Annotated in this window: 60 protein-coding genes (2 of these 60 cut by a window edge); 34 read left to right on the forward strand and 26 right to left on the reverse strand. The window is 34.4% G+C overall.

Annotated elements, in window-relative coordinates; all coding sequences use genetic code 11:
* The 3 genes in view from lepB to BLQ19_RS13135 are tightly spaced (at most 9 nt apart) and all read left to right on the forward strand, a layout consistent with a single transcriptional unit that may run on beyond the window.
* On the forward strand, positions 1 to 963 hold the 3' portion of the coding sequence (gene lepB / locus BLQ19_RS13125) for a signal peptidase I (protein ID WP_074538655.1). 738 nt of this gene lie to the left of the window's left edge; 963 of the gene's 1,701 nt are visible here — the last part of the coding sequence; its start codon lies off the left edge, out of view; the stop codon is at positions 961 to 963.
* A 9-nt stretch (positions 964 to 972) separates the two neighbouring features.
* A complete protein-coding gene (locus BLQ19_RS13130) occupies positions 973 to 1,608 on the forward strand; it encodes a WbqC family protein (protein WP_074538656.1) in 636 nt (211 codons plus the stop codon).
* Positions 1,601 to 1,927, forward strand: coding sequence for a DUF6122 family protein (locus BLQ19_RS13135; RefSeq protein ID WP_029445906.1), 327 nt, complete (start codon positions 1,601 to 1,603; stop codon positions 1,925 to 1,927). The genes BLQ19_RS13130 and BLQ19_RS13135 overlap by 8 nt, the downstream gene beginning before the upstream one ends.
* Here the strand turns inward: BLQ19_RS13135 and BLQ19_RS13140 are convergent.
* The 7 genes from BLQ19_RS13140 to BLQ19_RS13170 all read right to left on the reverse strand — a co-directional run bounded on the left by BLQ19_RS13140 (position 1,913) and on the right by BLQ19_RS13170 (position 8,250).
* Positions 1,913 to 2,932 carry an endonuclease/exonuclease/phosphatase family protein gene (locus BLQ19_RS13140; RefSeq protein ID WP_024480050.1) on the reverse strand — a complete coding sequence of 340 codons (1,020 nt, stop codon included), beginning with the start codon at positions 2,930 to 2,932 and terminating at the stop codon, positions 1,913 to 1,915. The two genes, BLQ19_RS13135 and BLQ19_RS13140, sit on opposite strands and share 15 nt — an antisense overlap.
* Positions 2,933 to 2,936: 4 nt before the next feature.
* On the reverse strand, positions 2,937 to 3,803 hold the full coding sequence (locus BLQ19_RS13145; RefSeq protein WP_034668964.1) for a rhomboid family protein: 867 nt from the start codon (positions 3,801 to 3,803) through the stop codon (positions 2,937 to 2,939).
* A gap of 1 nt (position 3,804) precedes the next feature.
* Positions 3,805 to 4,548 (reverse strand): rhomboid family intramembrane serine protease, encoded by a 744-nt coding sequence (locus BLQ19_RS13150; RefSeq protein WP_029448606.1) that lies wholly within the window; start codon positions 4,546 to 4,548, stop codon positions 3,805 to 3,807.
* Positions 4,549 to 6,402, reverse strand: a complete 1,854-nt coding sequence (mutL, locus tag BLQ19_RS13155; RefSeq protein WP_074538657.1) for a DNA mismatch repair endonuclease MutL — start codon at positions 6,400 to 6,402, stop codon at positions 4,549 to 4,551.
* Positions 6,402 to 6,632 carry a hypothetical protein gene (locus tag BLQ19_RS13160; RefSeq protein ID WP_226989904.1) on the reverse strand — a complete coding sequence of 77 codons (231 nt, stop codon included), beginning with the start codon at positions 6,630 to 6,632 and terminating at the stop codon, positions 6,402 to 6,404. The genes mutL and BLQ19_RS13160 overlap by 1 nt, the downstream gene beginning before the upstream one ends.
* Positions 6,633 to 6,988: 356 nt before the next feature.
* Complete coding sequence (gene ribH / locus BLQ19_RS13165) at positions 6,989 to 7,471, reverse strand: 6,7-dimethyl-8-ribityllumazine synthase (RefSeq protein ID WP_074538658.1); 483 nt, start codon at positions 7,469 to 7,471, stop codon at positions 6,989 to 6,991.
* 2 nt (positions 7,472 to 7,473) lie between these two features.
* On the reverse strand, positions 7,474 to 8,250 hold the full coding sequence (locus tag BLQ19_RS13170; RefSeq protein ID WP_024480044.1) for a tetratricopeptide repeat protein: 777 nt from the start codon (positions 8,248 to 8,250) through the stop codon (positions 7,474 to 7,476).
* Positions 8,251 to 8,374: 124 nt separating this feature from the next.
* Here BLQ19_RS13170 and recF point away from each other — a divergent pair, with 124 nt between their 5' ends.
* The 3 genes from recF to BLQ19_RS13185 all read left to right on the forward strand — a co-directional run bounded on the left by recF (position 8,375) and on the right by BLQ19_RS13185 (position 10,337).
* Positions 8,375 to 9,460, forward strand: coding sequence for a DNA replication/repair protein RecF (recF, locus tag BLQ19_RS13175; RefSeq protein ID WP_025614584.1), 1,086 nt, complete (start codon positions 8,375 to 8,377; stop codon positions 9,458 to 9,460).
* A 158-nt stretch (positions 9,461 to 9,618) separates the two neighbouring features.
* Positions 9,619 to 10,041: a hypothetical protein gene (locus BLQ19_RS13180; protein ID WP_074538659.1), complete on the forward strand. Its 423-nt coding sequence runs from the start codon at positions 9,619 to 9,621 to the stop codon at positions 10,039 to 10,041.
* Positions 10,041 to 10,337, forward strand: coding sequence for a DciA family protein (locus BLQ19_RS13185; RefSeq protein ID WP_024480041.1), 297 nt, complete (start codon positions 10,041 to 10,043; stop codon positions 10,335 to 10,337). Before BLQ19_RS13180 ends, BLQ19_RS13185 begins: the two co-directional genes overlap by 1 nt.
* 116 nt (positions 10,338 to 10,453) lie before the next feature.
* Here BLQ19_RS13185 and BLQ19_RS13190 read toward each other — a convergent pair whose 3' ends face one another.
* Together BLQ19_RS13190 and BLQ19_RS13195 are read right to left on the reverse strand one after the other, a co-directional pair.
* Positions 10,454 to 10,870, reverse strand: a complete 417-nt coding sequence (locus tag BLQ19_RS13190; RefSeq protein ID WP_029445894.1) for a nucleoside-diphosphate kinase — start codon at positions 10,868 to 10,870, stop codon at positions 10,454 to 10,456.
* A gap of 80 nt (positions 10,871 to 10,950) precedes the next feature.
* Positions 10,951 to 11,994 (reverse strand): alkaline phosphatase D family protein, encoded by a 1,044-nt coding sequence (locus tag BLQ19_RS13195; RefSeq protein ID WP_074538660.1) that lies wholly within the window; start codon positions 11,992 to 11,994, stop codon positions 10,951 to 10,953.
* A 75-nt stretch (positions 11,995 to 12,069) separates the two neighbouring features.
* Here BLQ19_RS13195 and BLQ19_RS13200 point away from each other — a divergent pair, with 75 nt between their 5' ends.
* The 4 genes from BLQ19_RS13200 to BLQ19_RS13215 all read left to right on the forward strand — a co-directional run bounded on the left by BLQ19_RS13200 (position 12,070) and on the right by BLQ19_RS13215 (position 15,983).
* Positions 12,070 to 13,086 (forward strand): DHH family phosphoesterase, encoded by a 1,017-nt coding sequence (locus BLQ19_RS13200; RefSeq protein ID WP_029445892.1) that lies wholly within the window; start codon positions 12,070 to 12,072, stop codon positions 13,084 to 13,086.
* Positions 13,086 to 13,634 (forward strand): gliding motility-associated peptidyl-prolyl isomerase GldI, encoded by a 549-nt coding sequence (gldI, locus tag BLQ19_RS13205; RefSeq protein WP_025614579.1) that lies wholly within the window; start codon positions 13,086 to 13,088, stop codon positions 13,632 to 13,634. Before BLQ19_RS13200 ends, gldI begins: the two co-directional genes overlap by 1 nt.
* Positions 13,635 to 13,644: 10 nt before the next feature.
* The gene (locus tag BLQ19_RS13210; RefSeq protein WP_074538755.1) at positions 13,645 to 14,784 is read left to right on the forward strand and encodes a peptidylprolyl isomerase; all 1,140 of its coding nucleotides are present in this window, start codon (positions 13,645 to 13,647) and stop codon (positions 14,782 to 14,784) included.
* Between the two features lie 134 nt (positions 14,785 to 14,918).
* Positions 14,919 to 15,983, forward strand: coding sequence for a glycoside hydrolase family 5 protein (locus BLQ19_RS13215; RefSeq protein ID WP_254788372.1), 1,065 nt, complete (start codon positions 14,919 to 14,921; stop codon positions 15,981 to 15,983).
* A gap of 79 nt (positions 15,984 to 16,062) precedes the next feature.
* On the opposite strand, the gene BLQ19_RS13220 is transcribed toward BLQ19_RS13215, so the two are convergent.
* Both BLQ19_RS13220 and BLQ19_RS13225 read right to left on the reverse strand, forming a co-directional pair.
* Entirely contained in the window at positions 16,063 to 16,830 is a 768-nt protein-coding gene (locus tag BLQ19_RS13220; protein ID WP_024480034.1) for a M48 family metallopeptidase, read from the reverse strand.
* A 60-nt stretch (positions 16,831 to 16,890) separates the two neighbouring features.
* Complete coding sequence (locus BLQ19_RS13225) at positions 16,891 to 18,348, reverse strand: aminoacyl-histidine dipeptidase (RefSeq protein ID WP_074538662.1); 1,458 nt, start codon at positions 18,346 to 18,348, stop codon at positions 16,891 to 16,893.
* A 78-nt stretch (positions 18,349 to 18,426) separates the two neighbouring features.
* Here BLQ19_RS13225 and BLQ19_RS13230 point away from each other — a divergent pair, with 78 nt between their 5' ends.
* The 3 genes from BLQ19_RS13230 to BLQ19_RS13240 all read left to right on the forward strand — a co-directional run bounded on the left by BLQ19_RS13230 (position 18,427) and on the right by BLQ19_RS13240 (position 23,981).
* Positions 18,427 to 19,494, forward strand: a complete 1,068-nt coding sequence (locus BLQ19_RS13230) for a DUF3810 domain-containing protein (protein ID WP_074538663.1) — start codon at positions 18,427 to 18,429, stop codon at positions 19,492 to 19,494.
* A 142-nt stretch (positions 19,495 to 19,636) separates the two neighbouring features.
* Complete coding sequence (locus BLQ19_RS13235; RefSeq protein ID WP_074538664.1) at positions 19,637 to 22,585, forward strand: amidohydrolase family protein; 2,949 nt, start codon at positions 19,637 to 19,639, stop codon at positions 22,583 to 22,585.
* Between the two features lie 100 nt (positions 22,586 to 22,685).
* Positions 22,686 to 23,981 carry an amidohydrolase family protein gene (locus tag BLQ19_RS13240; protein ID WP_074538665.1) on the forward strand — a complete coding sequence of 432 codons (1,296 nt, stop codon included), beginning with the start codon at positions 22,686 to 22,688 and terminating at the stop codon, positions 23,979 to 23,981.
* Positions 23,982 to 24,039: 58 nt separating this feature from the next.
* On the opposite strand, the gene BLQ19_RS13245 is transcribed toward BLQ19_RS13240, so the two are convergent.
* The 8 genes from BLQ19_RS13245 to BLQ19_RS13280 all read right to left on the reverse strand — a co-directional run bounded on the left by BLQ19_RS13245 (position 24,040) and on the right by BLQ19_RS13280 (position 30,298).
* On the reverse strand, positions 24,040 to 25,230 hold the full coding sequence (locus BLQ19_RS13245) for a molybdopterin molybdotransferase MoeA (protein WP_025614573.1): 1,191 nt from the start codon (positions 25,228 to 25,230) through the stop codon (positions 24,040 to 24,042).
* A complete protein-coding gene (locus BLQ19_RS13250; RefSeq protein ID WP_025614572.1) occupies positions 25,227 to 26,003 on the reverse strand; it encodes a sulfite exporter TauE/SafE family protein in 777 nt (258 codons plus the stop codon). The genes BLQ19_RS13245 and BLQ19_RS13250 overlap by 4 nt, the downstream gene beginning before the upstream one ends.
* Positions 25,990 to 27,060: a HesA/MoeB/ThiF family protein gene (locus BLQ19_RS13255; RefSeq protein ID WP_074538666.1), complete on the reverse strand. Its 1,071-nt coding sequence runs from the start codon at positions 27,058 to 27,060 to the stop codon at positions 25,990 to 25,992. Before BLQ19_RS13255 ends, BLQ19_RS13250 begins: the two co-directional genes overlap by 14 nt.
* Positions 27,060 to 27,653 carry a molybdenum cofactor guanylyltransferase gene (gene mobA / locus BLQ19_RS13260; RefSeq protein ID WP_074538667.1) on the reverse strand — a complete coding sequence of 198 codons (594 nt, stop codon included), beginning with the start codon at positions 27,651 to 27,653 and terminating at the stop codon, positions 27,060 to 27,062. The genes BLQ19_RS13255 and mobA overlap by 1 nt, the downstream gene beginning before the upstream one ends.
* The gene (gene moaC / locus BLQ19_RS13265; protein ID WP_024480025.1) at positions 27,637 to 28,110 is read right to left on the reverse strand and encodes a cyclic pyranopterin monophosphate synthase MoaC; all 474 of its coding nucleotides are present in this window, start codon (positions 28,108 to 28,110) and stop codon (positions 27,637 to 27,639) included. The genes mobA and moaC overlap by 17 nt, the downstream gene beginning before the upstream one ends.
* On the reverse strand, positions 28,110 to 29,093 hold the full coding sequence (gene moaA, locus BLQ19_RS13270; protein WP_074538668.1) for a GTP 3',8-cyclase MoaA: 984 nt from the start codon (positions 29,091 to 29,093) through the stop codon (positions 28,110 to 28,112). Before moaA ends, moaC begins: the two co-directional genes overlap by 1 nt.
* Positions 29,094 to 29,169: 76 nt before the next feature.
* Positions 29,170 to 29,412, reverse strand: a complete 243-nt coding sequence (locus BLQ19_RS13275) for a MoaD/ThiS family protein (RefSeq protein ID WP_029445882.1) — start codon at positions 29,410 to 29,412, stop codon at positions 29,170 to 29,172.
* A gap of 73 nt (positions 29,413 to 29,485) precedes the next feature.
* Positions 29,486 to 30,298 carry a DUF6503 family protein gene (locus tag BLQ19_RS13280; RefSeq protein WP_074538669.1) on the reverse strand — a complete coding sequence of 271 codons (813 nt, stop codon included), beginning with the start codon at positions 30,296 to 30,298 and terminating at the stop codon, positions 29,486 to 29,488.
* Between the two features lie 146 nt (positions 30,299 to 30,444).
* Here BLQ19_RS13280 and BLQ19_RS13285 point away from each other — a divergent pair, with 146 nt between their 5' ends.
* The 19 genes from BLQ19_RS13285 to BLQ19_RS13375 all read left to right on the forward strand — a co-directional run bounded on the left by BLQ19_RS13285 (position 30,445) and on the right by BLQ19_RS13375 (position 51,757).
* The gene (locus BLQ19_RS13285) at positions 30,445 to 31,254 is read left to right on the forward strand and encodes a TrmH family RNA methyltransferase (protein ID WP_025614566.1); all 810 of its coding nucleotides are present in this window, start codon (positions 30,445 to 30,447) and stop codon (positions 31,252 to 31,254) included.
* A 28-nt stretch (positions 31,255 to 31,282) separates the two neighbouring features.
* A complete protein-coding gene (locus BLQ19_RS13290) occupies positions 31,283 to 32,515 on the forward strand; it encodes a M48 family metallopeptidase (RefSeq protein ID WP_024480020.1) in 1,233 nt (410 codons plus the stop codon).
* Between the two features lie 44 nt (positions 32,516 to 32,559).
* Positions 32,560 to 34,764, forward strand: coding sequence for a RelA/SpoT family protein (locus BLQ19_RS13295; protein WP_024480019.1), 2,205 nt, complete (start codon positions 32,560 to 32,562; stop codon positions 34,762 to 34,764).
* Positions 34,765 to 34,807: 43 nt separating this feature from the next.
* Positions 34,808 to 35,275, forward strand: a complete 468-nt coding sequence (locus BLQ19_RS13300; RefSeq protein ID WP_024480018.1) for a Fur family transcriptional regulator — start codon at positions 34,808 to 34,810, stop codon at positions 35,273 to 35,275.
* A gap of 12 nt (positions 35,276 to 35,287) precedes the next feature.
* Positions 35,288 to 36,559, forward strand: a complete 1,272-nt coding sequence (locus BLQ19_RS13305; protein WP_024480017.1) for an adenylosuccinate synthase — start codon at positions 35,288 to 35,290, stop codon at positions 36,557 to 36,559.
* A gap of 127 nt (positions 36,560 to 36,686) precedes the next feature.
* Positions 36,687 to 37,226 carry a hypothetical protein gene (locus tag BLQ19_RS13310; protein ID WP_074538670.1) on the forward strand — a complete coding sequence of 180 codons (540 nt, stop codon included), beginning with the start codon at positions 36,687 to 36,689 and terminating at the stop codon, positions 37,224 to 37,226.
* A 140-nt stretch (positions 37,227 to 37,366) separates the two neighbouring features.
* On the forward strand, positions 37,367 to 39,169 hold the full coding sequence (locus BLQ19_RS13315) for an OstA-like protein (RefSeq protein WP_083332250.1): 1,803 nt from the start codon (positions 37,367 to 37,369) through the stop codon (positions 39,167 to 39,169).
* Between the two features lie 4 nt (positions 39,170 to 39,173).
* The gene (locus BLQ19_RS13320; RefSeq protein ID WP_074538671.1) at positions 39,174 to 40,349 is read left to right on the forward strand and encodes an aspartate aminotransferase family protein; all 1,176 of its coding nucleotides are present in this window, start codon (positions 39,174 to 39,176) and stop codon (positions 40,347 to 40,349) included.
* 99 nt (positions 40,350 to 40,448) lie between these two features.
* On the forward strand, positions 40,449 to 41,849 hold the full coding sequence (locus tag BLQ19_RS13325) for a tetratricopeptide repeat protein (protein WP_074538672.1): 1,401 nt from the start codon (positions 40,449 to 40,451) through the stop codon (positions 41,847 to 41,849).
* Positions 41,850 to 41,875: 26 nt separating this feature from the next.
* Positions 41,876 to 42,793, forward strand: a complete 918-nt coding sequence (locus BLQ19_RS13330) for a polyprenyl-phosphate transporter (RefSeq protein WP_074538673.1) — start codon at positions 41,876 to 41,878, stop codon at positions 42,791 to 42,793.
* Between the two features lie 11 nt (positions 42,794 to 42,804).
* On the forward strand, positions 42,805 to 43,815 hold the full coding sequence (locus BLQ19_RS13335; RefSeq protein WP_074538674.1) for a DUF368 domain-containing protein: 1,011 nt from the start codon (positions 42,805 to 42,807) through the stop codon (positions 43,813 to 43,815).
* The gene (locus BLQ19_RS13340) at positions 43,796 to 44,545 is read left to right on the forward strand and encodes a shikimate dehydrogenase family protein (RefSeq protein WP_074538675.1); all 750 of its coding nucleotides are present in this window, start codon (positions 43,796 to 43,798) and stop codon (positions 44,543 to 44,545) included. Before BLQ19_RS13335 ends, BLQ19_RS13340 begins: the two co-directional genes overlap by 20 nt.
* Before the next feature lie 132 nt (positions 44,546 to 44,677).
* Positions 44,678 to 46,717 (forward strand): DUF349 domain-containing protein, encoded by a 2,040-nt coding sequence (locus BLQ19_RS13345; RefSeq protein ID WP_074538676.1) that lies wholly within the window; start codon positions 44,678 to 44,680, stop codon positions 46,715 to 46,717.
* Between the two features lie 16 nt (positions 46,718 to 46,733).
* Positions 46,734 to 47,222 (forward strand): P-loop nucleotide/nucleoside kinase family protein, encoded by a 489-nt coding sequence (locus BLQ19_RS13350; protein ID WP_074538677.1) that lies wholly within the window; start codon positions 46,734 to 46,736, stop codon positions 47,220 to 47,222.
* A 110-nt stretch (positions 47,223 to 47,332) separates the two neighbouring features.
* Positions 47,333 to 48,658, forward strand: a complete 1,326-nt coding sequence (locus BLQ19_RS13355) for a carboxypeptidase-like regulatory domain-containing protein (RefSeq protein WP_074538678.1) — start codon at positions 47,333 to 47,335, stop codon at positions 48,656 to 48,658.
* A 161-nt stretch (positions 48,659 to 48,819) separates the two neighbouring features.
* Entirely contained in the window at positions 48,820 to 50,031 is a 1,212-nt protein-coding gene (locus BLQ19_RS13360) for a sensor histidine kinase (RefSeq protein ID WP_074538679.1), read from the forward strand.
* A gap of 63 nt (positions 50,032 to 50,094) precedes the next feature.
* The gene (locus BLQ19_RS13365; protein WP_024480005.1) at positions 50,095 to 50,706 is read left to right on the forward strand and encodes an FMN-binding negative transcriptional regulator; all 612 of its coding nucleotides are present in this window, start codon (positions 50,095 to 50,097) and stop codon (positions 50,704 to 50,706) included.
* Between the two features lie 9 nt (positions 50,707 to 50,715).
* Entirely contained in the window at positions 50,716 to 51,165 is a 450-nt protein-coding gene (locus tag BLQ19_RS13370) for a SecDF P1 head subdomain-containing protein (RefSeq protein ID WP_024480004.1), read from the forward strand.
* Positions 51,166 to 51,337: 172 nt separating this feature from the next.
* Complete coding sequence (locus BLQ19_RS13375; RefSeq protein ID WP_074538680.1) at positions 51,338 to 51,757, forward strand: DUF2141 domain-containing protein; 420 nt, start codon at positions 51,338 to 51,340, stop codon at positions 51,755 to 51,757.
* Positions 51,758 to 51,816: 59 nt separating this feature from the next.
* On the opposite strand, the gene BLQ19_RS13380 is transcribed toward BLQ19_RS13375, so the two are convergent.
* Positions 51,817 to 52,296: a Dps family protein gene (locus tag BLQ19_RS13380; protein WP_024480002.1), complete on the reverse strand. Its 480-nt coding sequence runs from the start codon at positions 52,294 to 52,296 to the stop codon at positions 51,817 to 51,819.
* A gap of 102 nt (positions 52,297 to 52,398) precedes the next feature.
* Between BLQ19_RS13380 and BLQ19_RS13385 the strand changes: the two genes are divergently transcribed.
* Positions 52,399 to 53,340, forward strand: a complete 942-nt coding sequence (locus BLQ19_RS13385; RefSeq protein ID WP_024480001.1) for a LysR substrate-binding domain-containing protein — start codon at positions 52,399 to 52,401, stop codon at positions 53,338 to 53,340.
* Positions 53,341 to 53,390: 50 nt separating this feature from the next.
* Here BLQ19_RS13385 and BLQ19_RS13390 read toward each other — a convergent pair whose 3' ends face one another.
* The gene (locus BLQ19_RS13390; protein ID WP_024480000.1) at positions 53,391 to 53,585 is read right to left on the reverse strand and encodes a hypothetical protein; all 195 of its coding nucleotides are present in this window, start codon (positions 53,583 to 53,585) and stop codon (positions 53,391 to 53,393) included.
* Positions 53,586 to 53,826: 241 nt separating this feature from the next.
* Between BLQ19_RS13390 and BLQ19_RS13395 the strand changes: the two genes are divergently transcribed.
* Entirely contained in the window at positions 53,827 to 54,999 is a 1,173-nt protein-coding gene (locus BLQ19_RS13395; RefSeq protein ID WP_367888696.1) for a D-alanyl-D-alanine carboxypeptidase/D-alanyl-D-alanine-endopeptidase, read from the forward strand.
* Positions 55,000 to 55,006: 7 nt separating this feature from the next.
* On the opposite strand, the gene BLQ19_RS21795 is transcribed toward BLQ19_RS13395, so the two are convergent.
* From BLQ19_RS21795 to BLQ19_RS13415, 5 genes are all read right to left on the reverse strand, one after another.
* The gene (locus BLQ19_RS21795; RefSeq protein WP_367888698.1) at positions 55,007 to 55,312 is read right to left on the reverse strand and encodes an NUDIX hydrolase; all 306 of its coding nucleotides are present in this window, start codon (positions 55,310 to 55,312) and stop codon (positions 55,007 to 55,009) included.
* Positions 55,278 to 55,586, reverse strand: a complete 309-nt coding sequence (locus BLQ19_RS21800; RefSeq protein WP_367888697.1) for an NUDIX hydrolase — start codon at positions 55,584 to 55,586, stop codon at positions 55,278 to 55,280. The genes BLQ19_RS21795 and BLQ19_RS21800 overlap by 35 nt, the downstream gene beginning before the upstream one ends.
* A gap of 17 nt (positions 55,587 to 55,603) precedes the next feature.
* Positions 55,604 to 56,395, reverse strand: a complete 792-nt coding sequence (locus tag BLQ19_RS13405; RefSeq protein WP_024479997.1) for a TIGR00266 family protein — start codon at positions 56,393 to 56,395, stop codon at positions 55,604 to 55,606.
* A 63-nt stretch (positions 56,396 to 56,458) separates the two neighbouring features.
* Complete coding sequence (locus BLQ19_RS13410) at positions 56,459 to 56,941, reverse strand: hypothetical protein (RefSeq protein WP_074538682.1); 483 nt, start codon at positions 56,939 to 56,941, stop codon at positions 56,459 to 56,461.
* 99 nt (positions 56,942 to 57,040) lie between these two features.
* Positions 57,041 to 57,671, reverse strand: partial view of a DUF6268 family outer membrane beta-barrel protein gene (locus BLQ19_RS13415; RefSeq protein ID WP_074538683.1) — the 3' portion only. It continues 281 nt past the right edge of the window; only the last 631 of its 912 coding nucleotides appear in the window; its start codon lies off the right edge, out of view; its stop codon occupies positions 57,041 to 57,043.

Genomic DNA, 57,671 nt, shown 5'->3' on the forward strand with positions numbered 1-57,671 from the left:
TCTAACTATGTAAAACGCTGTGTAGGTACTCCTGGAGATTCGCTTTCTGTAATTAATGGTGATGTATTTATTAACGGAAAAAAACTAGCACTCTCTTACCGCGCTAAACCACAGTTTTACCATACGGTGATTGCAGATAAGGACATAGACAATACTATAATTGATTTAGCCGGCGGGATGCAAAATTACGTGGATGGCGTCATCAAAATCCCTAAAGAAGTCTTGTTGCAAGATAAAGCAGAAGAAATCTTAAAGACTAGAACAACTCTAGAACTTATAAAGTCTGATGCTACCTACAATTACTATACTGGTCGCTTTTCTGCCAACAATGTCGCTTCATTCTTGAAAGCAGAGAATGTAAAGAATATGGCATTGTTTAATATGACCGATGCTGAAGCAGCTGCTTTAGTGGGTAAATCTGGTATTACCGAAGTTCTTCGTTTTAGTGAACATAATGCAAGTACTGCTGTTTTCCCTCAGAATAAAAATTTAGAAGGTACGGTAGACAATTTTGGACCCGTGTATCTTCCTGAAAAAGGGCAAACGGTAAAGCTTACGCTTGAAAATTTACCATACTATAAAAAAATCATCCGTGATTACGAACATCACACGCTTAGCGTTTCTGGTAACCAGATTATAATTGATGGCACAACAACCGATCAATATACATTTAGCCAAGGATATTATTGGATGATGGGTGATAATAGACACCGATCTGAAGATAGTAGAATTTGGGGATATGTTCCTGAAGACCATATTGTAGGTACGCCCATATTTATTTGGATGAGTATTGACCATTTCACAGAAGGGTTTAAAAATTGGAATATTCGTTGGGAACGAGTATTTACTACCGTTAGTGGCGATGGTGAACCTACTTCCTATTTCAAATATTTCTTGATCCTTTTAGTTGCTTATTTCGGATTTGATTATTTTAGAAAAAAGAAGAAGGCTAAAAAAGAATAATACACACTTATGAAAGTTTTAATGCATCCAGGTTATTTCCTTAACCTGACCAATTTTGCAGTAATCGCCCAAAAAGATATTATTTGGGAAGTATCTGGAAATTATCAAAAGCAAAGCTTCAGAAACCGTTGTAATATTGCGAATGACCGTGGCTTTCATACTTTAAGTATTCCGATTAAACACAATGGGAAGAATAAAGGTAGAAATGCGTATGCAGCTGTTTTAATTGACAATAAGTATGCTTGGCAACGTCAGCACTGGCGAACCCTACAAACCGCTTACAGAACGTCTCCGTTCTTTGAGTTCTATGAGGATGAAATATCCGAACTATACACAAAGACCTTTGACTCACTACTAGAATTTAATCTTAGAACGATAGAGATTGCTTGTGAGTGTCTACAATTAGAAATGCCAGAAGTTAAGACAAGCATATTTCACAAGACTCCAGAAGATGACAGTCTTGATGGCCGCTACCTCATAGATGCAAAAAAACAAATAAGCGTTCCTCAAGAACCTTATGTTCAAGTTTTTGGAGACCGAAATGGCTTTATTGATAATTTAAGCATTTTAGACTTGCTCTTTAATGAAGGTACCAATGCCCTAAGCTATCTTGAGCAAATGCCACTTTATTTTTTAGATGCTTAGGTTTATAGCACATTACGGAATTCATTTTATAGTCCCCATTCTTATCGGTGTTCTTTTTTTTAAAAGAGAAACTAGAGCTAGGGCTATTATCATACTGTTAGCCGCAATTTTAATTGATGTAGATCATCTTTTTGCTGCACGTATATTTGATCCCAATAGATGTAGCATCAATTTTCATTTCTTTCATCAATACTGGGCTATTGCTATTTACTTTGGATTACTGTTTTTTAAGAAAACTAGAATTTTTGGCATTGCATTATTGCTACATATGGTCGCAGATGCTACCGACTGTTATTTAATGCAGTTAGAAATTAAATGAGGTCATTACCGGAAAGTGATCTGATAGCTTTACGTTATAATTTTTATGTGACAATACTTCAAAGCTATTATCTAAAAGAATAAAATCAATCCGAACAGGATAATATTTAAAGTTATATGTTCTCCCATATCCAGAGCCCTTTTCTTGAAAAGTATCTAACATTTCTCCTCGAATTGTTTTATAGACATTAGAATACTGCGTGCCATTAAAATCACCACACACAATTACTTTATAGGGCGATTGCTCTTTGTGTTCCTTTATGATTTGCGCTTGTTGCTGTTGCTTCTTAAATGAATTAGTGAGCCTCCGGTAAAGCTTCTTAGACTCCTCCTGAGCTATGATATCTTTATCTGGCACTACACGTAAAGATTCTAAATGAAGGTTGTATACACGAAGCGTGTCTTTTGCCACCACTATATCCACGAAAGCAGCATTATTAGGACTTTCTGGGAAATTAATTAAGCCTTGGTTAATGATAGGATACTTCGAATAAAAGCCCAATTTGACTTTACCCTGATTGGTTTTATACTCTAGATATTTATACTTATAATTCACAAAATCATTTTGTTTTCGAAAATTAAATTCTTGAAAACAAATTACATCTGGATTTTCCGTAGTAATTAAATCTAAGGTCTCCTCAAAAACGGCATCATTTTTAATATTCATGTTCTTATTAAAACTGCGCACATTAAAAGTCATCAGCGTTACATCTGCCGAAGTATCAGTAGCATTAGAAAAACGTAATTTAAAAAAGGAACTTAGAGAGAGGTAACTAATCAACAAAATAAAGAATGAAAAGAAGGCACGTTTGTTTCTCCCAAATACATAGTATAACAAAAACAATAAATTGGATAAGACCAAAATAGGAATGGTAAGGCTAAAAAAAGCAATAAAAGGAACCGTTTCTACAGAAACATAGGGCACCAAACAAGACAGCAGTAACAGTGCTCCAAGCAGCACATTAAGACCAAAAATTACTTTACTAAAAAAAGAGCCTATACCCACCTAATTATTCTTTACCTGCTTTAAATAAGAAGTCTTTTTCTGCTTTAGACAGACTTTCATACCCAGATTTACTTATCTTGTCTAAGATAATATCAATTTGTCGTTGGTGTTTTTCTTTATCGGACGCTGCTACGGTTTTTAAATTAGAAGATGGCTTGCGATACACCGTTTTTAAAGGAGCCTTTTTCTCTTTAGTAAATAGGTTTTGAATACTGTCTAACATTCCAGAAAATCCTGCACCTATATCACGCCCCTTTGTTAATTGGCTTGCGTATAAATACCCTATAAAGGCACCCCCTAGATGAGACAAACGCCCGCCAATATTAGAGTTTCCTCCAATAAAGACTAAATCTATCACTATAAAAGTAACCCCTAAATGCCAAAGTTTAATATTAAAAAATATCACCCGCACTTCTTGATTAGGTGTATAGGTGCATACAAAAATCAGCACCGCCATTACTGCCGCAGAAGCACCAATTAATGAATTATTCAAACCTGTTAAGGCCGGAAATATATTATAACTCAGCATAAATAATAATCCGCCGAAAATAGCGCCCAAAAAATATACATTGATAAATTTACGTTCGCCAAACAGGTTCATAAATATCCTACCCGTAAAATAGAGCATGATCATATTAAAAAAGATGTGCCCTAAATTACCATGAAAAAAAGCATAAGTCACAATAGACCATGGTTGCGTGATAAAAGTTCCAAAATCTTTAGGAAGCTCAAACCAATGCACTAAGGCATCAACGCTGGTGCCAAAAAGCACAGCCACTAATCTTGTTATAATAAACAAGGCTACATTGACTACAATAAGCTTTTCAGCTATATTTAATCGGGTAAATTGATATCTTAGATTTACAGCCATATTAGTCCCAACGGTTCTTATTAAATGAATTTTTCTTCCAATACCACATCATTATAAATCCAAATATTGCACCACCTACGTGCGCCATAAAAGCCGTATTACTCGGACTGAAATAAGATTTTCCTGAAAGTGCAGAAAAAAGATCTAATAATATAATCCCTGGAATAAAGTATTTCGCCTTTATTGGAATAGGTATAAATATCATCATTAGTTCTGCATTAGGCTTCATCACTCCAAAAGCCGCCAATATTCCCATGATACAACCAGAAGCCCCTACCATTGATGCATTGTAAATAGGAAACATTTCTTGCAACTTAAGACGTTGTGCATCATTCACAGACTCTAAAAGCTGATTAGAGCTTAACATTTGTACAATTTGATCTCCTGATAAACCAGAACTTATTAAGTCGGTATAAGCAGGCAAGTAAGAGAAATAATAAAAGCCTAATTGAAAAATCACAGCTCCTAATCCCGCAGAAAAATACAAGAATAAAAACTGTTTCTTCCCTAAGTAATCTTCTACCGCAGACCCAAACATCCAAAGACCAAACATATTAAACAAAATATGTGAAGGCCCTCCATGCATAAACATATGGGTAATTAATTGCCAAACTTGAAAATTTTCATTTTTAGGAAACCACAAAGCAAACCATTGATACATTTGATCTCCGACCATCAACGTGGCCACGAAGAACAATACATTAATGATAATTAGATGCTTTACCGCTTCAGTAATTCTAATCATTTAAAAGAATTTTTTATCTATATCTTCCCCAGTAAGGGTAATATATATAGGTTTGTTAAACGGACTAATCTTAAATTCCTTACACGCAAATAAATTATTAACTAAGGCCAATTGTGATTCACTATCCAATTGTTCACCTGTTTTTACTGCTAGGGTTTTACTTAATGTTTTAGCCAAAATATCTGATTGTGAAAAACTATCTTCCGGAGTATCCATTTGATAGTCAGAAATAAGCTGATCTAAGACCATTCCTACCTCACTTTCAGGCACCAACAAAGGTACTCCAGAAATTGAAACATATTCTTCTTCTATCGCATCAAAGGCAAAACCTAAATTTATTAAGCTATCAATAATTTCTTTGATGATATGTACTTCGGTACTTGAAAAGTTTAATTGCAATGGAAAAAGTAATTGCTGACTTACCCCTTCCTTAATTGTAATATTCTTCAAGAAATTTTCATACAACACACGTTGGTGTGCTCTGCTCTGGTCTATAATAATCATTCCAGACTTAATTGTAGTTACGATGTACTTACGTTTTAACTGAAATGTAGTAGAAACGGTGTCAATAGCTTCGGCCTGATTATCAAAAATAGAGCCCGTAATGGTTTCTGATTCAAAACTAACACTACTAAAATCTGATTCTTTACCCACTTTAGATTCTAAACCAACATACATATTCTCCCAACCCTTAGTACTAGGCTTTTCATACGTAGAAGATCTATGACTAGTTTTAGGAGTCTCCTCTGCAAAAGGATTGAAGCTAGCATCTACGGATACTCTAGGTACTTCTGCTAATTTTGCCTTATAATCATAAGGCGTTTCTAAGTTTTGATCTGCCTCAAAATCTAAGGCAGGCACTACATTAAACTGCCCTAAAGCATGTTTTATAGCAGAACGTAATAATGCATAAACGGTATGCTCATCATCAAACTTAATCTCTGTTTTTGTTGGGTGTATGTTTATATCTATAGAGGCTGGGTCTACATCTAGATATAAAAAATAACCCGGATGGTTTTCAGACTTTATTAAACCTTCAAAAGCACTCACTACTGCATGATGCAAATACGGGCTTTTAATAAATCTATTATTAACAAAGAAAAACTGCTCTCCTCTACTCTTCTTAGAAAATTCTGGCTTACTAATAAAACCAGAAATTTTAACCACTTGCGTTTCTTCCTCTACCGGAACGAGCTTTTCATTAGTTTTAGATCCAAATACATTAACAATACGTTGCCTGTAATTAGATTTTGGAAGGTGAAAAATTTCACTTCCATTATTATAAAAATGAAATTGAATATCTGGATGCGCTAAGGCTACACGATGAAATTCATCGGTAATATGCCTGAACTCTACTTGATTAGATTTTAAAAAATTTCGTCTTGCTGGAATATTAAAAAATAGATTCTTAATGCAAAAAGAAGTTCCTTTTGGCGTTACAATAGGTTCTTGAGAACTAATTTTGCTTCCTTCTATTTTTAACTGCACTCCCAGCTCCTCATCTTCTGTTCGTGTAAGCAGTTCTACATGTGCAATTGCCGCTATAGAAGCAAGTGCTTCTCCTCTAAACCCTTTGGTATGCAAACAAAACAAATCATCTGCGCTTTTTATTTTTGAAGTAGCATGCCGTTCAAAACTTAAACGTGCATCTGTAGCACTCATCCCCACGCCATTATCTACAACCTGGATCAAGGCCTTTCCACCATCTTTAATGATCAATTTTATAGCATCAGCACCAGCATCAATTGCATTTTCTAAAAGCTCTTTTACAACAGAAGCAGGTCGTTGCACTACCTCGCCAGCAGCAATTTGATTCGCAACATGGTCGGGTAAAAGTTGAATTATGTCAGCCATTAAAATCTAGTAAAAAGGGATAAGTCAAAATCAAAAAACCACCAAACAATAAGAACCAGGACTGCAATAATAACTACAAGCCTAAAATTAATATCTCTATTTCCTTTAGTTCTTCCTGCCTTTCTTGCTTCTCCCCAACTGCCACGCATATCACCAGGAACGGTAGCATCTTTATATTTGGAAAATTTAGAATCAATTTTATAAGCATTCTCCACACCCTCGTTCTCCATGTAACGTGGTACGTACTTAAAACTAGTGTTTTTTCTAAGTTTAAACCCTTTTAATCTCAAGATAAGAATGTTATGATTCAGCATCAAAAATACTGAAAATACAGCACTCCACCTGACATCCAATGCTAAAAATTGTTAACATTCCAATCAAGAACTAACAAGTTATAGCATCTGTGGTTGTATACTATGTAGCCTTTAAAATAGATAAACTAAAAATAAGAAGAGAAATTACTGGTCTAATAAGCCTCATATTCATTAAAAAATAAGACTAAGGAAAGGGTTAAAAACAAGTTTAGCTTTAAAAACAACACCCATAGGTCCATTTTTAAAGCTAAAACTCAATAATTTAGCTCCTATTACGAACCTAATGCCGCCATTTTAATAGCTGCAATAGCAGCCTCTGTACCTTTGTTTCCGTGAATACCACCACTACGGTCTATTGCTTGTTGTAGATTGTTATCTGTTAAGACACAAAAAATCACAGGAATATCAGTTAGCACATTTAAGTCTTTTATTCCTTGAGCGGTAGCATCGCAAACAAAATCAAAATGCTTCGTTTCTCCTTGAATAACACTTCCTATGGCAATAACAGCATCAACATTTTGTGTTGCTATCATTTTTTTACTTCCAAAGGTTAATTCAAAACAACCAGGAACATTCCAACGAATAATATTTTCGGCTAAAGCACCACAATCTAATAAGGCTTCTTTAGCTCCGTTAAACAATCCTTCTGTAATATTCGTGTTCCATTCAGAAACAACAATCCCAAATCGAAAATCTTTCGCATTTGGGATTGTAGCTTTATCGTAAACAGATAAATTTTTATTGGCTGTAGCCATACTTATTTATTTTTAGCCATTGCAATGTAAGCATCTACCAAACTAGCTTCTGGAGATTTTGCAAATTCTTCTTTTATTCTTTCAAAATATTTTAAAGCAGCATCATTCTTATTTAGCTCTAAAGCAGCAACACCAGCTTTTTGTAAAAACATTGGTGTACTATACTCATTTGTATTAGCACTTAATGCCTTTTCATAATATCCTAAAGCATCTTCTGGCTGATTCAATTGCATAAATGCATCACCCATACCACCTTTTGCAATAGCATCTGTAATAGCATCTTTAGCGGTATAATCACTTAAATAATCAATTGCTTCTTGATATTTTTGTGTGTTTAAGTAAGACATCCCTGCGGCATAAGAAGCAAGATTTGCACTTTCTGTACCACCGTAGTTATCAATAACATCAATTAAACCATATTTACCATTACCACCTTTCAATGCTAAATTGTATAATGAATCTTGCGCTACTGGGTTTTGCAAAGCTTCATTAAAATATTGCATGGCATAAAACATTTCGTTTCCTGCATCTGCTTCTTGTGGTTTCTTCACAAATTGATCATAGGCTAAATACCCTAAAACCCCTACTGCAATAGCACCAATAACACCTAGAATATAATTTTGGTTTTTAGAAACCCATTCTTCAGTTTTATTTGCACTATCATCTAAGGTACTAAACACCTCAGCCGTTGTACTGTCTTGTTCATTGAACTCAACTTCGTCTGTAGAATCAATATTTACTTCTTTTGCTTTATATCCGCGCTTCTTGTATGTAGCCATTATTTAATTTTAATAATCGGGCAAAAATAAAGTTTTTATTCAAAATCGGAAGCTTCTTATTCGTTATTTTTCGATAATTTGCACGTTCGTCTACTAATCAATCTAAAAATCACGGTTACAGAGCATGTTTCTGAAGAAATTATCCCTTATAAATTACAAAAATTTTAGTACCGAAAATTTCGATTTTGACAGCAAAATCAACTGTTTCGTAGGGCAGAACGGTATTGGAAAAACAAATATCCTAGATGCCATTTACCATTTATCATTTGGTAAAAGTTATTTTAACCCTATTGCCACTCAGAATATAAAACATGGCGAAGATTTTTTTGTCATCGAAGGGAATTTTGAAAAATTAGACCGAGAAGAAAAAATAGTATGCAGTCTTAAAAAAGGACTGAAAAAAATTATTAAGAAAAATGGCAAAGCCTACGATAAGCTTTCAGACCATATAGGCTTCTTGCCACTAGTCATTATATCGCCTTCTGATAGAGATTTGATTACCGAGGGTAGTGATACACGCCGAAAATTTATAGATGGTGTTATTTCACAATCCGATAAAGAATACCTGCAGACCTTGCTTAAATATAATAAGATTGTGAGTCAGCGTAATTCACTTTTAAAATATTTTGCTGCCAACCATACTTTTGATGCCACTAATCTAAGTGTCTACAATGAGCAACTAGACACCTATGGCACTCAAATATTTAACAAACGTGTGGCCTTTTTAGAAACCTTTATTCCTATCTTTAAAGAACAATACCAGATTATCTCTGGCGGAAATGAGGAAGTATCCTTAGTCTACGATAGTAAACTACTAGACACAAAGCTTTTAGACCTGTTAGGCAAAAATATTGAAAAAGATAGAGCACTACAATATACCAGTGTTGGGGTTCATAAAGACGATTTAAATTTTGATTTAGGCGAACACCCTATTAAAAAATTTGGAAGTCAGGGGCAACAAAAATCATTTCTTATTGCATTGAAACTAGCACAATTTCATTTTATCAAAGAGCAATCTAAAACTACACCTATCTTATTGTTAGATGATATTTTTGATAAGCTAGACGAAAACCGAGTGAGTCATATTATTAGTTTGGTGAACGATGAAAATTTCGGACAGCTATTTATAAGCGATACTCATGCGGACAGAACAGAAAATGTAATTAAAACCACTCACCAGTCCTATAAGATGTTCAAATTAGGGAGCTAGTTGATGGCAACTAAAAAGTTCAAGTGCAAAGTTCAAAATAATGGAGAATGTCAGTTCGAGTGATTTTTGTGCAGCGTAACGAAACAAAAATAGTATCGAGAACAGATTAAAAGTGAAAAATTCAAGACTCTAATGACAAGTTCAAAATAAAAAATCTAATGATAAAAAAAATAAGCGCCGTAGTATTCCTATTCCTAATAACTTCTTGTTCTCAAAAAATTACAGAAGAGCAATTGAGTGCTTTAAACGGATATTGGGAAATTGAGAAAGTAACGCTCTCTGACGGACAAAAGAAAGAATACAAAGTAAATGAAACTATAGATTACATAGAACTAGACGGATTAAAAGGTTTTAGAAAAAAAGTAAAACCCACATTTAGCGGCACCTACATTACCAGTAATGATGCTGAACTATTTAGTATTTACAAAAAAGAAGACCAATTCTTATTCACCTATAAAACGGAAATAAGTGAGTGGACGGAAACCTTAAAATCTATATCAAAAGATAAGTTTTCAGTCACCAGTGAGGATAATATCACGTATTTTTACAAACGCTACGAACCTATAAATATTTCTAAATAATGGCGAAAAGACGCAGAGAAAACATTCCCTTAAGTGAAGCTCTAAAAGAGTTTATTGACGTGAACAAACTCCAAAAAGGTATGGATAAGGTTGATGTTAGAGAAGCTTGGACCAATCTTATGGGTAATGGCGTTAATAACTATACTACGGCCATAGAATTACGGGGAGACACCTTATTTATATCGCTCTCTTCCTCCGTATTACGATCAGAACTAAGCTTGGGGAAATCTAAAATTATCACCATGCTTAACGATGAGTTAAAAAAAGAAGTGGTGAAGAAGTTGGTGTTGCGTTAAGCTACCATTTTCTAAATTGAATAATCAACCCTTTACTTATTACAAGTCTAATTAAAATAAAAAAAAAGGCCACTCATCACGGAGTAGCCTTTTTTAGTATATTCTATGTTGTTTTCCTAGAAAATTTCTCTTCCAGCAAAATGAAAAGCTCCTTCAATAGCAGCATTCTCATCACTATCAGAACCATGTACTGCATTCTCTCCAAGAGACGTAGCAAACATTTTACGGATAGTACCATCTGCAGCCTCAGCTGGGTTAGTTGCACCAATTAAAGCTCTAAAATCTTCAACAGCATTATCTTTTTCTAAAATAGCAGCAACGATTGGTCCTCTAGACATAAAGTCTACCAATTCTCCGTAAAAAGGACGCTCACTATGAACAGCGTAAAACGCTTGAGCATCTCTTTTGCTTAATTGCGTATATTTCATAGCTACAATCTTAAAACCAGCAGCATTAATTTTGTCTAGAATAGCACCAATATGTCCGTTTTCAACAGCATCTGGCTTAAGCATTGTAAATGTTCTATTTGTCATTTTCTTTAAATTTTGTGCAAAAGTACTATTTTAAATACATTCTACAATAGATTAATAAAAAACTGAAGGTAAGTTAACGATTATTTAAACCCTTGTTCCAAGATACCCAAGACATTACCCTCATCGCCTATCATTTTGAAAATAATATGACTGGTTTCAAAATTAAACGTCAAGGTACCAAAACTCACTTCAGAAACCACCTCTCCTACCCGATACGGATTTTCTTCTCCTGAGTACGAAGAATACACATGGGTAAGTCCGCTACTCGTAAAATCTATCAATGGATACGCAACACCCGCTATAGTTGTTTTTGAAAATTCTGAAATATGCCGGTCTCCAGAGAGCACCACAACACCTTTAGCTTTAGAATCGGCAATCAACTGCTCTAATTTATCTACTTCATGCGGAAAATTACCCCATGTTTCAAAACCATGCTTATTAGACAACACTTGTATGCTACTTACTAAAATATTAAAATCTGCCGTACTAGAATTCAGTTCCTTCGCTAACCACTCCCATTGTGCTGCTCCTAAAACGGTACCTTCGCCGTAAGTATTTGGTTTCGTTCTTTTTTTTGTTTCGGTATCCTTAGTTAATGCAGTTCTAAAGTAACGGGTATCTAATACTATTACTTTCATACTCCCTTCTGGCGTATTATAGGTATGAGCAGCATACACCCCTTCTTGTTTTCTACGTGGGCTATCTTTTGCTACTTTAAAGAAATCTAGAAATACTTGCTGACTTTCTTTTTTGAAGGCATACTCTACTCCCCCATCATTTAAACCATAATCATGATCATCCCAAGTACCAATCACAGGAACTTCGGCTCTTAATTTTTGATAGCCTAATACACTATCTTGGCTTTTATAAAACTGTTGAAGCTTTTGCATGTCATTAGTATCTGCATAGACATTATCACCTCCCCATATCCAGACATCAGGATGGGTATTTAAAATATCATCCCACAATACATTAGGGATGGTACTCTTATTACAGGACCCAAAAGCGATGGTAAAATCAGCCTTTTCCACACGCGCATCAGGAACACTTTTGTCTTGTGCTTGCCCTAGTACTACCCCTAATAAAATAAATACACTGTTAAATACTATTGGTAACTTCTTCATTTTCAAATATTGTTTCCTTACAAAAATAGCAATTCTTACTGTAGCACTATAGTATAAAATAGTATCTTTGCCGCCATGAATTCAGAGGATATTAGCAAAGTAAAGGAGCTACTTAGTGTTCCACAAAAAATAGTTATCATACCACATAAAAATCCTGACGGAGATGCTATTGGCTCTACATTAGGCCTATGGCACTATCTGAAAAACAACGGACAGGACGCTACAATTATTAGTCCTAATGATTCGCCTAAGTTTTTAAAATGGATGCCAGGTAGTGAAGATATTCTAAATTTTGAGGTAGAAAATTCACAAGCTAAAAGAGCTATTGATGAAGCTACGCTAATTTTCACCTTAGATTTTAATCATTTAGGACGTGTTGGGCAGATGCAATCGTTCTTAGAAGAAGCTTCTGCTACTTTTATTATGATAGATCATCACCAAGAGCCGTCTGACTATGCATTAGTGACTTATTCTGATGTTACTATGAGTTCTACCTGTGAGATGGTTTATAATTTTATCGATTATTTAGGTGATACCGATAAGATTACCTCCGAAATTGCCAACTGTCTTTATACAGGGATCATGACAGATACAGGCTCATTTAAATTCTCCTCTACCACTAGTAAAACGCACAAAATTGTTGCAGAACTAATAGATAAAGGGGCAGAAAACACCCGTATACACAACGTTGTGTATGACACCAATTCTCCTAGCAGATTGCATTTATTAGGCTGTGCGCTTAAAAACATGGTGATTTTAGAAGAATTTAATACGGCATACATCACCCTTAGTCAAGATGAGTTAGATACCTATAAATATCAAAAAGGAGATACGGAAGGCTTTGTAAACTACGGATTAACATTAGACGGTATTCGCTTCGCGGTAATCTTCATTGAGAATAAAGAAGAAGGTATTATAAAAATATCTTTCAGGTCTGAAGGAGATTTTTCTGTTAATGAATTTGCACGTGCTTATTTTCATGGTGGCGGACATAATAATGCTGCTGGAGGAAAAAGTGACCTTCCATTAGAAGAAACTGCAGCGTATTTTGTAAACTTGTTACCGAAACATTTAAAAGAATTAACCCGATAATGAAGTATCTGTTATATTTGAGTGCATTATGTTTACTTTTTATAAGTTGTGAGGAGCCTATAGCGCGTAAACCAGTTCGTGTATCTACGCCTAAGCTGGTAAAATCTACCGTAGAACGCAACAAAGATCTTTTAGAAATAGAAGTGAAAATTATAAATAGACTGGTAAAAAAAGATACGCTTCATGAGTACTTACCTACAGCTACTGGATCATGGTTTTATTATGAAACAAAAAATGATTCATTACCCTATGTACCTCAAGAAGAAGATGTCGTAACGTTAACGTACAATATCATGACGCTAACCAACGACACCATATATTCAGCAAAAGAAATTGGCACACAACGTATAAAAGTAAATAAGCCTAGTTTATTTAAAGGCTTACGAAATACCTTTACTCTTTTAAAGGAGGGCGAAAAAGCTACTTTCTTATTCCCATCTTCCCTAGCTTTCGGCTACCATGGAGATGATAATAAAATTACTCCCAATACCCCAATAAAATCATCCGTAGAAATTTTAAACATTGAAAAACACCCAACAAATAAATAGATTTAAAAAAATGAAAAACATTCTTAGTTTACTTCTTATTGCAACTGTTTTAGTAAGCAGCTGTAAATCTAGCAAAACAGCAGATTTAGGCGATGGCATTTTTGCTGATATTCAAACAACACAAGGAGATATCATTGTAAAATTAGAATATGATAAGACACCTGTTACTGTTGCCAATTTCGTATCTCTTGCCGAAGGAAAAAATCCTTTTGTAACTGATAGCTTAAAAGGAAAAAATTATTATGACGGACTTACTTTTCACCGCGTAATGAAAGATTTCATGATTCAAGGTGGTGATCCAACAGGAACCGGAATGGGAAATCCTGGATACCGTTTTATTGATGAGTTTGTAGATTCTTTAAGTCATAGCAAAAAAGGAATCCTTTCTATGGCCAATTCAGGTCCTAAAACTAACGGAAGTCAGTTTTTTATCACCCATAAAGAAACGCCTTGGTTAGACAACAAGCATACAGTTTTTGGTGAAGTTGTAAACGGAATGGATGTTTTAGATAGCATTGCTACCGTAGCCGTTGGTGAAAACAACAAACCTGTGGAAGCTGTAATCATGAATAAGGTAAAAATTATCAGAAACGGTAAAGAGGCAAAGAAATTTGATGCCGTTGCTGTTATGAAAAAATATTTTGCGGATGAAGAGCTTAGAGAAAAAGAGGCTGCTCGTTTAGAAGCTGAGCGTGAGCAAAAATTAGCGGAAGCAAAAGCTGCGTTTGTAGCTAATTTAGAAAGTCAGAAAAAAGCGGCACAAACTTTAGCTTCTGGTTTAAAAATATTTACTTTAGAAGAAGGTACTGGCGAAAAGCCTAAAGTGGGTCAAACGGCAAACCTATATTACGCAGGTTATTTTGAAGATGGCCGTTTGTTTGATAGTAATGTAGAAGAAACATCTACCTTATACGGACAATTTAATTGGAACAGAAGAGATCAAGGTGGCTATGAGCCAATGCCTATGGTTGTAAGTATGGATGCACCAATGATTGCTGGTTTTAAAGAGGCTGTTATGAAAATGAAAGTAGGACAAAAAGCACGTGTATTCATTCCTTCTCATTTAGCCTATGGCGAATCTGGTAGAGGACCAATTCCTGCAAATACCGATTTAATTTTTGATTTAGAAATGGTTGATATTGCGCAATAAGTAAAAAATCACAATTTGTTTAAAAAATATAAAACACCTGCTTTTTGCAGGTGTTTTTATTTACTATACCTTTAGCCCTTAACCTATATATTTAAATGATTATGAGAATTCCCCTTTTCAAAACAGTATTTTTTTTGAGCCTATTTCTGCTAATTTCCTGCAGCAGCGATGCGGAGCCGGAAATTATTGACCCGGTAGACACCGAAGAAACTGCCGATGCTACGGATGATGAACCCGCAGCTCCCGAGCCAGAGAGTACCCCTGAACCAGACACTAATACAGAAACAGCCACCAATGTTGTGGAAGCTTACGGACAGTTAAGTGTTTCTGGAAGCAAAATTGTAGATGAGAACAATAACCCGATTCAACTTCGGGGTATGTCTTTATTTTGGAGCCAATGGATGGGACAATACTACACAACAGGAACGGTAAATTGGTTGCATGCAGATTGGAATGCCACCGTAGTGAGAGCCGCTATGGGTATTGAAGATGCAGATGGCTACATTAGCAACCCTGCTACAGAAAAAGCCAAAGTATTCGCCGTGATTGATGCCGCTATAGACGCTGGAATTTATGTGATTGTAGATTGGCATAGCCACCATGCAGAAGATCATATCCCTGAAGCTAAAGCTTTCTTTGCGGAAGTAGCCCAGAAATACGGAGATCAACCAAATATCATCTATGAGACATATAATGAGCCCTTAGATGTTTCATGGACTGGAGTTTTAAAACCATACCACGAAACTATTATCGCAGAAATACGAAAGTATGACCCAGATAATCTAATTATATGTGGTACTAGAACATGGTCTCAGCGTGTAGATGAAGTAGTTGGTCATGAAATTAATGATGCTAATGTTGCATACACCTTGCATTACTATGCTTCAACACATAAACAAGAGCTAAGAGATATAGCGCAAATAGCACTAAACAACAATCTCGCCATTTTCGTTACAGAGTATGGTGTTACGGAAGCCTCTGGAAACGGATATATTGATGAGGCATCTACCAAAACCTGGTGGAACTATTTAGACGATCATAAAATTTCTTGGTGTAATTGGTCTATTGCAGATAAAGATGAGAGTGCTGCGGCACTAACATCGGGTGCTAGTGGCTCAGGAAATTGGGCCGAAAGTGAGCTTACTGTTTCAGGAAAATTAGTCCGTTCAGAATTATTAGCTAAGAATCCTACCTACTAAATAGAGGTAGAAATACCCCATAAAAAAAAGCTCCTTACAACCAATTTGTAAGGAGCTTTTCTGTTTAATAGTATTATAATTAATTCTTTGCATCTTGTTTTTCAGCCCATTCTTTAGCTCTTTCAGAGCGTTTTGCAGAACCTGGGTGAGAAGACGTTAACGATCCTTTACCACCATTATCACTTAAGTCTGCTAATTTTTGAAAAGCACCTTCCATAGCATGGTAATTTAAATCATGACGTACTAAAAATTCAAATCCGTATTTATCAGATTCAGATTCATTGGTTTGAGAAAATTGAGCATTTAAAACATTCTCTACGAAACCACCAATTTCGCCATCTGCTAATACTTTACCAGAATTTGTATTAGCAACAGCTAAATCTTTAGCAGCCGAAATTTTATAAGCCGACTTGTAACGCTCTTTAGAGTGTCCTAATTTAACATGCCCTATTTCATGACCAATGACACTAAGAATCTCATCATCGGTCATTAAGTCCATTAGACCTGCCATAACACGCACACTACCATCTGGAGTTGCAAATGCATTAATATCGGTTACTAAATATACTTTATAGTTTAAATCTAAACCATCTTCATTTTCGAAACCTTTCACCAAATTAGCCAAACGATCCGCATAAGGATCACCCGCTTCTCCAACAGGATTGTTTTCATCCATCCATACTACAGATTCCAATGACAATTTAGCCATATCTTCATCTGTTAAAGATGCTGCAGCGACCATTTTCTTCCCTGCATCAACATTTCCTTTTTTTAACATTTTGCCAAATTGCGCCTGCAAACTAATTGTTCCTAAGGCAAAAACGGCCATTAAAATACTTGTTTTCATTATTTATGGTTTAATTATTTAAGTTTCAAATTTAATTTTAAAAGTACACATATGGTTTATTTACTCCGGAATATTTTTAAGAATATCTAACGTAAACTTCCAAAACTTCTGTACAGATGAGATACTAACGCGTTCATCAGGAGAATGCGCTCCTTTAATAGTTGGACCATAACTAATCATATCTAGGTCTGGGTAATTCTGTCCTAAAATACCACATTCTAAGCCAGCATGGCAAGCAACCACTTTTGGTTCTTCTTTAAACACCTTCTTATACTGTGCTTTTAGCACCTCTAAAATTGCTGAATTAGGGTTGGGGTTCCATCCTGGATAATCACCACTCAAGGTAACTTTACAGTCCGCTAGTTCAAAAGCAGACTGCAATGCGCTTGCTAAATCTATTTTAGAGGAATTAACAGAAGAACGCGTTAAACAACCAATATGTATTTTTCCACCTTCTACTAGTACACGAGCCACATTATTTGACGTTTCTACCAAATCATCAATAGCGGCACTCATAGTATATACTCCATTATGCGCGGTATACAAAGCTTTTAAAAGCTTAGATTGCGTTTTAAAATTCATAACCGATTTCGGTTTTTTAGCTTCCGATAAACTAATTACCATATCAGGCTCCGTTACGCATAGTTCCTCTTTGATTGTGTTTGACCATACTTCAAAATCTTTCTCAAAATCTTTAATACGTGTTTTCTTCACACTTACAACAGCCACACTCTCTCTTGGAATAGCATTACGTAAGCTACCTCCATTAATACTAGAGATTCTAAGTTTATACTTGTCTGCTCCTAAGAATAAGATGCGATTCATGATTTTATTAGCGTTTCCTAGACCTTTATGAATATCCATTCCGCTATGACCTCCTGTTAACCCTTTAACGTTCAGCTCAAAAGATACTGTACCCATTGGCGTTGAACGTTCTTTGTACTTGCCTTTAGCGGTTATATCAATACCTCCCGCACAACCAATGTCTATTTTATCATCTTCCTCGGTATCTAAATTAAGTAAAATACCTCCTTTAAGAACTCCGCCTTTTAGCCCCATAGCACCCGTCATACCTGTTTCTTCGTCAATAGTAAAAAGGGCCTCTAACGCAGGATGATCAATAGTAGTACTTTCTAATAGCGCCATAATGGTAGCTACTCCCATACCATTGTCGGCGCCTAAGGTGGTACCTTTTGCTTTCACCCAATCATCGGCTATAACCATTTCTATACCTTGGGTATCAAAATCAAAAACAGTATCGTTATTTTTTTGATGCACCATATCTAAATGAGACTGAAGCGTCACCATTTTACGTTTTTCAAAACCTTTGGTTGCTGGCTTTCTGATAATAACGTTCCCTACTTCATCTTTAAAAGTTTCAAAACCTAGACTCTTTCCGAAATCTAACATAAACGCAATAACACGGGCTTCTTTTTTAGAAGGTCTTGGTACTGCATTTAAATCTGCAAATTTATTCCAAACAGCTTTTGGCTCTAATTGTCTTATCTCTTTACTCATATTTATTTTATCTTCTTCAAAAATACGGATACTTAAAGAATACCTTATTTTTGAATGTATAAATTTTTAACAACCTGAATGAATAATAGACTTAAAAACGTAATTGCCTTATCCTTACCTCTGCAAATTTTCTTAGTGCAATGGCTTAGCAACTACCCTGAGTATATTGAAAATTACTTTAGCACAGGAATCTACCCCTACACTTCTACGTTTTTTAGATTGATTTTAGGATGGGTTCCTTTCTCCGTTGGCGATATCATATATGCCTTTATAATTATTTATGCCATTAGATACCTTGTTGTTAAAAGAAAATACATTTGGTCTCATAAATTAGTATTTTTAAGAAATATAGCTATGGTACTCGCTGTAGCCTATTTTACATTTAATCTCTCTTGGGGTTTAAACTACCACAGAGAACCTATTTCAAAAAAACTAGCCCTTACCGAAAAATGCACCAAAGAAGAATTGGTGTCTTTTGTTAATGCTTTGATTCTAAAAACAAATCAAACTCAAATGCGTATTATGGGCGACTCTTCTAAAATGGTTATCAATACCTATACTAATAAGGAGATGTTTACCAAAACTATTCAGGGCTATACCCAACTAGAAAAAACACATCCTTTCTTATCTTATACCCAACACAGTATCAAAGAATCTTTATTTAGCTATCCATTAAGTTATATGGGCTATGGTGGCTATTTAAATCCGTTTACGAATGAAGCACAAGTAAACGGACTCATTCCATCCTTCCGATTTCCAGTCGTAAGTGGTCATGAGATTGGCCATCAATTAGGATATTCGGCAGAAAACGAAACAAATCTAATAGGCTACATTGTCACCTTAAATAATGAAGATATTCAATTCAAATATTCGGCATACGCTTACGCACTTAGTTATTGCTTAAGTAATATTAAAGAAAATGATCCTGAGCTATTCACCACCTTAATTGCTAAAGTTAATGGTGGCGTAATACAAAATTACGAAGCCATGAATGCCTTTTGGTTGGGGTATGAAAACATCACCGAACCTGTTTTCAAAGCCATTTTTAATTCTTTTCTTAAAGCAAACAAACAAAATGATGGAATTAAAAGTTACAGCAAAGTGGTCTATTTAATGGTAAGTTATCATCAAAAATACCCCCTTTAAAATACCTATCTCAAAAATTAGTTCGCATTTTTTAGCAAGTACTTATAACGTTCCCAATAATCTGTTAAAAATAATCCAAACACCTGTGTAGGTTATCAATTTAACTTATTTTTAAGAAGACTAATTAACTAAAACTACATATATGAAAATGCGATTACTCGTGCTCACCTTCCTATGGTGCAGCAGTTATTTATTTGCGCAAGATTATTTTCCGAAAAATGATGGCGTAAAATCTAAAAACAACAACTACACAGCTTTTACCAATGCTAAAATTTATGTGACCCCATCGCAAATTATTGAGAATGGGACCCTTTTAATTCAGAATGGCAAGGTAGTACAAGCCGGAAAAACGGTATCCATCCCAAAAAACGCAGTGACTATTGATGTAAGTGGTAAATCTATCTACCCCTCTTTTATTGATGTATATTCAGATTTTGGTATCGAAAAACCTAAAAGACCAAGCAGACGTGGACGTACGGCAGAATACGAACCTTCAAGAGAAGGCTTTTATTGGAATGATCATATTATGCCAGAAACTAACAGCATCTCTGCTTTTAAGTACGATAGCAAAAAAGCAAAAGGCCTATTAGAGGCTGGTTTTGGCGTTGTCAACTCACACCTTCAAGATGGTATTGCTAGAGGTACTGGAGTATTAATTGCCCTTAACACGGAAGGTACCGATGCTAACCGGGTACTAGATGATAGATCTGCTCAGTATTTTTCTTTTGAGCGTAGTGTGATAAAAAATCAATCATACCCAACTTCCTTAATGGGAACTACGGCTTTATTACGCCAAATGTATAGTGATATGAATTGGTATGCTCAAGGAAAATCTGATACCAAAGATCGTTCTTTAGAGGCCTTGATTGCGAATAAAAATCTAGTACAAATTTTTGAAGGGAAAGACAGAGGTAATGATTTACTAGCCGATCAAATTGGCGATGCAAATGGTATACAATATGCTATAGTTGCCGGCGGTGATGAATACGAAAACATGGCCGAAATAAAAGCTACAGGCGCAAAATATATTCTGCCTTTAAATTTTCCAGACGCTTTTGATGTTTCTAATCCTTACCAAGCTGGTTATGTTTCTTTAGAAGACATGCGTAATTGGAACCAAGCTCCTTTGAATCCTAAAATGATGTCGGATAACGGGATTTCTTTTTCTTTTACAATGCACGATTCAAAATCTGCCGCAAAGTTCAAAGAAAATTTAATGAAAGCTATCACCTACGGACTTTCAAAAACAAAAGCCTTAGAAGCCCTAACTACCGTACCCGCGGCCATCTTAGGTAAAAGTTCAAAAATAGGAACCTTACAAGCGGGTAGCTATGCTAATTTTTTAATTACTTCTGGCGATGTGTTTGAAAAAAGCACCACCTTATATGAAAACTGGGTACAAGGAAATAAGACTATTGTTAATGACATCAATGTTAAAGATATTAGAGGTGATTATTCTTTATATACTGATGGAGCCACATTTAAAATTTCTATAAGTGGAGAAATTAGCAAACCTAAAGTTGAGATTAAGCAAGACACCTTAAAACTAACCTCAAAAATTAGTTATGCTAATGATTGGTTAGATCTATCCTTTTCTACCGATGAAGGTGATAAAGTATATCGTATGACTGGTTTGGTAACAGAATCAGATGAATTATCAGGTAGATTAATTTTACCAAACGGAAAAGAATCTTTTTTTAAGGCTGATAAATTAAAAGGCTTTGAGGAAAAAGAGAAAGATGAAAAAGACAAAAAGGCTCCTAAAATAATGCCAATCACTTATCCTAATATTGGATATGGTTACACATCAATTCCTCAGCAAGAAACTACCTTATTTAAAAATGCGACGGTGTGGACAGGTGAAGAAGCTGGTGTTCTGAAAAATACGGATGTCTTAGTGAAAAATGGAAAGATCACTAAAATAGGGACCAACCTAAATGCTGGTAGCGCTAAAGTTGTAGATGCAACAGGAAAGCATTTAACGGCAGGGATTATAGATGAGCATACCCATATTGCACTTTTAGATGTAAATGAAGCAGGACAAAATTCTTCTGCAGAAGTGACAATGGAAGATGTTGTAAATATAGAAGACATGAACATTTACCGCAATTTGGCTGGTGGGGTAACCTCTGGTCAGTTGTTACATGGTTCTGCAAACCCTATTGGAGGAAGATCTGCTATTATTAAATTAAAATGGGGAGAATCTGCTAAAAATATGATTTATGACAACAGTCCTAAATTTATAAAATTTGCTTTGGGTGAAAATGTAAAACAATCTAATTGGGGTAGTTTTAGTCGTTTTCCACAAACAAGAATGGGTGTTGAACAAGTGTATATGAATTATTTTCAAAGAGGTAAGGAATATGATGCTTTAAAGAAAAGTGGCAAACCCTATCGCTATGATCAAGAGATGGAAGTAATTGCAGAGATTTTAAACGGAGAACGTTTTATTAGCTGCCACTCATATGTACAAAGTGAGATAAATATGCTGATGAAAGTTGCTGATAAATTCAACTTTAAAATAAACACCTTTACCCATATTTTAGAAGGTTATAAAGTAGCAGACAAAATGAAAGAACATGGCGTTGGCGCTTCTACTTTTAGTGATTGGTGGGCGTACAAATATGAAGTAAATGATGCTATACCTTACAATGCGGCTATTATGCATAGTCAAGGAATTACAGTGGCTATTAATAGTGATGACCGGGAAATGTCTCGTAGATTAAACCAAGAAGCTGGTAAAATTGTAAAATATGGTGGTGTTTCTGAAGAGGAAGCTTGGAAGATGGTCACCATCAACCCAGCAAAACTTTTACACCTAGATGATAGAACTGGAAGTATTAAAGTAGGTAAGGATGCGGATTTGGTCTTATGGTCTGATCACCCTTTATCTATGTATGCTAAATCTGAAAAGACAATGGTAGATGGTGCTGTATATTTTGATTTAGAGAAAGATAAATTACAGAGAGAAGCTATTGCTAGAGAACGCAATGAGTTAATAAATATGATGCTTCAAGAAAAAGAAAGTGGCAAACCAACACGGAAGCCTATGAAAAAAGACAAAGAAGAATTTCATTGTGATAGTTTATAATAGGTTTATATTTTGATGTGTACTTATTACTCAGTAAAAGGGGAACAAGACAACATCTAAGCGTACTACCTATAAAAGCATAAATTTTAAAAATACAGAAATGAAAAAAATAATATATATACTCGCATTAGTATGTGCCACTTCGCTCACATATGCACAACAGACGCCTGCTCCTGCGCAGACGGAAGCGATTACCATTGAAGGTGCTACTGCACATTTAGGAAATGGAAAAATAATAGAAAACTCCCTTTTAATGTTTGAAGGTGGTAAAATCACCTTTGTTGGTGATGCCAAAATGAGAATTGCCAGAAAAGGAACCATCATTAATGCTACAGGAAAACATGTGTACCCAGGGATCATTGCTCCTGCTAAATCTTTAGGTTTGGTAGAAGTAGATGCCGTACGCGCAAGTGATGACCAAGATGAATTGGGTGATATGATTCCACATATCCGTAGTTTAATAGCGTACAATGCAGAATCTAAAGTGGTAGAAAGTATGCGCCCGAACGGTGTACTTATTGGACAAATAGCACCACAAGGAGGTCGTATTTCCGGAACCTCATCTATTGTACAATTTGATGCCTGGAACTGGGAAGACGCTGCTGTGAAAGTAGATGATGGTATTCATATGAATTGGCCAAATTCTTTTAAACAAGGTCGCTGGTGGATGGGCGAAGAACGCGGATATAAGCCAAATGATAAGTATGCAGAAGAATTAGATGAAATCACTAGCTTCTTTAAAAACTCTATGGCTTATGGTAAGGCAGCCGCTCCAGAAATGAACTTAGCCTTTAAGGCTATGGCTGGTTTATTTGATGGCAGCCAGAAGTTATACATCTATACCGATGGTGAGAAAGAAATTATTGATGCCGTTACTCTAGCAAAAGCGAACGGTGTTAAAGAAATAGTTATTGTTGGTGGATACCAAGCATACAAAATTACAGATTTCTTAAAAGAAAATAATATTGCTGTTCTTGTCAACTTCACGCATAACAATCCTAATTTTGAAGATGATGATTATGATTTACCCTATAAGAATCCTAAATTACTATTTGATGCTGGTATTTTAGTAGGCATTCAAAATGCTTCAGCCGCCAATTTTCAAACCAGAAACCTCCCTTTTTATGCTGGGCAAACTGTAGGTCAAGGTTTAGATAAAGAAGCTGCACTACAACTAATTACCGGAAACAATGCTAAAATATTGGGTATTGATGCGGATTATGGAACTTTAGAAGTAGGTAAAAGTGCAACACTCTTCATTTCTGAAGGAGATGCTCTTGATACCAGAAGCAACCAATTAAGCCATGCTTATATTGATGGTCGTAATCTATCATTAGAGACGCACCAAACAGAGCTTTGGAAAAGATACATGGGAAAATACGAAGGCCAGAAATAATCTTCGCTATCCCATAATTTACAAAAGCGTCTAGATAGTTCTAGACGCTTTTTCTATTTTATTTGGAAGGTATGAAATGAACTTGTGCCCCTTTTTCATAGTTAGCCTCTCCTGGAGGTAAACAAACAAAACCATCTATTTCTGCTAAGGAAGTTAAATCTCCTGATCCATTATTTGCAACAGTTTTAGCCAATAATGTTGCACCATCCCATTCTAAAACTGCAGGAATATATAGGGTAAGTATCGGATGTTTCTCTACATCGTTCTTCAAAACAACAAAACGATCTCTAACACCCAATCCCATAGAGTTTTTTAACCATGGAGCGAAATACACACAGTAATTAGAAAACGTAGAAACAGGGTTACCTGGAAAAGAAAAGACCATAGCGTTATATTCTTCATGAACACCAAACCAAAAAGGTTTCCCTGGGCGTTGTAGTACTTTATGAAAAACTTTCTCTACCCCCAATTCATCCATTACTTCAGGAATAAAATCAAATTTCCCCTTAGAGACACCGCCACTTAAAAGTAAGACATCATATTCTGTGAGTGCTTTTAAAACAGCCGCCTGTATTACTTCTTTGTTATCGTTTAAATGCAAATGTGTAGCCGTAATATTTTCTTTCTGCAAAGCTGCCTTTAAAGACAACACATTAGAAGTACGGATTTGATGTGGTTTGGGAATTTCTGAAACAGGAACCAACTCATCTCCCGTAGAAATAACACAAACTGTAGGTGTTTTTTGTACGACTACAGATGCTTTACCTACTGAGGCCAAAATACCAATCTCAGCAGGAGAAATTCTTATCCCTTTTTCTAGTAAAACAGTCCCTTCTTTTTTATCACTTCCTTGAAGATGTATGTTTTGACCTTTTACCGGCTCCGTATGCACTGTAGCATAACCATCCTTAATCTCTATATCTTCATACATGACTATCGTATCTGCATACGCTGGAACCACAGCCCCTGTCATAATTTCCAAACAAGACTTTGGGTTTTCTAATTTCTGTTGCGCTAAACCGGCACCAATAATGCCCTCAATTTTAAATACTTGCTCATTAGTTTCAAAGGCACTATGCTGTAGTGCTATACCATCTTTCGTAGACCTATTAAAAGGTGGGAAATCTCTATCGGCATAAATTGTTTCTGCTAACACACAATTTACACTTTCCATAAGCGGTACAGATACCGTCCCAAAATCTTTTGTGTATAACATTACGCGTCTAAATGCCTCTTCATATGTAATCATAGTACGTTCAATCCATTTTTAAGTAAAACTCGTATTCCAACAACAAAAACTAATAATGCTGTTAAGCGCTTTATATTGTTGGGAGTTAATTTTTTTAAACTTAATCGTATTCCTAATTGCCCTCCAAGATAAACTGCGATTATTAAGAGAATCGTTTCTTTCCAAGGCAAGGCTATCGTTCCGCTATTTAATACTCCAAGCAATCCTGAAATAGAATTTACTAAAATAAAAAAACTAGCCAGTGCTGCTATTTTTAATGCTGTATTCCATTTGAAATGATTTAATACGGGCGCCAAAAATATACCACCACCAATACCCACCAATCCTGAAAGAAAACCAATAGCTCCTCCCATAATATAATTGAAATAGGTAGGATACTTTTTTACATCTTGAGCCGCTCTCTTTTTCATAAAAGTTTGGCCCGCCAAAGCTAAAGCAGAAAGCACTAAGGATATCCCTAAGATTATAAAAAAAACGTGCTCATTCAACTTAAATGATGCTCCAATAAATGCCAGTGGAATACTCGTAATAACAAATGGAATAAAATCTTTGATTTTTGCATGACCATGCTTAAAGTACAAATAACTACTACCACTTACCACTACCAAATTACAAATGAGTGCAATAGATCTTATCGCGAAAAAACTAGGCAAAAATAAGGTCAATAGCGCTAAGTAACTAGATCCGCCACCAAAACCAACTGAAGAATACAAAGTGGCAACAATAAAAAATCCTAAACAAAGCAGTAAAAGTTCTGTATTATCTAAGAGCATATCTATTTAATTTATTCATACCGCCGTCAACATTTATAAGTGTAGCATTTGGCTTAAAGGCGCCAATTAATTGTATAGCTTTCTGACTCCTAATCCCTGATTGGCAGATAACATAAATATCTTTTGAATAATTAATAGCTTCTAGCTTACGTTCTAAAGCTGATAAAGGAATATGTATGGCTTCTTCTAAATGAAATTGTTGGTATTCCGCATCAGTACGGACATCTATTACTTGAAGGTCTTCTTTTTTTAAAAGTTCAGTTAATTCTTGGGAAGTAATTGCACTCCCGCCTATTTCACAACTAAACTCATAAGAATCTTTCAAATGTATAATAGCGTCGTTTCCTGCTACTTTCTTGAAATTTATTTTCCGATAGTTTTGAGACAACCCATCAAATAGTAAAAATTTACCTGAGAGCGCTTCACCAATTCCGGTGATAACTTTTACAACCTCTAAGGCCTGTAAGTTTCCTATAATTCCAGGTACTACTCCTAGAACCCCGTTTTCATTACAATTAGGAATCTCTGCCGGATTTGGCATTGTTGGAAAAATACATCTGTATGTTGGTCCGTCTTCAAAATTAAATACACTTACCTGTCCTTCAAAGCTATGTAAAGCGCCATATACAAATGGTTTTTTAAGAATAACACAAGCATCATTTACTAAATAACGGGTAGGAAAATTATCTGACGCATCTAAAACAACATCATAAGCAGCAATTATAGCCAACGCATTTTCTGTTGAAAGAAAAGTATGGTGTGGTATTAAATTGGTTGCTGAATTTTGAGCCTGCAATTTTTTGATAAGAGAACTTACTTTAGATTCCCCTACTTCATTTTCGTAATAACTCACTTGCCGATGTAAATTAGACAAGCTTACCACATCACTATCTACAATCCCTAAAGTGCCCACACCCATAGCATTTAAATAGGTTAATGCAGGAACACCTAAACCACCAGCTCCAATTACTAAAACCTTAGCTTCAGAAAGCTTCTTTTGTGCTTCTAAACCAAATTCTTTTAATTGTGTTTGTCGGGTATAGCGTTCTAAATTCATCACTTTGCTACAATTTTTAATGCTTCCTCATATTCTGAGACTGAATTGGCGTTAAGGAGTACCTTTTCATCCGAAGGAAAAACAAGGCTAACATCATTGCGAATCAAAAACTTTCGAGGACAACTACCTTCTCCAGAATTCATATAGTCTACCGCGGCCTTTAAACCTTCTGCTTCCCACAATGCACACAGAGGTTCTGGTAATGGGTTTTCTTTTAAGGCAAAAGACGTGGCTAATTTTGTGGTATCTCTAGCTTGTATGAGTTCTTTTAATGCCTTAACATCTATTAAGGGCAAATCACAAGCTAAGACCAACCAAGCTACTTTGGGGTATTTTTTGTGTGCTGATAAGATTCCGTTAAACGGACCTTTAAATTTATTCTCGTCTGTAATTATTTGAAAATTTTCTGGAATCGTGGCTGCTTGATCTTCTCGTATGCTCAAGAAAGTTGCATCACAAACCTCTTCCAACAATTTATAAATATAATCACGTTGTGGAATGCCGTGATAAGTAATTAAACCTTTATCTGTTCCCATTCGGGTACTTTTACCTCCAGAAAGCACCAATCCGTAAAGCTTATCTATTGAAGTCATTCTTCCCTCCCGTTTTTTTAGCAAGTTGCACATCAGTAATGGTGATATCTTGAGATAATGCTTTACACATATCATAAATAGTTAAGGCACTTACAGAAACTCCTGTTAGTGCTTCCATCTCTACTCCTGTGCGCTCATTACATTTTACCGTGCACGATATATGTAAACTTGTACCTATTGGCTGAATATCAATAGCTATTTTAGATAAGGCTATTTGATGGCAAAGCGGTATTAGATCAGAAGTTCTTTTTACGGCTTGTATCCCGGCAATAACTGCGGTTTGAATAATACTCCCTTTTTTACCTAAAAAATCTTGAGCAGAAAGTGTGTGGAATACTTCCTGCGGAAAAACGACTTTTCCGGTCGCTATCGCTATTCGTGCTGTAATTTCTTTTTGAGAAACATCAACCATAGTTGCGTTTCCTGAATCATCTATATGTGATAATTTGTTTTCCATTATCCTCCTATTGAAGTCATAGAGTTTGAAAAAACTCCTTTATATTGTTCTTGTGCTTCAAAACCAGTTTTAGCTCTACTGCCCACTGCTTTTAAAATAGCCTCTTTTACATTTTCTTCTGAATTTTCTGCCCGAAGCGCCGTAATTAAATTAGCACTTGCTTTAGCATACAAACACGTAATGACATCTCCCGTTGCCGAAATTCTTAAACGATTACAAGACCCACAAAAGGTTCTTGTAAAAGAAGGAATAACCCCAAAGGTACCCGCAAAACCAGGAATCTTATAATTCATAGATGTAGAAGTTTTTGGCGATTCTAAGAGGTAATAATCTGGATACGCTTCTGCGATATGAGCCAAAATCTTTTTGTAATCCCAAGTGATGGCGCTAAACTCTTTTGAACCTCCGTTAAACGGCATTTCTTCTAAGTAACGAACACAAACATTATAATGTTTCGCTAAATCTAACATCGGAATAATATCATCAATATTTTGCCCTTCTAAGGCAATACAATTAATCCGTACATTAAACCCTTCAGTGATTAAACGGATGATATTTTCATAGACAATATCATATTGTTTGCGTCGGGTAATTTTTTCAAAAACATCTTTAGTAATAGCGTCCATGCTTACATTGATATTTTTAATTCTCAAGGTTTTTAATTCTGAAATATACGGTGCTATTACGGTGGCATTTGTTGTTATAGAAATATCCTCCAAAGCATCCATTTTAGAAAGTTCTCGAAGCAAAACCATTAAATCTTTACGAACAAAAGGTTCCCCTCCAGTAATTCTAATTTTGGTGATGCCTTGAGACACTAGAATTCTGCTCAGTGTAATTAATTCCTCTATAGTAAAAAGTTTATCGTTCTCCGCAAAATTTATTCCTTCAGACGGCATACAGTAATTACAGCGTAAATTGCAACGGTCTGTAACCGCTAAACGCAGGTAATTAATAGTTCTATTGTGATTGTCTACCAACATAAGCCAAGGATGCTATAAAACACCAACTAATTTAAACGTTAAAAAATAAAATAACCTTACTAACACCGCTAAAAAACTAGCCCCCACTTACTGGTGGTATTATGGCAATTTCATCGGTTGAATGTAACAAAGCATTCTCTTCTGCGTACTCACTATTTATAGCAATAGCCAGAGAAGATAGGGTACCAAATTCTGGAAACAAAACAACCAAAACATCCTTTAACTCTTTTACGGTTGAGGGGTGTTTTGGTTGTGCAGGAACTTCAAATTCAGAAGCTCCAATAATGTCTTTTGCTATCCCGAATAATAAAACTTTCATTATAATACTTTTGAAGCAGAAAGTTACGGATAATCACTCGCAATAAAAATCCTAAGCTGTTATATTTTTGAGATTACTTACGGGTAACGTAGATAGCAGATTCTGGCTTAGCATAATAGCCATTTTCCATTCCTTTTTCAGAAAGGGTCGCATTTTCAAAAACTACCGTTTTAGCAACATCCATAATCTTATTTCCTTCGGCTTTATGCCAAGAGATAGATTTTGGTAATTTTAATCCTGAAACCTCGGTCCAATCATTATAATTAATCCAACTAATTTTATCAGATTTCTCTCCTGTCCTATAGGTAACGGTATACCCTAACCAAGCCATTTGATTTGTTGTTGGGTCATAATGCAAATAGTAATTATCTTTTGGAGAGGTGCCTACGCCTTGATCAAAGCTTACTTTTATTCCAGGATAAGAAACACCGTCTACTTCCAATGTTTCTGTTTCAGAATAATTAATTCCTTTATCTGCTAATACAAATGGCATCGCATAGAAATAAAAATATAAGTTTTTATAAAAAACAGCGTCACCTTTAAAATTATTTTCAGGATCTAAGACCCACGTTTTATCACCTTCATTACCCCTTTCTACTTCCTCCGAAACTACCTTTTCATTTCTAGTATGTAAATCAATGGTATAGTGTTCAAATCCTTTATCATTTGGTTTAACAAAAGTTAAGGTCTTTTGAGCTCTCCATGTAGCAATACCGCCATGTGCCTCTAAAACTTTCATGAAATCTTCTGGATACTCCTCCTTACTTTCTGTTGAAGAAACTTCTTCTATAGTTTCTTTTACCGGTTCAGAAATTTGCTCTTTCTTTTTTGAGTCTTTACACGAAAAAAGGAGCGTTACAACTAACGAAATAAGTACTAAGCGCATATTATGTATTTTATGGATTGAACTGCTGAGTCGGTAAAAACATATGTTCATTACAAGTGTTGCCGAAAATAATAGCTTTAATTTACCGCAAATTAACTTAATACATTTTAAGGTCGATATATTAAGATTAGTTTATTTTTGCAGTAATGAATTCAACCAAACATATTAGCAGTCTTCAAAATGCGCTCATTAAAAATGTTTTAGTCTTAAAAGACAAATCAAGAGAGCGTAAAAAAACAGGGAGCTTTTTATTAGAAGGCATACGCGAATTTGAATTAGCACTTAAAGGTAATTATAGCATTGAAACTATATTTTATGCCGAAGATTTATTTTCGGAAACTAAAATTGAAGCTTTAATAGCATCTTTGAGTCCACAACCAGAACTCATTAGTGTTTCTAAAGAAGTATATCAAAAAATTGCCTACCGTGAAACCACAGAAGGAATTATTGCCATCGCTAAAGCTAAAGTTCATCAATTAAGTGAATTAAAATTTAAAAATAAAAATCCCTTAATTCTAATTGCAGAAGCACCAGAAAAACCTGGTAATATTGGCGCTCTATTAAGGACTGCAGACGCTGCAAACCTTGATGCTGTAATTATTGCAAATCCAAAAACCGACTTATACAATCCTAATATTATACGGTCAAGTGTAGGTTGTGTTTTTACAAATGCTATTGCCATGGGCAACACCACGGAAATTATTGCGTTTTTAAAACAGAATAACATTAATATTTTCTGTGCTGCATTAACTGCATCAAAAGTATATACCCATGTTAGTTACAAAACTTCTGCTGCCATCGTGGTTGGTACGGAAGCAACAGGACTATCTAATGAATGGCTAGAAAATGCTACGCAGAACATCATTATTCCTATGGAAGGAGAAATAGACTCTATGAATGTTTCTGTTTCTGCGGCTATCGTAATTTTTGAAGCCAAAAGGCAACGAAGTTTGTAAAAACCAACGCTAACAACCAACATACAAAATGACATCCGACGTATTATTTTACCTCATCATTGCCATTGTAAGTCTTCAATTTATACTTGAAACCTCATTAGATTTTTTAAATGCTAAGCGTTACAAAGATCCTATTCCTGAAGAATTACATGATGTTTTTGATACCGAAGAATACCAAAAATCTCAAGACTACAAAGAAACTAATTATAAATTTGGACTAATAACTTCTAGTTTTTCGTTAGTACTAACCTTATCGTTTTTAATTTTTGGCGGTTTTAAGTATTTAGATACCATAGCAAGATCTTTCTCTGACAACACAATTGTTATTGCTCTAATCTTTTTTGGAATTATAATGATAGGGAGTGATCTTATCACCACACCGTTTAGTTACTATTCTACGTTTGTTATTGAGGAGAAATTTGGATTTAACAAATCTACCCTTAAATTATTTATTCTTGACAAATTAAAAGGATGGGCAATGACCATTGTTATAGGAGGAATAGTCATCGCTCTGTTTATTTCATTTTACAATTGGGCAGGTACAAATTTCTGGATCTATGCTTGGGGCTTTATGGCCGTATTTGCGCTAGTCATGAATCTTTTTTACAGTAAATTAATTGTACCCTTATTTAACAAACAAACGCCTTTAGAGGAAGGTTCCTTAAAAACTAAGATTGAAACCTACGCACAGAAAGTAGGTTTTGAACTCAAAAATATATTTGTGATTGATGGCTCCAAAAGATCTACAAAAGCGAATGCTTACTTCTCTGGTTTTGGCAGGGAAAAAAGAGTAACTTTATATGACACCTTAATTAACGATTTAAATGAAGACGAGATTGTGGCTGTTTTAGCCCATGAAGTAGGCCATTACAAACGCAAACATATTATCTTTAACTTAATTAGCAGTATCTTATTAACAGGATTTACGCTATTTGTACTATCCTTTTTTGTGAACACACCCGAAGTTTCTTTAGCTATTGGCGTGAGTGTTCCTAGTTTTCATGCTGCATTAATTGGTTTCGGAATTTTATACAGTCCTATTTCAGAAATTACTGGTTTGGTGATGAATATTCTATCTAGGAAATTTGAATACCAAGCAGATGATTTTGCGAAAAATACATTTTCGGCTACTCCATTAATCACCTCTTTAAAAAAATTATCAAAAAATAGTTTAAGTAATCTCACCCCCCACCCTGCTTATGTTTTTATGCATTATTCACATCCACCATTAATAGCCCGAATTAAAAACCTAAAGGCATAATTTTTGTAGGATAGTTAAACGGATTGTATTAAATTTAAGAGATGATGACAGAAGCTGATATAGAAAAAGAAAATAAACAGATTGCGAAGCAGTACAAGGAATTGCTCCGTATCAGTTATCAAACGCTTACCGATGAAGATAAAAAACTTATAAGGACGGCATTTGACACTGCTGTTGACGCCCATAAAGATCAGCGTAGAAAATCTGGCGAAGCTTATATCTTTCATCCTATTGCTGTGGCTAAAATTGTAGCTTCTGAAATTGGTTTAGACGCTGTTTCAATTGCTTCTGCGCTACTACATGATGTGGTAGAAGATACAGAATACACTTTGGATGATATTGAACGTATGTTCGGAGAAAGTGTTGCTCGTATTGTAGACGGACTTACTAAAATTGCTCACCTGAAAAAAGATATGAACATATCTCAGCAGGCAGAAAATTTTAGAAAGATGTTATTAACGCTTAATGATGACATCCGTGTAATCATTATTAAAATTGCAGACCGGTACCACAATATGCTTACGATGGATTCGATGCCAGAGTATAAGCAAGTAAAAATAGCTTCAGAAACACTCTATATCTACGCCCCATTAGCACATAGAATTGGGCTCTATAATATTAAAACGGAGCTCGAAGACTTAAGTTTAAAGTATACGGAGCCTGAAGTTTACAATGATATCCTTGGCAAAATTGAAGAAACCAAGGAAGAGCAAAAACAATATATTGAAGATTTCTCTGGCGTTATTAGTGATTCTTTAGACAAAGAAGGACTGAACTACACCATTAAAGGAAGAATGAAATCTATTTATTCGATCCGTAAGAAGATGGTTGCGCAAAGCGTTACCTTCGATGAAATCTATGACAAATTTGCGATTCGGATTATCTATAAATCAGACAAACCGAATGAAAAGTTTTTAGCATGGAAAATTTATTCTATTGTAACAGATCACTTTACACCAAATCCTGTGCGCTTAAGAGATTGGATTTCATCGCCTAAATCTACGGGATATGAAGCCTTGCACATCACGGTAATGGGTCCTATGGGTAAATGGGTAGAAGTACAAATTAGAAGTGAACGCATGCATGAAATTGCAGAAAAAGGGTATGCTGCACACTATAAATACAAGCATGGCAATCAAAAAGAAATAGGTATTGAAGATTGGCTTAATAAGCTACAAGAAGCATTAGAAAATGCAAATACGAATGCTGTAGATTTTGTAGAAGAATTTAAGTTAAATTTATATTCAAAAGAAATTTTTGTATTTACCCCTAAGGGAGAGTTAAAATCGCTCCCTAAAAACTCAACACCTCTAGATTTTGCATTTAATATTCATACAGAGGTAGGTATGCACACCCGTGGTGCAAAGGTTAATGGCAAATTAGTACCTTTAAACACCACATTAAACAGTGGTGATCAAGTAGAAATAATTACTTCAGAAAATGCACATCCTAATCAAAGTTGGCTAGATTACGCTACAACAGCACGTGCTAGAGCTAAAATAAAATCTACGCTACGCGAGGAAAAAAAGAGTGTAGCCTTAGAGGGTAAAGAAATTTTACGAAGAAAATTAAAGTCACAAAAAATTAATTTCTCTGAAGACACCATTAATAAAATGGTCTTATACTTTAAGCTTAAAACAAGCTTAGATTTATTTTACAGAGTAGGTATTGGCGCCATAGACAATCAGAAGATAAAAGAATATAGTGCCTCTGATAGTAATGCATTTATTAACTTTTTTAAGAATAGAATTCGTAGGCCACAGACTTTAGAAGATGTAGATAAAGACGAGATTACTTCTAAATATGATTTACTTGTTTTTGGCAAAGAAGAAGAGAAATTGCCGTACAAAATGTCTCCTTGCTGTAATCCTATTCCAGGAGATGATGTGTTTGGATTTCTAAGTATTAATGAAGGTATTAAGGTACATGCAAAAACATGTCCTAATGCCATATCACTTCAGTCTAACTATGCATACCGAATCATAAGTGCAAAATGGATAGATTCTAGTCAACAAGAATTTACCGCAGAAATTAACCTTACAGGTATTGATAATTTAGGCCTAGTGAGCAGCATTACAGAGGTTATTTCTGGGAATATGCACGTGAACATGCGCAACATAAATTTCAGCACAGATGGCGGTACGTTTAAAGGAAAAATAACGGTAGTGGTTAAGAATAATGAAATATTAAAAAAACTTATCAACAATTTAAAGGGCATTAACGGTATAGACAAAGTAACTAGAATTTAAATTTTAGCTGTACATTTGCAACCTGAATGATGCAAAAGTTCTTATGAGCAATAACAAGAACCAAGACATCGTAAAAAATGTCTTTACAAAATTTTTAGAAGAAAACGGGCACCGGAAGACACCTGAACGATACGCTATACTCCAAGAAATTTACGATAGCGAAGAACATTTTGATATTGAGAGTTTGTACATCAATATGAAAAATAAAAACTATCGGGTAAGTCGTGCTACACTATACAACACCATAGAACTTTTATTGGACTGTAAACTGGTACGTAAGCACCAGTTTGGAAAGAATCAAGCACAATATGAGAAATCATATTTTGATCGCCAACATGATCATGTAATTCTTACAGATACCGGCGAAGTTATGGAGTTTTGCGATCCTCGTATTCAATCTATCAAAAAGACTATAGAAGAAGTATTTGATATCTCAATAACAAATCATTCGCTTTATTTCTATGGCACAAAAAACAAAGCAGAAAACAACGACGATAATAAAAACAACTAACCAAATACACTAATGGCTGTAGATTTACTACTTGGGCTTCAATGGGGAGACGAAGGAAAAGGAAAAATTGTTGATGTACTTACTCAAGATTACGACATAATAGCGCGTTTTCAAGGGGGTCCAAACGCAGGACACACTTTAGAATTTGATGGTATCAAACATGTTTTGCATACGATACCTTCAGGAATATTTCATAAAGGTGCAATGAATATAGTTGGAAATGGAGTGGTAATAGACCCTGTCATTTTTCAAAAAGAATTAGATAACTTAAAGCAATTTAATCTTGATATTAAATCGATTTTATTAATATCAAGAAAAGCACATTTAATTTTACCTACACACCGTTTGCTTGATGCAGCTTCTGAAACAGCTAAAGGAAAAGCAAAAATTGGTTCTACACTAAAAGGTATTGGTCCAACATATATGGATAAAACCGGTAGAAACGGAATGCGTGTTGGTGATTTAGAATTTTCTGATTGGAAAGAAAAATATAGAATTCTTGCTGATAAGCATGAAGCTATGATTGGTTTTTACAATGTAGACATACAATATGATTTACCTGAGTTAGAAGCAGAATTTTTTAAGGCTGTAGAAGCTTTAAAAGAACTTACTTTTATTGATAGTGAAGAATATTTATTTAAAGCACAAAAAGAAGGTAAAAAAATATTAGCAGAAGGGGCACAAGGATCGCTGTTAGATATTGATTTTGGAACCTATCCGTTTGTAACTTCTTCTAACACAACAGCAGCAGGTGCATGTACTGGTTTAGGAGTTGCTCCTAATCAAATTGGCGATGTTAAAGGTATTTTTAAAGCATATACTACCCGTGTAGGTAGCGGACCATTCCCTACGGAATTGTTTGATGCCGATGGAGAAACTATGGGTAGAGTTGGTAATGAGTTTGGTGCTACCACTGGTAGAGCAAGACGTTGCGGATGGCTAGATTTAGTGGCTTTAAAATATGCTGTTCAAATTAATGGCGTTACAGAATTAATGATGATGAAAGGCGATGTGCTTAGTGGTTTTAAAAAACTAAAAGTATGTACTTCTTATAATTACAAAGGAGAGACTATCACTCATTTACCGTATAATATTGAAGCAGAAAACTTAACTCCTATCTACAAAGAGATGGAGGGTTGGAATGAAGATTTGACAAAAATGACTTCTGAAGATCAATTCCCTAAAGCTTTGAATGAATATATTTTATTTTTAGAGAAGGAATTAGAAGTGCCTATAAAAATAGTTTCAGTTGGTCCAGATAGGACACAAACAATACACAGATAAATTTAAAAGCCACTTTCGAGTGGCTTTTTTTATACCTAGTCCTCTACAAACGTATATAGTTCTAATTAAAATCTCTATATTAGATTAAATAGGACTAGAGATAGCCTATCACTAAAAATTCAATAAAATGAAGCTTTCAATTAAATTCATATGCATCATACTTTTCTTATCTTATGGTCACTGTAAGGGGCAAGAAAAGACACATGTTGAAAATGAAGTTATAGTATCTTTTATTAATGATATCCTAAAAAGTGACTCGTTAGATCTTCCACAGTTCTATGCCTATACCGACGTTCATAAATCCTCGAAAGGAAATCCCAAATTTGAGTTCTTAATACCATTTGTTGTGGATCAATTAAGAACAAGTAGTTCCACAAAAGAGATAACCAAGAGCCAAGTAGTATCGTATAAAGAGGCTCTTATTTTATTTAAAGGAACGAGTTCAGAAGAACGATTAAACAATATTCATTACTCAAATACTGATTTTATCTATTTCTGGATATTCTCAGATGACATACAAAAAGGGGAGTTTTTAATGTTTATTATCAAAAATGACAAAATAATCTCTTTTTTCCCATATTCACACATCACCGATAGACAAAAAATTGTTCCGTTTTTATTGAATAAAAAGCATAAAGAAGAAGATTTTATATTAATAAAAGCTTAATTATTGAATATTCAATTAGCCTTTCATACTAAAACAACCTCTAGATAGTTTTATTTATTTCGCAGCCGTTAGACTATAATAGTGGGGGAAATACTAAATTTATGCTAATCGGCTTTTGCCTGTATTAAAAATCCCTATTTTTGAGCAAAATTTTAAACCTAGTGCAAAAACTCTTTGTTTTATTTTTAGTCCTATTTAGTTCAGCCTTAAGTTTTGCACAGCAAGACACACTTGCTGAAAACAAGCAAATAAATATTGTTTACGGTGGTACCTTTACTAAAGATGAAGCTAAATATCCTGGCGCTTCCATATTTAGTATGGATGACAGACAGGTGCAATTTGAGCACCAAGGAGCCGATTTATGGTGCGATTATGCTATATTTCATCAGAAGGAAAACCGATTGAAAGCAGTAGGTAATATACGTCTTCAACAAGGAGATTCTGTTCAAATGACCAGTGGCAAAGTAGATTATGATGGAAATACAAAGCTTGCCAAAGCATGGCAAAATGTAATTTTAGAACAAAACCCTGGAATGCGATTAGAAACGGATACCCTACGTTTTGATCGTGAGAAGCAAGAAGCATACTATAAAGATTTTGGTACGGTCATAGATTCTACCAATACCCTTACCAGCCAGATTGGTCGCTATTACATGGAAACAAAAAAATATCAGTTTCTAGATAGCGTGCATATAGACAACCCTGAATACAAAGTAGATTCTAAACAGCTTGATTATTATACTTCTTCTAAGAACGCCTATATGTACGGACCTTCTACCGTAACAGGTAAAACCTACAAAATTTATTGTGAGCGTGGCTTTTATGATACCAAGGTAGAGAGTGGTTACGGAATTAAGAACACACGAATAGATTATAACAACAGAATAATTGTTGGAGATAGCGTTTATTTCAACAAAGCCAAGGAATATGCTTCTGCAACTAATAACATTACCATTACAGACACGATAAATAATGGCATTATTCGCGCACATTATGCCGAGGTATTTAAAGCTAAAGATTCTGTTTTTGCAACAAAAAGAGCAGTAGCCATTAGTTTGGTAGAAAAAGATTCGCTTTACATACATGGAGACACTTTAATGATCACCGGGAAACCGGAAAAGAGAATCATGCGCGCTTTTAAAAATGCTAAATTTTACAAAACTGATTTAAGCGGAAAAGCAGATTCTATTCATGTAGAAGAAATTACCGGCTTAACACAATTGATTGGAAAAAAAATCCCGAAGGATACCAAAGAAATAAATTGGCCAAAATATTACCCCGTGATATGGAATGGCGAAAATCAAATGACTGGAGATAGTATTCATTTGATATCAGACCTTGAAACCGAAAAATTAGATTCTCTAAAAGTGATAAAAAATGCTTTTATAGTTTCTTTTGACACCATAGGAAAAACAGGATACAACCAAGCAAAAGGAATAGATCTTTACGGGAAATTTCTTGAGAACACTTTAGATGAAGTAGACTTGATAGGAAATACCGAAGTTGTTTACTGGATGTATAATGACGACCAAGAACTAATTGGAATCAATAAAACCATCTGTAGTAAAATCAACATCACTTTTGTAAATAATGATGTTGAAGACCTTACCTTCTATGTAGATCCTGATGGTGATATTTTTCCTGAGAAAGATTTAGAAGAAGAGTTAAGAATTTTGAAAGGAATGGTTTGGCGCGGCGATGAACGTATTTTAACTAAAGATGATATCTTTGATGAAGATGATAACAACATCAAGCTCGTGGTTATTCAAGGAATAGAAAACCCTATTGACATTGATGCAGAGGAAGAGCAACGCAGTAAAAATGCATCAGATCCTGTAAATAATTTACCCACGAATGTTGCTAGCCCATCGCCTAGCAGCAAAGCTGTGGTCACCAAAAGTAAGTCTAGCAAAATTAAAGCTGCTGATAAAAAGTCTAATTAAAGGTATGAAAGAAGACTTTTACAAACATCAAACTCAAACAACGCCACACCCTCTAGCCTTAGAAGTTTCTCATGCTAAAGGAAGTTACATCTATGATACGGACGGCAACGCACATTTAGATTTTGTAGCTGGAGTCTCCGCTTGTAGTTTGGGACACTGTCATCCAAGAGTATCACAGGCTATAAAAGATCAGGTAGACCTTTATGCACATGTAATGGTTTACGGGGAATACATTCAAAAACCTGCTGTAGCATATACCACCCTCCTAGCCTCATTACTTCCTGAAAGTCTTGAAACCACCTATTTAGTTAATTCAGGTACCGAGGCTATTGAAGGAGCTTTAAAATTAGCGCGAAGAGCAACAGGCAGAACAGAGATTTTTGCAGCTACACATGCCTATCATGGCAATACCATGGGAAGTTTAAGTGTAATGGGCTATGAAGAACGAAAAAGTGCATTCAGACCCTTATTACCAGATGTTCGGTTTTTACAGTTTAATGATGAATCCGCTATTGCAGCCATCACCGAAAAAACCGCTGGTGTTATTCTAGAAACGATTCAAGGAGGAGCGGGATTTATTGTTCCTGAAAATAATTTCTTAACAAAAATTAGAAAACGCTGCTCGGAAGTAGGCGCACTACTCATATTAGACGAAATACAACCTGGTTTTGGTAGAACAGGAAAATTGTTTGCTTTTGAACATTATAATTGCATTCCGGATATCTTAGTGATAGGAAAAGGGATGGCAGGCGGTTTACCTGTAGGTGCATTTGTAGCATCACGCAGCTTGATGCAAACACTACAGGACGCTCCAAAATTAGGCCACATTACTACTTTTGGAGGTAATCCCGTAATTGCAGCAGCATGTTTGGCTACTTTACGTGAGATTACTGAAACAAATTTAATTGCAGATACTTTAGAAAAAGAAAGGCTTTTTAGAACCTTATTACAGCACAAATTAATTAAAGAAATTAGAGGAAAGGGATTAATGCTCGCTCTAATTGTTGAAGACTTAGAAGTCGCAAACCATTTAATACTAACTGCTGCCAAAGAAAAACTAATTCTTTTTTGGCTATTGTTTGAGCCTAAAGCAGTACGTATTTCTCCACCGCTAACCATTTCCAATCAGGAGATTACAGCAGGTTGCCAACAAATTATATCCATTTTAAATCAGTATTAAACTTATTTTGTTAACTATTTTGTTAATAATACGGAAGGTTTATCTCCGTAAAAATAAGCTGTATGTACTATATTTAAATTATTAGAAAAAAAAAGGCCTATGGCATTAGATGCAGAAGAAAGACCAAGCCAACCTATTACCAAGTTTGAATCCATGTTAAAGACAGATGATGTCTATTTTTTTGACTCGGAAGATTTTGAGGATATTATTCATCATTATCTAAACAATGGAAAAATTGCGTTGGCAAAGAAGGCTATTAAGATTGGCTTACAGCAACATCCAGGTGCAATTGAGCTAAAACTTTTGCAAATAGAAGTTTTTGTTTTTGAAAACAAACTTGAAGAAGCTGAAAATATGCTGGATGATTTACAGCAACTAGATCATCGAAATGAAGAAATATACATTCAACGTGCTAATATTTTTTCTAAAAAAGATGATCATATAGGAGCTATAAATTTACTTCAGAAAGCGCTGGACTTAACCGATGATGGTTTTGACATTTATTCCTTGTTAGGAATGGAGTATCTTTTCATGGACGATTTTGAAATGGCCAAAAAGAGCTTCATGAAATGCGTTGAGTTTGATGATGAAGATTATTCTTCCTTATACAACGTAATTTACTGCTTTGAGTTTTTAGAAGATTTTGATGGCGCCATTGTGTATCTTAATGATTATCTAGAGGAAAATCCCTATTCCGAAGTTGCATGGCATCAATTGGGGAAACAGTACTTCTCAAAAAAAATGTACAAGGAAGCTTTAAGTGCCTTTGATTTTGCTATTATTTCAGATGATAGATTTATAGGTGCTTATTTTGAAAAAGGAAAAGTATTAGAAAAACTGGGCCTATACAATGAAGCTATTGATAATTACGAAACTACCATTACTATAGAAGACCCTACTTCTCATGCCTATTTACGTATTGGCAAATGCCATGAAAAATTAGGAAATGAAGAAATGGCGAAATATTATTTCTACCATACGGTTCATGAAGATCCACTTCTTGACAAAGGCTGGTTAGCCATTACCGATTTTTATTACCGTCTAAAAAACTATGACCGAGCGGCTTATTACATCAGTAAAGCCATAAATATTGACAGTGAGAATCCGGTGTATTGGAAAAAAAGCGGTAAAATAAATGCTGCAATTCAACGCTATGACGAGGCAGACTTTGCCTTTAAACAAGCGGTAGACTTTGGTAACTACGAATTAGATACTTGGCTATTATGGGCTTTTGTCAATGAGAAAAATGAAAATTACGAATCTGCTATTGCCATACTCACACAAGGAAAAGAATTTCATCCTGAGGAAGCAGATATTTTATTTGCACTTTCTGGTAATCATAGTTTGTTGGGAGATATTAAAATGGCACGAGATTACGTTACGGAAGCATTAATTTTAAATTCCAAAGGCTTAGAAACTTTTCAAATTAATTACCCAAAATTCTGTGCTACAGATTGGATGCAAAACATATTAGAACAATATAAAAACGATTCCAAATAAAAAAACTATTTTTGTTTTTTTAGCTTATGGAAAATCGCAATTTATTACACTATTTTTTTATCACCTTAAAAGGAATGGCAATGGGTGCTGCAGATGTAGTACCAGGTGTTTCTGGTGGTACCATCGCATTTATTTCTGGAATTTACGAAGAGCTTATAGATTCTATAAACAATGTAGATATTTCGCTTTTTAAAACCTTAAAAACATTGGGTATAAAAAGCTTTTGGAAGCAACTTAACGGAAATTTCTTAGTAGCACTATTTTTAGGAATTGGAATTAGCGTACTTTCTCTTGCGAAAGGAATTAGTTGGTTACTTTTAAACCAACCTGTACTTTTATGGTCTTTCTTTTTTGGCCTTGTAGTTGCTAGTATCTTATTTGTAGGTAAATCTGTTGAAAAATGGAATTTAGCTACTATCGTTATGCTTGTCATTGGCACTGGTATGGCTTATTATATTACTACCCTACCCCCTGCTGAAAATACAGATAGCTTGCCTTTTTTATTTTTATCTGGAGCCTTAGCCATATGTGCCATGATACTACCAGGCATCTCAGGTGCTTTTATCCTCGTACTTTTAGGGTCTTATAAAGTTATTTTAGATGCTGTTCATGAGTATGATTTAAAAATTGTAGCTACCGTTGGTTTAGGTGCAATATTTGGACTATTGAGCTTTGCCAGACTTTTAAAATGGATGTTTAAGCATTATAAGGATATAACCTTAGCCGTACTTACTGGATTTATTTTAGGATCCCTAAATAAAATATGGCCTTGGAAAAAAATACTAGAGACCAAAGTTTTCGGCGACAAAATTATCACGGTATCTGAAGAAAGTGTTTCTCCTTTTTCTTATGAGGGTGATCACCAATTGATGTTTGCTATTATTTTAGCCCTTGTTGGTTTTTCTTTGATATTACTCTTAGAAAAATTAGCCTCTAAAAAGTAAACCGTGTAGTTATGCAAGCACCTAGAACATTTTCAGATAAGTTTTGGCTTGTCATAAAAGGCTTGTGCATGGGTGCCGCAAATAAAGTTCCTGGAGTTTCTGGAGGTATTGTAGCCTTTGTAGGCGGATTTTATGAAGAGTTTATTTATTCACTCCAAAAAGTAAACCTAAAGGCTTTTAAGCTTCTTTTCAACAGTAGATTTAAAAGCTTTTATAGATATATTAATGGTCAGTTCTTAGCTTTATTAATTTTTGGGATGCTAGTGAGTTACTTCAGCATCTCTAAACTTTTAGATTACTTTTTGGAGCGTAAAGAACTCTATGTTTGGTCGGCCTTCTTCGGTATGATCATTGGCTCAATCTATTATATTTCTAAAGATTTCAACCATTGGAATAGGAAGACTATTTCAGCAGGAATATTCGGTTTAATCTTAGGAATTGCCATTAGCTTTCTTAATCCAGCAACGCAAAATGATAATCTAGTTTTTATTTTTTTCTGCGGAATCATAAGTGTTTCAGGTATGACACTTCCTGGATTATCAGGATCATTCATCTTAATTTTACTAGGAAACTATGTCTTGCTATTGGTCGATTCTGTAAATTCTCTTTTTGATACGTTTTCAGAATTTCTACAGGGCGATTTTAGTTTTTATCAAAATGAAAAAAGAGTAAAAACCTTGAAAATATTAGCCGTGTTTACCGCAGGCTCTACAGTAGGCTTAGTAACATTATCACACTTGCTCACCTACTTGCTCAAACATTTTAAACACATTACAACTGCCATCATCATAGGTTTTATTACAGGATCATTAGGCGTTGTTTGGCCTTGGAAAAAAACAATCCTAAAAACAACAGTAGACGGAAGCCTACAGTTAGATTCCAATGGCAATGAAATTATAGTTAATTACAAAAGATATTTACCAGAGATCACGAGTTCAGAAACATGGTGGGCATTTTTATTTGTAGCAGTAGGTATCTTTATATTTTTAGGTTTAGATTGGTATGGAAAACAAAGAAAATAAAATTCGTTTTGGCTTAATAGGAAAAGATATCGATTACTCTTTTTCAAGGGCCTATTTTACTCAGAAATTTAAAGACTTAGAGCTACCTAATTACTCCTACGAAAACTTTGATTTTCAAGACATAAATGAACTTAGCGAGGTTTTAAAAAAGAATACGAATATTAATGGCTTCAACATCACCATACCCTATAAAGAGGAAGTGTTCCCTTTTTTAGCTCTTATTGATGAAAAAGCAAAGGCTATTGGGGCAGTAAACACTATTAAATTTACAAAAGACGGACTAAAAGGATACAATACCGACTATTACGGATTTCAAAAGTCTATAGAACCTTTTATACAACCACATCATAAAAAAGCATTAATCTTAGGAACAGGAGGCGCTTCTAAAGCCATCGCATTTGTGTTTAAAGCGTTGGGAATTGAGTATACTTTTGTTTCTAGAAGAAAAAAAGAGGGGCAATTTACCTACGAGGAACTGAACCAGCAACTAATGGAAGACTATACCGTTCTTGTTAATTGTACGCCCGTTGGAACATTTCCAGCTATTCACGAAAAGCCCGCTTTACCCTATGAATTTATTACAACGAAGCATTTGTTATTTGATTTAATTTATAACCCCGAAAAGACAGCTTTTTTAGTAGCTGGAGAAGCACAAGGGGCACAGATTAAGAATGGCGATAAAATGCTGGAACTACAAGCAGAGAAAGCTTGGGAAATATGGAATAGCTAGCCGCGTGGCTTTTAAAGTTACAATCCATAAATAATTAGATTTTCTACACAACTTTTTTACATTTTTTTTGGTATTCAAGTGGTTGTTACTATCTTACCAATGAATTAGGCAAAAAAGCCAAATACGTACATAATGTTGGACGAGAAAGACGAGAAACTATCAAATGATAGTAGTAAGGAAAATTCAGTAGAAACAAATGAAGTGGTGAATACTCCTTCAGAAAACCAAGCTACTGATGATGTAGAAGCAACTTCTAAAAGCACCGCTGAAGAAAGCAAAGAGCTCAATGAGGAGAACATTGTTAGTGAAGATGTTCTTGAGGAAATTGATGATTCTAATGCAGAAGATGCAGAAGACACTGATAATCACCAAAGGCATGTTATTCCTCTTTTGGATTACCACGCAATGTCTATGGAGAATTTAGTGGGAGAATTACAACGACTTGTTAAGAATGAGAAAGTACAAGCCATTAGAAAACATATAGATGGTATTAAGTATGAGTTTGATTTAAAATTTCAAGAATTTTTAGAGCATAAAAAAGAAGAATTTGTCAGCAATGGCGGAAACGAAATAGACTTTAAATACAACTCTGTCACTAAAAGACAATTCAATGAGGTTTATTCAGAATATCGTGAAAAGAAAAACCAATACCACAAGAGTCTTGAAAATAGTTTAAAAGACAATCTTGAAAAAAGACTTCAAATTATTGAAGATTTAAAGGGATTGGTTAATGTAGAAGAAGACATAAACACTACCTACAAAAATTTTAAAGATTTACAGGAAAGCTGGCGTACTGCCGGACCTATTCCAAGAAATAATTATAATGATGTATGGCGAACATACCACCATCATATTGAAATATTTTATGATTTCTTACATCTAAATCGTGAATTAAGAGATTTAGATTTCAAACGAAATCTGGAAGAAAAACAAAAACTTGTAGAAAGAGCAGAAGCACTAGAAACAGTAGCTGACTTAAATACGGCATTTCAAGAATTACAGACCCTACATAAAATCTGGAAAGAAGATATTGGCCCTGTAGACAAAGAACACCGTGAGGCTATCTGGGAACGTTTTAGCAATGCTACAAAAGCACTACATAGCAGACGACAAGGACATTTTGCCGAACTTGAAAAAACCTATGAAGTAAATCTTGTGAAAAAACATGAGATTATAGAAGGCATTAAGGCTATCACCACAAATGTTTCTAAAAACCATAAAGGTTTACAACAGCAAATTAAGGAAATTGAAGCGCTTAGAGAAAGCTTCTTCAGTGCTGGGAAAGTACCACAAAAAGTAAATGAAAAAACTTGGGCTTCTTTTAAAGATAGTGTTCGTGATTTTAATAGACAAAAGAATGCTTTCTATAAAGATCAAAAGAAAGAGCAACAAGATAATTTAGATAAGAAGAGAGCCTTATTAGAGCTAGCACTATCTTTAAAAGATAGTGAAGACACAGAAATGGCTACTTCTGAAATGAAGCGCATACAGAACGAGTGGAAAAAAATTGGCCATGTTCCTCGTAAGTTTTCTGATAAAATCTGGAAACAATTTAAAGATGCGTGTAACTATTATTTTGATCGTTTAAATGCAAGTAAGAATGAAGCACAAAAAGACGAGTTAGAAAATTTTGAGCTTAAAGCTGCTTGTCTAGAGCGTCTGCAAGGTTTTCATTTATCAGGTAATAGAAATGAAGATTTAGACGCTATTAAAGGTTTTATAGCAGAATGGAAAGCAATTGGTCGCGTGCCTTTCAATAAGAAAAGCATCAATGCTAAATTCAATAAAATATTAGATGCCTTATTCAAAAAGCTAGACATAGAACGTCAAGAAGCTGAAATGATGAAGTATGGTAATAAAATTCAGCAAATCACCAATGGTGAAAATACAGAACATGCTTTACAAAGAGAACGTACTTTTATCCGCCGTAAAATTGATGAAAGCAAAAGTGAAGTTCGCCAGCTAGAAAACAATTTACAATTCTTTTCAAATGCTTCTGAAGATAGTCCTGTTGTAAAAGACGTAATTAAAAAGATTAACGCACATAAAGAAGATTTAGCTACTTGGAAGGCAAAATTAAAGAAGCTTAATATTCTTAAAAACAATTTAAACAAAGAGGAAGTTGAAGAAGAAAATGATAGCGTAGACGCTGAAAATGACACTGAAGCTTAACTAATACCCTAAGCCAATGATATACTTAATTGTAGGTAATACTGGCGCAGGTAAAACAACCTATTCCCACCAACTTAAAGAAAAAGTTGGTGGTTTTTTGTTTTCTATAGACGTCTGGAATTCTATTCTTTTTCTTCCAGATAAAAAAGATGAGGATGGTTTAGCTTGGTTTCTGGAACGAATTGATCGCGCAGAGGACCTGATGCAAGAACAGCTGCTACAATTACAAAGAATTGGAGTAGATGCTATTCTAGACTTAGGATTTTCAAAATATGAGCATCGGCAAAAGTTTAGAGATTTTGCTCAAGCAAATAGCATTGAAGTTGAACTTCACTTTCTAGATATCCCTAAAAAAGAACGACAAAAACGGGTTATGCAACGAAATATCAAAAAAGGAGCTACTTTTTCTTTCGAAGTTACGAATGAAAATTTTCAGTTTATGGAAGATTGGTTTGAAACACCCACTTCCAAAGAATTACAAAATGCTATAATACGTATCCTATAAAGTAAGCTGTTCTATTCCGAAAACTGAATATTGCTTTTTTATAGTAGTTATCTTACTAAAAATTAGTACCTTATAAGGAAGACTCAACGATTCACCTTAAAACTAATACTATGAAAAGCAAACCTAATTATTCCCATTTTAAATCATGGAAAGCATTATTGGTGGCCTTACTAATCTTCGGAGCTACACCACAAAGCAATGCTGCTACTATTTTACAAGAAGAGCAACAAGAAGAATTTAATCAGTACAAAGGTAAAATTATAGATGCTAATAGTAAAAAAGAACTTGTATTTGCAACAATTACCATACAAAATTCTAATATAAGTACAGTCACAAACACAGAGGGAGATTTTGCTTTAAAAGTTCCTAAAGCTTTGGCAGACGCCACAGTTTCCATAAGCTTTTTAGGATATAAGACAAAAGAGTTAAGCCTAAAAGAACTTAAAGAAAGTAATAAGATTGCCTTAGAAACAGCAGTTACCGCTTTATCTGAGGTTAATATCGTTGTCCCTAAGAATGCAGAACTTCTGGTTCGAGAAACATTAAATAAAAAAGGTGCAGATTATTTTGAATTCCCAACCCTTATGACTGCTTTTTACCGCGAGACTATAAAAAAAAGAAAGAAGAATGTTTCTTTATCAGAAGCGGTAGTCAATATTCATAAAGCGCCATATACTACCAAACAAAATGATGCGGTAGAATTATATAAAGCTAGAAAAAGTACTGATTACAGTAAATTAGATACCTTAACTTTAAAATTACAAGGAGGCCCATTCAACACCCTATTTATCGACTTAATGAAATATCCGGAGTATGTCTTTACACAAGAAACTATTCCGCTTTACAACTATACCTTTGAACGTTCCGCTAGAATTAATGATCAATTAATCTATGTTATAAATTTCTCTCAGAAAGAAAACTTGACAGACCAACTCTATAAAGGACAGCTGTTTATAGATGCTGAACATAAAATTTTAACTAGCGCTATTTATGAATTAAATATTACGGATAGAGAAAACGCCGCACGTATGTTTGTAAAACGCAAACCTGCTAAAGCCAATGTATACCCTACTGCTGTGGCTTATCGTGTAGACTATAGAGAGAAAGATAATAAGTGGTATTATGGCTACAGTAATGTCATGTTGGAGTTCAAAATTAATTGGGATGATCGATGGTTTAATTCTGTGTATAGCATGACCTGTGAAATGGCCGTAACCGATTGGGAAAAAAATGAAGGTAAAAACTTAAAAGGAAAAGAAAAATTACGCAGAAATATTATTCTTAGTGATGAAGCCCTAGGTTTCTCTGATCCTGACTTCTGGGGAGAATACAATATTATTGAACCCGAAAAATCTATCGAATCTGCCATTAAGAAAATCCAACGACAAATTAAAAAAGATAAAATAGGCGGTACAGCCGCAATCCCGAAGCCTTAAAACAAATTTTACAGCACCTGGAAAAAGGCCGATTCTTCGGTCTTTTTTATTTTTATAAACCTATATAATAAAATATGTTAAATTAAGGCTTCGATACAATTATACTATTAGTTTTTCGTTCTTCTATTTGTAATATATTTCTCACTTCATAAATCAAAAGCATGCTTGCTCCAAAAGCACACAAAGAAGAAGAAAAAAGATTAGCCGAGCTTCAATCTTATAATATTTTAGACTCTTTACCCGAAGAAGACTACGATAATTTATCTAAGATAGCCTCCGAAATATGTGGCACTCCTATTTCAATGATTACCCTTGTAGATGAAAATCGGCAATGGTTTAAGTCTTCCTATGGCGTAGATATAAAAGAAACTCCTAGAGAGATATCTTTTTGTGGTCATACCATAAATCACTCTGGCGATGTATTTATCGTTCCTGATACTAGAAAAGACGAGCGCTTTTTTGACAACCCTATGGTTACAGGAGAATCTAATGTGGTTTTTTATGCTGGAGTTCCTTTAATGACGGCAAACAACTTACCTATTGGCTCTTTATGCGTTATAGATCACGAACCAAAGACCTTAAACAAAAGTCAGATAGAATCGCTTCAAGCGCTATCCAATCAAGTTATGAAGTTAATAGAGCTTCGTAGAAATGAACTCTTACTACAGCAGGCCTTAGTCAATCAAAAAGAGAAAAACACAGAACTAGAATGCTTTGCCTATATTGCGGCCCATGATTTGAAGTCTCCATTAAATAATATTACCACCTTAACAGATATTTTCATCGATCAATATGGAATCAATATAGATACACAAGGATCAGATATTTTAAATATGATTGTGAGTTCTTCTAACCGGTTAAAAGGACTTATTGAAGGCTTATTAGAATACAGTAAGAGTGACAACCTTTTAAAAGAAAAAACTAAAGAGGTTAGCATAGAAAATGTAAAGAATAACATCAATAGCATATTTAGCAGTAACCCTCATATTCATTTAACAGTTATATCAGAATTAAAAAAGATTACTATTAATGAAACCGCATTAGATCAAATACTCATAAATTTAGTAACCAATGCCATAAAATACAATGACAAAGGAGAGGTTCAAATTACAATTGGAATTGACGCATCTAAAACACACTACCTGTTTTATGTTGCTGATAATGGCCCAGGTATTCCTGAAGATAAGTATGACCGTATTTTTGATATTTTCACCATCAATAGTCCCCAAGATAAATTTGGAGTAAGGGGTAACGGAATAGGTTTAGCCACCGTAAAAAAAATAATTGAAAAATTAGGGGGTGAGATTACGGTGAGATCTACTCTAGGAAAAGGTTCTAAATTTAGTTTTACAATAAAAAAACACTCTTTATAATTACATATATTCTACTCGTTTTAAATGATTAATAGTTACTTTTAAACTTAAAAGCTAACTATAATGTTCACTCCAAAATATTACGAGCAAAAGGATTTAAAAGAAATCAAACAATTTTTAATTGAAAATAGTTTTGGCATCCTTGTAAACCAAGTAGACAATAAACCTTGGGCTACACATATTCCTTTAGAATTAGATACTGACCATGATGGCTCCGATATTTTAGTAGGCCATATTGCAAGAGCAAATCCACAGGGAAAACATTTTACAGAAAATGGTACCGTACTTTGTATTTTTAATGGACCACACTCCTACATATCATCATCTTGGTACAAAAAAGAAGAGGTTCCTACCTGGAATTATATTGCGGTTCATGTATATGGGAAGTTAAGTATACTTAGTGAGGACGAAGTTATGGCATCTATGCACAAACTGGTAAATAAGTACGAAAAAGCATCTAAGAATCCTATAACCTTAGAAGACATGTCTAGCAAAACACTGAGGCAAGTTAAAGGGGTTATTGGTTTTAAAATTAAAATAGATGATATCCAAGCTACTTATAAGTTATCCCAAAATAGAACGGAAGATCATGAAACTATAATTTCAGAACTAGAAACTATTGATGATGCCAATGCCTGTGCTATAGCGCAAGCAATGAAAAAGAATACCCTATAAATTTAAAATATGTTCCTTAAAATTTTTCCATTAATTATAGGTATGTTTCTAGCAACAGCTTCATATTCTCAAGCTAAGCCTATGAGTAGAGATACAATTTCTGGTTTGTATTTGACTAAAAATTATGATGGATTTACTGGTGATAATTATGAAACTCTTATCCTGCAAGATACACCTTCCATTTATTTATCTGATATAAAAGAAGTTTCTCAAAGTTTTAATTATTTAGGAAAGCCTTCTGTCCATTTGGTTTTAAACACTTTAGGAAGTGCAAAACTAAAAGAAATAACTACAGAATTCACAGGTGAACCCCTGGTCATTTATTTTGGAAAAAAAATAGTTTTAGCTCCTACAATGATGAGCCCGATTACAGGTGGGCAATTAGAAATTTCTAGTAATCTTACCTTACAAGAAACAGATGGAATGGTCCGTTGGTTAAAATCGAGAATTGGTAATTGATTCTACGCAGCTCTTTAAAACATAGTTTTTTAATTTTTTGCATAAATACTACAATTCGGAAATCAATTTCTACAGTTGAGTTTTTAAAATTTACCCACCTCCTTCTTATTTTTCAACTTTGAGCTATTAATAACTACTACCGCATACCAACGGTATTAAAAACCAGATTCAAATGAAAAATTTACTTGTTACCGCTATTCTAATTCTATGTTCTATTTTCGCCAAAGCTCAAGAAACACAGAGCTACACCCTAGCGGTGTCTATTGATAATATCTCTAGCAACAATGGTAAAGTGTTACTTTCATTACATACTGCAGATACGTTTATGAAAGGGCCCGGCATACAAAATATAGCTAGTGAAATAGTAGACGGGAAAATAAATATAAGCTTTAAAAATGTAGTCCCTGGAAGTTATGCTATTATGGCGGTGCATGATGAAAACGATAATAAGCGCATGGATTTCGAAACTAATGGAATGCCAAAAGAAAACTTCGGTATGTCTGGAAATGATATGTCTTATGGTCCACCACGTTTTGATGATGCAAAATTTTCGCTAACAAATGAAGATTTAGCATTTACCATTCGGTTTTAAACCTAAAAAAGCCTCTTAGCATAATGCTAAGAGGCTTTTTTTTATTACTAATATTAAATTTATACTTCTTCTGTTAACCAAGCTTTCATCATCCAAACAGTTTTTTCTTGTTCTGCAATAAAATCGCTCATCATAGAATTTGTACCCTCATCATCGGCATCTCCTGATGTGTTTAATATTTTACGCTCAATAACAAGTAATTTGCTCAAAGAATCAACAATTAAATGTATTGCCGCTTCATCTTTGTGAATATTTTTACCTACTTCAATCGTAGAATTTGCAATATAATCTTCAAAGGTGTGTAATGGTAGTCCACCTAAGGTTAATATCCTTTCCGCAATCATATCTACTTTCTCATTGGCATCAGTATATAACTCCTCAAACTTTATATGCAAGTCAAAAAAGCGTTTTCCTTTAATATTCCAGTGAATACCTCTTAAATTTTGATAATATCTTTGAAAGTTGGCTAATAAGGTATTTAAATCATCACTTAATTGGGCTGATTTTGCGGCGTCTAATCCTATGCTATTTAGTTTCATAATATATGCTTTTGATTTCATAACAAATTTACGAAACATATACCCCTAAGACCATAAGATTCATTGATAGTTTTTATATTTTTATAGCCTAAAACAATACAAATGACGATAACGCAATTGCAATATGTTTTGGCTGTTGCCGAATACCAAAATTTTACTCTTGCTGCTGAAAAAAGTTTCGTAACTCAGCCAACTCTAAGCATGCAAGTTCAAAAATTAGAGGATGAACTGGATGTGTTAATTTTTGATCGTGGTAAGAAACCAATTGCTGTTACTGAAGTAGGAAAAAAAATTGTAGCACAAGCAAAAAATATTGTCAACGAAGCCAATAGAATAAAAGATATTGTTGATCAAGAAAAAGGATTTATAGGAGGTGAATTTACATTGGGAATTATCCCTACGGTAATGCCTACATTACTACCTATGTTCTTAAATACCTTTATCAAAAAATATCCTAAAGTAAATCTTATCATTAAAGAGCAGAATACTGAGGATATGATCCGAAATATTCAAGACGGCCATTTAGATGCCGGTATTGCTGTTACGCCTTTAGAAATAGAATATATCAAAGAACGCCCCTTGTATTATGAGCCTTTTGTTGGTTATGTGCCTAAAAACCATAAATTAAGTGGAATAGACAAGCTTAAGACTGAAGATTTAGATATAAATGATGTGCTACTCTTACGAGACGGACATTGTTTTAGAGATGGGGTTATTAACCTTTGTAAAGCATCTAAAGATGCCCAGGGTGAAGCTTTTCAATTACAAAGTGGAAGTTTTGAAACCTTAGTGAATTTGGTAAATGAAGGAATGGGAATGACATTACTTCCTTTTTTAAATACGCTAACACTAGATGAGCGTAAAAAAGAAAACTTAAAGTATTTTGAAAGTCCATCTCCTGCCAGAGAAGTTAGTTTAATCTATCATAAAAGCGAATTAAAAATACAAATAACAGAAGCGCTTAGAGAAGTGATTTCTAGTATTGTAAGAGGTGCTATTGCTTTTCAAGACGTAAAAATTATTAGTCCGCTTAATAAAAAGTAACACTAAAAATTAACGCAATAAAAAAGCCACTAATTAAAGTGGCTTTTGTTTTATGTTAAGTATATTAAGCTTTGTTTTAGTTCTGGTTTATCATATATAAACTTTTCTAACCAGAGTTTTAGTTCTTCTACTTCTTCAGGCATGAGTGTTGAAAAAGCTTTCTTTACTTCTTTACAAAATAACTTTGTATCAAAACTAACTTTATTAAGTACCATTTTGGTGTACTCAAGCATTGATTTAGTCATATTAAAATATGTATTAGTTGATTTTACTAAGTTAAACATAAAAAGGTAATATCTATTGCTCTATTTTAGTTAAAAAATAGATAAATTGTTGTTAATATAGACAAAAAGCATAAATTGTTCCCCTAAGAACTAGCCTTTAAGAATGCGAAAAATATTATTTTTATTACTGATTATCAACTTATTACACAGTTGCAGCGTTTCGAAAATTAAAAAAATACGTAAAGAAACACAACAAGCATTTATGAAGCCTTTTTACGATAATCAATTTTTAGGCGTGTTCATTTATGACCCTATAAATAATGATACCCTTGTAAAATATAATAGTGAAAAATATTTTACTCCTGCGAGTACTACAAAAATAGCCACCTTATATACTGCCTTAAATGTGTTGCCTAAAAATATACCTACCCTTAAATATCATACTACTGGAGATACTATTTATATAGAAGGCACAGGAGATCCTAGTTTATTACATCCGTATTTTAAAGACAGTACGGCTCTTCATTTTTTAAAAGGATACAATCATATCAAATTGAATCTAAATAATTTTAAAACGACGGCTTATGGGCCCGGATGGGCTTGGGAGGATTATGATGCCTATTATCAGCCAGAACGTTCCTCTTTTCCTATTTATGGCAACGTTTTGTCCGTTTATAAAAACGATTCCATAACAATTACTCCATCATTCTTCAAAAATAATATTTTAGCGATGGTTGCACCAAAGGCTCGTGATCAACACCGCAATATTTTTTATAATGATCTCAATAAAAAAGACACTACAGTAACTCCATTTATAGTAGATGATACATTAGTTAAAAGTTTGCTTGATTCTGCTTTAAACAAGAATGTAGAACTAATAATCAAATTTCCTGAAGTAAATAAACAAACAGTCTATAGTATCCCCACAGATTCTATATTAAAAAGAATGATGGCGGTTAGTGATAATTTCCTAGCCGAACAATTACTTATTTTATCTAGCGCTACACTATCTGATACCTTAAGTTTAAAAAAAGCACAGCGCTATATTTTAGAACATCATCTTGCCGATTTAAAGCAGCCACCTAGATGGGTAGATGGCTCAGGACTATCTAGGTATAATTTATTTACCCCTGAATCTTTAGTTCATATTTTAAAAAAAATATACATGGAACAATCACAGGAACGAATCTTTGATTTATTTCCTGCAGGAGGAGTTTCCGGTACGTTGACGAATTGGTATGGAGGAATAAACGAACCATATCTATATGCTAAATCTGGTTCTTTAGGTAATGTGTATTGTTTAAGTGGCTATTTACGAACCAAATCGGGTAAGACTCTGATTTTTAGCTTCATGAACAATCACTATAAACAACCTACTGAGGAAATAAAAAAACGAATGCAATTGCTCTTCGAGAATTTAAGAGACCACTATTAGAGACCCTTTAAGAAAGCTGCTGTATTTTTACATGTTGTAATAACATAATTGATTTACCATCAATTATACCTCCAGAAGCAATCATATTATAAGCTTCGGATAGCGGAATTTCTAACACTTCAATATTTTCAGTTTCATCATCTGCACCACCACCCGCATTGATTTTCATGGTATCATCCACATAACCTATAAAAAAGTGGACTTTTTGCTTAACGGTGCCCGGCACCATAAAACTCTCAAAAACTTTACTGACTTCTGGAATTTGATATCCAGTCTCTTCAAGAACCTCTTTCTTGATAAACCTCAGGAGTATCTCCTTCTAAAAGTCCGGCGCAAACCTCAACCAGCATTCCTGTAGCCACACCATTTTGATAAGCAGGCATTCGAAACTGTTTGGTTAAAATAACAGATGCTCTTTCCTTATGCATTAAAAGAATAGCTGCAGCATCACCACAATCATAAACTTCTCGTTCTTGTTTTTCCCAAGCACCATCTTCTCTATGATAATCAAAGAAATATTTATCTAACCTATACCAGTTATCTGATAACAGTTTTTTCGTTATATTTTTTACCGTTCCGTTTTTCAAACTTTTTATGTCTACAATTAATTATCACCATCTAATAAATTTCCAATACCTCCAAGAATACTTCCTTCTCCTTTGGTATTGCCCCCGCTTGGTATTGCAGCAAGAACACGACCAGCCAGTCTGCTAAAAGGCAACGATTGTACATATACGGTTCCTGGTCCGCGCAGTGTAGCATAAAATAATCCTTCCCCACCAAATACAGTATTCTTAATACCTCCTACAAATTCAATATCATAATCTACATGTTGTGTAAAGCCTACGATACATCCAGTATCTACCCTGAGCACTTCTCCTGACTTTAATTCTTTTTTTGCCAAAGTACCTCCTGCATGCACAAATGCCAAACCGTCTCCTTCCAATTTTTGCATGATAAATCCTTCCCCACCAAACAAACCTCTGCCCAAACGTTTTGAAAATTCAATGCCAATAGAAACACCTTTTGCGGCACAAAGAAAAGCATCTTTCTGGCATATAAATTTACCTTGTGTTTCTGATAAATCTATCGGAAGTATTTTTCCGGGATAAGGAGATGCAAAACTAACTTTACGTTTTACTTGACCTATATTTAAAAAAGCCGTCATAAATAAACTTTCCCCTGTAAGCATACGCTTTCCTGCAGAAAATATTTTACCTAAAACACCTTTATCCTGATTAGAACCGTCTCCAAAAATGGTATCCATTTTAATATCTGAGTCCATCATCATAAAACTCCCTGCCTCTGCGACAACAGCTTCTTGAGGATCTAGCTCTATTTCTACAAACTGCATTTCTTCCCCAAATATCTGAAAATCTATTTCATGTGCATTCATGTCCTATCTATTTTTTGATTGATGATTATTAGTACGGTCTTGGATACAAATGTTACAATTTCACTATTTATTTTTGATGACATTCGCTAACTCTTCCGGTTTTTGAGTGCCCACCATCAGCTTTTTTCCATTTTTTAAATGAATAGCTAATCCGTGATTTCCTTTTATATTATACACCGTTCCATACTTTAAACTCAACCTAATTCCATACCCTACAAAGCCATAGGTAACAATTTCTGTAGTGTTTATTTCTGACCAATTCCATTTTTTTGTAAAAAAAGGAAAAAATGAAACTTGAATATAATCTTTTGATAGGGTAGTTTTTAATTTTAAAATTAGAAACAGAAGAATAACCAGACATACCAATATAAGAGGAATTAAGTTTTCCGTATTAAAAATAATCGTACCTACAGTAAATATTTCATCACTTGAGTAAGAAAAACTTATCAAATCAAATAATAAATACCCAATTATAAGCAATAACAGCAACCACAACCACCATTGTGTAAATTTTTGTTCTTCGTAAAATAAATAATTTTCTCTCATAGATTATTAAAATAACTAATATATTCGTTAAAAGTAAAAAACAGAAATTATAATTCTGTAATTTCTGTTTTTACTTTTGAGCCTTTTTATTTTTTTGCATTAATTGTAATAAGGACTTTTTACCTTAGACTTCACTTTTAATTTATAGGTTACACCAAAATTATAATAGGCACCATTCTCCATTGAAAAATTATAAACTTCATTAGTGTCATAATCCTGAACTTCCATACTATTAAAAGCGGAATACCCTGCTTTAGCATTAAATTCAAAATCTTTTAGAAAACTAATGGTATATCCTACCCCCCCTAACATATAGGTACTCTTTAAATTTCCCCTATAATCTGTTTTATAAATCTCCACATCATCATTCATATTGCCTGCAAAACCATCTAAGGTGGTGAACGCTTCTATCCGGTGATTTTTATGAAAAGACCACTTTAATCTTGCATCAGGAAATCCAATTTTATAAGCCCACTTCTCATCCAATCGTTTTGTGTAGGCTATAACGGGGATTGGAAAATCTAACCCATTTTGAAAATCATATGAAACTCCAAAACTCCACATAGATTGATTCTCTGTATTCAATTTATCAAATAGTAAGGATCCATTGATAAATATATCTCGACTATCAAAAGCGTTGATATCAAAATTGGAAGATATTTGTGGCGCTAATTTCAAAGAAAAACCCCATCCGTTTTCTAAAACTCGATCATATAGAAGCCCTAAACTA

Origin of the sequence: Cellulophaga baltica (assembly GCF_900102165.1) — a bacterium.
GTDB lineage: Bacteria > Bacteroidota > Bacteroidia > Flavobacteriales > Flavobacteriaceae > Cellulophaga > Cellulophaga baltica.

Coding starts and splice junctions, on each gene's coding strand:
- BLQ19_RS13130 (WP_074538656.1), top strand. CDS start 973: ATGAAAGTTTTAATGCATCCAGGTTATTTCCTTAACCTGACCAATTTT.
- BLQ19_RS13135 (WP_029445906.1), top strand. CDS start 1,601: ATGCTTAGGTTTATAGCACATTACGGAATTCATTTTATAGTCCCCATT.
- BLQ19_RS13145 (WP_034668964.1), bottom strand. CDS start 3,803: ATGGCTGTAAATCTAAGATATCAATTTACCCGATTAAATATAGCTGAA.
- BLQ19_RS13150 (WP_029448606.1), bottom strand. CDS start 4,548: ATGATTAGAATTACTGAAGCGGTAAAGCATCTAATTATCATTAATGTA.
- mutL (WP_074538657.1), bottom strand. CDS start 6,402: ATGGCTGACATAATTCAACTTTTACCCGACCATGTTGCGAATCAAATT.
- BLQ19_RS13160 (WP_226989904.1), bottom strand. CDS start 6,632: ATGGAGAACGAGGGTGTGGAGAATGCTTATAAAATTGATTCTAAATTT.
- ribH (WP_074538658.1), bottom strand. CDS start 7,471: ATGGCTACAGCCAATAAAAATTTATCTGTTTACGATAAAGCTACAATC.
- BLQ19_RS13170 (WP_024480044.1), bottom strand. CDS start 8,250: ATGGCTACATACAAGAAGCGCGGATATAAAGCAAAAGAAGTAAATATT.
- recF (WP_025614584.1), top strand. CDS start 8,375: ATGTTTCTGAAGAAATTATCCCTTATAAATTACAAAAATTTTAGTACC.
- BLQ19_RS13180 (WP_074538659.1), top strand. CDS start 9,619: ATGATAAAAAAAATAAGCGCCGTAGTATTCCTATTCCTAATAACTTCT.
- BLQ19_RS13185 (WP_024480041.1), top strand. CDS start 10,041: ATGGCGAAAAGACGCAGAGAAAACATTCCCTTAAGTGAAGCTCTAAAA.
- BLQ19_RS13190 (WP_029445894.1), bottom strand. CDS start 10,870: ATGACAAATAGAACATTTACAATGCTTAAGCCAGATGCTGTTGAAAAC.
- BLQ19_RS13195 (WP_074538660.1), bottom strand. CDS start 11,994: ATGAAGAAGTTACCAATAGTATTTAACAGTGTATTTATTTTATTAGGG.
- BLQ19_RS13200 (WP_029445892.1), top strand. CDS start 12,070: ATGAATTCAGAGGATATTAGCAAAGTAAAGGAGCTACTTAGTGTTCCA.
- gldI (WP_025614579.1), top strand. CDS start 13,086: ATGAAGTATCTGTTATATTTGAGTGCATTATGTTTACTTTTTATAAGT.
- BLQ19_RS13210 (WP_074538755.1), top strand. CDS start 13,645: ATGAAAAACATTCTTAGTTTACTTCTTATTGCAACTGTTTTAGTAAGC.
- BLQ19_RS13220 (WP_024480034.1), bottom strand. CDS start 16,830: ATGAAAACAAGTATTTTAATGGCCGTTTTTGCCTTAGGAACAATTAGT.
- BLQ19_RS13225 (WP_074538662.1), bottom strand. CDS start 18,348: ATGAGTAAAGAGATAAGACAATTAGAGCCAAAAGCTGTTTGGAATAAA.
- BLQ19_RS13230 (WP_074538663.1), top strand. CDS start 18,427: ATGAATAATAGACTTAAAAACGTAATTGCCTTATCCTTACCTCTGCAA.
- BLQ19_RS13235 (WP_074538664.1), top strand. CDS start 19,637: ATGAAAATGCGATTACTCGTGCTCACCTTCCTATGGTGCAGCAGTTAT.
- BLQ19_RS13240 (WP_074538665.1), top strand. CDS start 22,686: ATGAAAAAAATAATATATATACTCGCATTAGTATGTGCCACTTCGCTC.
- BLQ19_RS13245 (WP_025614573.1), bottom strand. CDS start 25,230: ATGATTACATATGAAGAGGCATTTAGACGCGTAATGTTATACACAAAA.
- BLQ19_RS13250 (WP_025614572.1), bottom strand. CDS start 26,003: ATGCTCTTAGATAATACAGAACTTTTACTGCTTTGTTTAGGATTTTTT.
- BLQ19_RS13255 (WP_074538666.1), bottom strand. CDS start 27,060: ATGAATTTAGAACGCTATACCCGACAAACACAATTAAAAGAATTTGGT.
- mobA (WP_074538667.1), bottom strand. CDS start 27,653: ATGACTTCAATAGATAAGCTTTACGGATTGGTGCTTTCTGGAGGTAAA.
- moaC (WP_024480025.1), bottom strand. CDS start 28,110: ATGGAAAACAAATTATCACATATAGATGATTCAGGAAACGCAACTATG.
- moaA (WP_074538668.1), bottom strand. CDS start 29,093: ATGTTGGTAGACAATCACAATAGAACTATTAATTACCTGCGTTTAGCG.
- BLQ19_RS13275 (WP_029445882.1), bottom strand. CDS start 29,412: ATGAAAGTTTTATTATTCGGGATAGCAAAAGACATTATTGGAGCTTCT.
- BLQ19_RS13280 (WP_074538669.1), bottom strand. CDS start 30,298: ATGCGCTTAGTACTTATTTCGTTAGTTGTAACGCTCCTTTTTTCGTGT.
- BLQ19_RS13285 (WP_025614566.1), top strand. CDS start 30,445: ATGAATTCAACCAAACATATTAGCAGTCTTCAAAATGCGCTCATTAAA.
- BLQ19_RS13290 (WP_024480020.1), top strand. CDS start 31,283: ATGACATCCGACGTATTATTTTACCTCATCATTGCCATTGTAAGTCTT.
- BLQ19_RS13295 (WP_024480019.1), top strand. CDS start 32,560: ATGACAGAAGCTGATATAGAAAAAGAAAATAAACAGATTGCGAAGCAG.
- BLQ19_RS13300 (WP_024480018.1), top strand. CDS start 34,808: ATGAGCAATAACAAGAACCAAGACATCGTAAAAAATGTCTTTACAAAA.
- BLQ19_RS13305 (WP_024480017.1), top strand. CDS start 35,288: ATGGCTGTAGATTTACTACTTGGGCTTCAATGGGGAGACGAAGGAAAA.
- BLQ19_RS13310 (WP_074538670.1), top strand. CDS start 36,687: ATGAAGCTTTCAATTAAATTCATATGCATCATACTTTTCTTATCTTAT.
- BLQ19_RS13320 (WP_074538671.1), top strand. CDS start 39,174: ATGAAAGAAGACTTTTACAAACATCAAACTCAAACAACGCCACACCCT.
- BLQ19_RS13325 (WP_074538672.1), top strand. CDS start 40,449: ATGGCATTAGATGCAGAAGAAAGACCAAGCCAACCTATTACCAAGTTT.
- BLQ19_RS13330 (WP_074538673.1), top strand. CDS start 41,876: ATGGAAAATCGCAATTTATTACACTATTTTTTTATCACCTTAAAAGGA.
- BLQ19_RS13335 (WP_074538674.1), top strand. CDS start 42,805: ATGCAAGCACCTAGAACATTTTCAGATAAGTTTTGGCTTGTCATAAAA.
- BLQ19_RS13340 (WP_074538675.1), top strand. CDS start 43,796: ATGGAAAACAAAGAAAATAAAATTCGTTTTGGCTTAATAGGAAAAGAT.
- BLQ19_RS13345 (WP_074538676.1), top strand. CDS start 44,678: ATGTTGGACGAGAAAGACGAGAAACTATCAAATGATAGTAGTAAGGAA.
- BLQ19_RS13350 (WP_074538677.1), top strand. CDS start 46,734: ATGATATACTTAATTGTAGGTAATACTGGCGCAGGTAAAACAACCTAT.
- BLQ19_RS13355 (WP_074538678.1), top strand. CDS start 47,333: ATGAAAAGCAAACCTAATTATTCCCATTTTAAATCATGGAAAGCATTA.
- BLQ19_RS13360 (WP_074538679.1), top strand. CDS start 48,820: ATGCTTGCTCCAAAAGCACACAAAGAAGAAGAAAAAAGATTAGCCGAG.
- BLQ19_RS13365 (WP_024480005.1), top strand. CDS start 50,095: ATGTTCACTCCAAAATATTACGAGCAAAAGGATTTAAAAGAAATCAAA.
- BLQ19_RS13370 (WP_024480004.1), top strand. CDS start 50,716: ATGTTCCTTAAAATTTTTCCATTAATTATAGGTATGTTTCTAGCAACA.
- BLQ19_RS13375 (WP_074538680.1), top strand. CDS start 51,338: ATGAAAAATTTACTTGTTACCGCTATTCTAATTCTATGTTCTATTTTC.
- BLQ19_RS13380 (WP_024480002.1), bottom strand. CDS start 52,296: ATGAAACTAAATAGCATAGGATTAGACGCCGCAAAATCAGCCCAATTA.
- BLQ19_RS13385 (WP_024480001.1), top strand. CDS start 52,399: ATGACGATAACGCAATTGCAATATGTTTTGGCTGTTGCCGAATACCAA.
- BLQ19_RS13390 (WP_024480000.1), bottom strand. CDS start 53,585: ATGACTAAATCAATGCTTGAGTACACCAAAATGGTACTTAATAAAGTT.
- BLQ19_RS13395 (WP_367888696.1), top strand. CDS start 53,827: ATGAAGCCTTTTTACGATAATCAATTTTTAGGCGTGTTCATTTATGAC.
- BLQ19_RS13405 (WP_024479997.1), bottom strand. CDS start 56,395: ATGAATGCACATGAAATAGATTTTCAGATATTTGGGGAAGAAATGCAG.
- BLQ19_RS13410 (WP_074538682.1), bottom strand. CDS start 56,941: ATGAGAGAAAATTATTTATTTTACGAAGAACAAAAATTTACACAATGG.